Source organism: Pseudarthrobacter sp. fls2-241-R2A-168 (genome assembly GCF_030209335.1).
Lineage (GTDB): Bacteria > Actinomycetota > Actinomycetes > Actinomycetales > Micrococcaceae > Arthrobacter.
Genome location: NZ_JARVSG010000044.1, coordinates 1 through 55,842, shown reverse-complemented (window position 1 = coordinate 55,842; position 55,842 = coordinate 1). Strand labels below are relative to the sequence as shown.

51 protein-coding genes and 3 tRNA genes are annotated in these 55,842 nt (G+C 66.7%); 21 read left to right on the top strand and 33 right to left on the bottom strand.

All coding sequences use genetic code 11. From position 1 onward, the window contains the following. Window positions 1-210: 210 nt before the first annotated feature. From QRN11_RS20585 to QRN11_RS20575, 3 genes are all read right to left on the bottom strand, one after another. Window positions 211-286: transfer RNA gene (locus QRN11_RS20585), tRNA-Phe, on the bottom strand. Between the two features lie 48 nt (window positions 287-334). Continuing rightward, window positions 335-408 (bottom strand) — tRNA-Asp (locus QRN11_RS20580). A gap of 90 nt (window positions 409-498) precedes the next feature. Further along, window positions 499-571 (bottom strand) — tRNA-Glu (locus QRN11_RS20575). A gap of 164 nt (window positions 572-735) precedes the next feature. Between QRN11_RS20575 and QRN11_RS20570 the strand changes: the two genes are divergently transcribed. From QRN11_RS20570 to QRN11_RS20550, 5 genes are all read left to right on the top strand, one after another. Beyond that, a complete protein-coding gene (locus tag QRN11_RS20570; RefSeq protein ID WP_142059199.1) occupies window positions 736-1,779 on the top strand; it encodes a PHP domain-containing protein in 1,044 nt (347 codons plus the stop codon). A 103-nt stretch (window positions 1,780-1,882) separates the two neighbouring features. Continuing rightward, complete coding sequence (locus QRN11_RS20565) at window positions 1,883-2,941, top strand: DMT family transporter (protein ID WP_255470744.1); 1,059 nt, start codon at window positions 1,883-1,885, stop codon at window positions 2,939-2,941. Between the two features lie 9 nt (window positions 2,942-2,950). Beyond that, window positions 2,951-3,415 (top strand): metallopeptidase family protein, encoded by a 465-nt coding sequence (locus tag QRN11_RS20560; RefSeq protein WP_142059197.1) that lies wholly within the window; start codon window positions 2,951-2,953, stop codon window positions 3,413-3,415. Between the two features lie 10 nt (window positions 3,416-3,425). After that, window positions 3,426-4,346: a cation diffusion facilitator family transporter gene (locus QRN11_RS20555; RefSeq protein ID WP_285314305.1), complete on the top strand. Its 921-nt coding sequence runs from the start codon at window positions 3,426-3,428 to the stop codon at window positions 4,344-4,346. Window positions 4,347-4,604: 258 nt separating this feature from the next. Continuing rightward, window positions 4,605-6,068 carry a C40 family peptidase gene (locus QRN11_RS20550; RefSeq protein ID WP_285314304.1) on the top strand — a complete coding sequence of 488 codons (1,464 nt, stop codon included), beginning with the start codon at window positions 4,605-4,607 and terminating at the stop codon, window positions 6,066-6,068. A 44-nt stretch (window positions 6,069-6,112) separates the two neighbouring features. Here the strand turns inward: QRN11_RS20550 and QRN11_RS20545 are convergent, their stop codons facing one another. The 5 genes from QRN11_RS20545 to QRN11_RS20525 all read right to left on the bottom strand — a co-directional run bounded on the left by QRN11_RS20545 (window position 6,113) and on the right by QRN11_RS20525 (window position 13,206). After that, window positions 6,113-6,955, bottom strand: coding sequence for an ABC transporter permease (locus QRN11_RS20545; protein ID WP_285314303.1), 843 nt, complete (start codon window positions 6,953-6,955; stop codon window positions 6,113-6,115). Window positions 6,956-6,983: 28 nt separating this feature from the next. Beyond that, window positions 6,984-8,006, bottom strand: a complete 1,023-nt coding sequence (locus QRN11_RS20540; protein WP_285314302.1) for an ABC transporter ATP-binding protein — start codon at window positions 8,004-8,006, stop codon at window positions 6,984-6,986. Next, window positions 8,003-9,277 (bottom strand): LolA family protein, encoded by a 1,275-nt coding sequence (locus tag QRN11_RS20535; protein WP_285314301.1) that lies wholly within the window; start codon window positions 9,275-9,277, stop codon window positions 8,003-8,005. The genes QRN11_RS20540 and QRN11_RS20535 overlap by 4 nt, the downstream gene beginning before the upstream one ends. 73 nt (window positions 9,278-9,350) lie before the next feature. Then, a complete protein-coding gene (locus tag QRN11_RS20530; RefSeq protein ID WP_285314300.1) occupies window positions 9,351-12,137 on the bottom strand; it encodes a PEP/pyruvate-binding domain-containing protein in 2,787 nt (928 codons plus the stop codon). Window positions 12,138-12,168: 31 nt separating this feature from the next. Beyond that, window positions 12,169-13,206 carry a universal stress protein gene (locus tag QRN11_RS20525; protein WP_285314299.1) on the bottom strand — a complete coding sequence of 346 codons (1,038 nt, stop codon included), beginning with the start codon at window positions 13,204-13,206 and terminating at the stop codon, window positions 12,169-12,171. A gap of 493 nt (window positions 13,207-13,699) precedes the next feature. Here QRN11_RS20525 and QRN11_RS20520 point away from each other — a divergent pair, with 493 nt between their 5' ends. Further along, window positions 13,700-14,326 (top strand): NAD(P)/FAD-dependent oxidoreductase, encoded by a 627-nt coding sequence (locus QRN11_RS20520; protein ID WP_142059213.1) that lies wholly within the window; start codon window positions 13,700-13,702, stop codon window positions 14,324-14,326. Window positions 14,327-14,329: 3 nt separating this feature from the next. Here QRN11_RS20520 and QRN11_RS20515 read toward each other — a convergent pair whose 3' ends face one another. Further along, entirely contained in the window at window positions 14,330-14,935 is a 606-nt protein-coding gene (locus tag QRN11_RS20515) for a copper resistance CopC family protein (protein WP_285314298.1), read from the bottom strand. A gap of 113 nt (window positions 14,936-15,048) precedes the next feature. Between QRN11_RS20515 and QRN11_RS20510 the strand changes: the two genes are divergently transcribed. Next, window positions 15,049-16,491 carry an NCS2 family permease gene (locus tag QRN11_RS20510; RefSeq protein WP_091420945.1) on the top strand — a complete coding sequence of 481 codons (1,443 nt, stop codon included), beginning with the start codon at window positions 15,049-15,051 and terminating at the stop codon, window positions 16,489-16,491. Between the two features lie 7 nt (window positions 16,492-16,498). Here the strand turns inward: QRN11_RS20510 and QRN11_RS20505 are convergent, their stop codons facing one another. Continuing rightward, window positions 16,499-17,803 carry a cation:proton antiporter gene (locus QRN11_RS20505; RefSeq protein WP_285314297.1) on the bottom strand — a complete coding sequence of 435 codons (1,305 nt, stop codon included), beginning with the start codon at window positions 17,801-17,803 and terminating at the stop codon, window positions 16,499-16,501. A 176-nt stretch (window positions 17,804-17,979) separates the two neighbouring features. Between QRN11_RS20505 and hutG the strand changes: the two genes are divergently transcribed. Further along, window positions 17,980-18,933: a formimidoylglutamase gene (hutG, locus tag QRN11_RS20500; RefSeq protein WP_285314296.1), complete on the top strand. Its 954-nt coding sequence runs from the start codon at window positions 17,980-17,982 to the stop codon at window positions 18,931-18,933. Between the two features lie 7 nt (window positions 18,934-18,940). Here the strand turns inward: hutG and QRN11_RS20495 are convergent, their stop codons facing one another. Then, the gene (locus QRN11_RS20495) at window positions 18,941-19,609 is read right to left on the bottom strand and encodes a response regulator (RefSeq protein ID WP_091420937.1); all 669 of its coding nucleotides are present in this window, start codon (window positions 19,607-19,609) and stop codon (window positions 18,941-18,943) included. Then, window positions 19,606-21,222 carry a sensor histidine kinase gene (locus tag QRN11_RS20490; RefSeq protein ID WP_285314326.1) on the bottom strand — a complete coding sequence of 539 codons (1,617 nt, stop codon included), beginning with the start codon at window positions 21,220-21,222 and terminating at the stop codon, window positions 19,606-19,608. Before QRN11_RS20490 ends, QRN11_RS20495 begins: the two co-directional genes overlap by 4 nt. A gap of 298 nt (window positions 21,223-21,520) precedes the next feature. On the opposite strand from QRN11_RS20490, the gene QRN11_RS20485 reads away from it, so the two are divergent. From QRN11_RS20485 to QRN11_RS20470, 4 genes are all read left to right on the top strand, one after another. Continuing rightward, window positions 21,521-22,531 carry a Bug family tripartite tricarboxylate transporter substrate binding protein gene (locus tag QRN11_RS20485; protein ID WP_142059177.1) on the top strand — a complete coding sequence of 337 codons (1,011 nt, stop codon included), beginning with the start codon at window positions 21,521-21,523 and terminating at the stop codon, window positions 22,529-22,531. Then, entirely contained in the window at window positions 22,528-23,031 is a 504-nt protein-coding gene (locus QRN11_RS20480) for a tripartite tricarboxylate transporter TctB family protein (protein ID WP_142059175.1), read from the top strand. The genes QRN11_RS20485 and QRN11_RS20480 overlap by 4 nt, the downstream gene beginning before the upstream one ends. Further along, window positions 23,031-24,575 carry a tripartite tricarboxylate transporter permease gene (locus tag QRN11_RS20475; protein WP_142059173.1) on the top strand — a complete coding sequence of 515 codons (1,545 nt, stop codon included), beginning with the start codon at window positions 23,031-23,033 and terminating at the stop codon, window positions 24,573-24,575. The genes QRN11_RS20480 and QRN11_RS20475 overlap by 1 nt, the downstream gene beginning before the upstream one ends. A gap of 68 nt (window positions 24,576-24,643) precedes the next feature. Continuing rightward, window positions 24,644-25,033, top strand: a complete 390-nt coding sequence (locus QRN11_RS20470; RefSeq protein ID WP_285314295.1) for a universal stress protein — start codon at window positions 24,644-24,646, stop codon at window positions 25,031-25,033. On the opposite strand, the gene QRN11_RS20465 is transcribed toward QRN11_RS20470, so the two are convergent. Further along, window positions 25,030-25,950 carry a fumarylacetoacetate hydrolase family protein gene (locus QRN11_RS20465; protein ID WP_285314294.1) on the bottom strand — a complete coding sequence of 307 codons (921 nt, stop codon included), beginning with the start codon at window positions 25,948-25,950 and terminating at the stop codon, window positions 25,030-25,032. The genes QRN11_RS20470 and QRN11_RS20465 overlap by 4 nt on opposite strands. A gap of 234 nt (window positions 25,951-26,184) precedes the next feature. On the opposite strand from QRN11_RS20465, the gene QRN11_RS20460 reads away from it, so the two are divergent. After that, window positions 26,185-26,445 carry a hypothetical protein gene (locus QRN11_RS20460; protein ID WP_285314293.1) on the top strand — a complete coding sequence of 87 codons (261 nt, stop codon included), beginning with the start codon at window positions 26,185-26,187 and terminating at the stop codon, window positions 26,443-26,445. 91 nt (window positions 26,446-26,536) lie between these two features. Here QRN11_RS20460 and QRN11_RS20455 read toward each other — a convergent pair whose 3' ends face one another. The 4 genes from QRN11_RS20455 to QRN11_RS20440 all read right to left on the bottom strand — a co-directional run bounded on the left by QRN11_RS20455 (window position 26,537) and on the right by QRN11_RS20440 (window position 31,209). Further along, the gene (locus QRN11_RS20455; protein WP_091420919.1) at window positions 26,537-26,773 is read right to left on the bottom strand and encodes a hypothetical protein; all 237 of its coding nucleotides are present in this window, start codon (window positions 26,771-26,773) and stop codon (window positions 26,537-26,539) included. 162 nt (window positions 26,774-26,935) lie between these two features. Beyond that, window positions 26,936-28,528 (bottom strand): histidine ammonia-lyase, encoded by a 1,593-nt coding sequence (gene hutH / locus QRN11_RS20450; RefSeq protein ID WP_285314292.1) that lies wholly within the window; start codon window positions 28,526-28,528, stop codon window positions 26,936-26,938. A 9-nt stretch (window positions 28,529-28,537) separates the two neighbouring features. Next, entirely contained in the window at window positions 28,538-30,232 is a 1,695-nt protein-coding gene (gene hutU, locus QRN11_RS20445; RefSeq protein WP_285314291.1) for a urocanate hydratase, read from the bottom strand. Window positions 30,233-30,432: 200 nt separating this feature from the next. Further along, on the bottom strand, window positions 30,433-31,209 hold the full coding sequence (locus QRN11_RS20440) for an IclR family transcriptional regulator (RefSeq protein WP_091421192.1): 777 nt from the start codon (window positions 31,207-31,209) through the stop codon (window positions 30,433-30,435). 256 nt (window positions 31,210-31,465) lie between these two features. On the opposite strand from QRN11_RS20440, the gene QRN11_RS20435 reads away from it, so the two are divergent. After that, entirely contained in the window at window positions 31,466-32,038 is a 573-nt protein-coding gene (locus QRN11_RS20435) for a DinB family protein (protein WP_285314290.1), read from the top strand. Between the two features lie 6 nt (window positions 32,039-32,044). Here QRN11_RS20435 and QRN11_RS20430 read toward each other — a convergent pair whose 3' ends face one another. Next, window positions 32,045-33,019 carry an NAD(P)-dependent alcohol dehydrogenase gene (locus QRN11_RS20430; RefSeq protein WP_285314289.1) on the bottom strand — a complete coding sequence of 325 codons (975 nt, stop codon included), beginning with the start codon at window positions 33,017-33,019 and terminating at the stop codon, window positions 32,045-32,047. 240 nt (window positions 33,020-33,259) lie between these two features. Here QRN11_RS20430 and QRN11_RS20425 point away from each other — a divergent pair, with 240 nt between their 5' ends. Both QRN11_RS20425 and QRN11_RS20420 read left to right on the top strand, forming a co-directional pair. Beyond that, entirely contained in the window at window positions 33,260-34,765 is a 1,506-nt protein-coding gene (locus QRN11_RS20425) for an amino acid permease (protein ID WP_285314288.1), read from the top strand. Window positions 34,766-34,827: 62 nt separating this feature from the next. Beyond that, window positions 34,828-35,463 (top strand): LysE family translocator, encoded by a 636-nt coding sequence (locus QRN11_RS20420; RefSeq protein ID WP_285314287.1) that lies wholly within the window; start codon window positions 34,828-34,830, stop codon window positions 35,461-35,463. A gap of 67 nt (window positions 35,464-35,530) precedes the next feature. On the opposite strand, the gene QRN11_RS20415 is transcribed toward QRN11_RS20420, so the two are convergent. Beyond that, window positions 35,531-36,394 (bottom strand): SDR family oxidoreductase, encoded by an 864-nt coding sequence (locus QRN11_RS20415; RefSeq protein ID WP_285314286.1) that lies wholly within the window; start codon window positions 36,392-36,394, stop codon window positions 35,531-35,533. A 97-nt stretch (window positions 36,395-36,491) separates the two neighbouring features. On the opposite strand from QRN11_RS20415, the gene QRN11_RS20410 reads away from it, so the two are divergent. Further along, window positions 36,492-36,881, top strand: a complete 390-nt coding sequence (locus QRN11_RS20410) for a winged helix-turn-helix transcriptional regulator (protein ID WP_285314285.1) — start codon at window positions 36,492-36,494, stop codon at window positions 36,879-36,881. Window positions 36,882-37,098: 217 nt separating this feature from the next. Beyond that, window positions 37,099-37,362: a hypothetical protein gene (locus tag QRN11_RS20405; protein WP_091420898.1), complete on the top strand. Its 264-nt coding sequence runs from the start codon at window positions 37,099-37,101 to the stop codon at window positions 37,360-37,362. Between the two features lie 48 nt (window positions 37,363-37,410). Here the strand turns inward: QRN11_RS20405 and QRN11_RS20400 are convergent, their stop codons facing one another. Both QRN11_RS20400 and QRN11_RS20395 read right to left on the bottom strand, forming a co-directional pair. Next, entirely contained in the window at window positions 37,411-38,163 is a 753-nt protein-coding gene (locus QRN11_RS20400; protein WP_285314284.1) for a 3-hydroxybutyrate dehydrogenase, read from the bottom strand. Between the two features lie 50 nt (window positions 38,164-38,213). Next, window positions 38,214-39,596, bottom strand: a complete 1,383-nt coding sequence (locus QRN11_RS20395; protein WP_285314283.1) for an MFS transporter — start codon at window positions 39,594-39,596, stop codon at window positions 38,214-38,216. A gap of 132 nt (window positions 39,597-39,728) precedes the next feature. Here QRN11_RS20395 and QRN11_RS20390 point away from each other — a divergent pair, with 132 nt between their 5' ends. Then, window positions 39,729-40,637 (top strand): LysR family transcriptional regulator, encoded by a 909-nt coding sequence (locus QRN11_RS20390; RefSeq protein WP_285314282.1) that lies wholly within the window; start codon window positions 39,729-39,731, stop codon window positions 40,635-40,637. A gap of 66 nt (window positions 40,638-40,703) precedes the next feature. Here the strand turns inward: QRN11_RS20390 and QRN11_RS20385 are convergent, their stop codons facing one another. From QRN11_RS20385 to QRN11_RS20335, 11 genes are all read right to left on the bottom strand, one after another. Further along, entirely contained in the window at window positions 40,704-41,615 is a 912-nt protein-coding gene (locus QRN11_RS20385) for a spermidine synthase (RefSeq protein WP_285314281.1), read from the bottom strand. Between the two features lie 60 nt (window positions 41,616-41,675). Continuing rightward, entirely contained in the window at window positions 41,676-43,232 is a 1,557-nt protein-coding gene (gene rfaE2, locus QRN11_RS20380) for a D-glycero-beta-D-manno-heptose 1-phosphate adenylyltransferase (protein WP_285314280.1), read from the bottom strand. After that, window positions 43,229-44,767, bottom strand: a complete 1,539-nt coding sequence (locus QRN11_RS20375; protein ID WP_285314279.1) for an aldehyde dehydrogenase family protein — start codon at window positions 44,765-44,767, stop codon at window positions 43,229-43,231. The genes rfaE2 and QRN11_RS20375 overlap by 4 nt, the downstream gene beginning before the upstream one ends. Window positions 44,768-44,808: 41 nt before the next feature. Then, window positions 44,809-45,510, bottom strand: coding sequence for an SDR family oxidoreductase (locus tag QRN11_RS20370; RefSeq protein WP_285314278.1), 702 nt, complete (start codon window positions 45,508-45,510; stop codon window positions 44,809-44,811). Between the two features lie 61 nt (window positions 45,511-45,571). Beyond that, window positions 45,572-46,999 (bottom strand): PfkB family carbohydrate kinase, encoded by a 1,428-nt coding sequence (locus QRN11_RS20365; protein WP_285314277.1) that lies wholly within the window; start codon window positions 46,997-46,999, stop codon window positions 45,572-45,574. Further along, on the bottom strand, window positions 46,996-47,739 hold the full coding sequence (locus tag QRN11_RS20360; RefSeq protein WP_285314276.1) for a D-sedoheptulose-7-phosphate isomerase: 744 nt from the start codon (window positions 47,737-47,739) through the stop codon (window positions 46,996-46,998). Before QRN11_RS20360 ends, QRN11_RS20365 begins: the two co-directional genes overlap by 4 nt. After that, a complete protein-coding gene (locus QRN11_RS20355; protein ID WP_285314275.1) occupies window positions 47,736-48,989 on the bottom strand; it encodes a glycosyltransferase in 1,254 nt (417 codons plus the stop codon). Before QRN11_RS20355 ends, QRN11_RS20360 begins: the two co-directional genes overlap by 4 nt. Next, on the bottom strand, window positions 48,986-50,029 hold the full coding sequence (locus tag QRN11_RS20350) for a glycosyltransferase (protein WP_285314274.1): 1,044 nt from the start codon (window positions 50,027-50,029) through the stop codon (window positions 48,986-48,988). The genes QRN11_RS20355 and QRN11_RS20350 overlap by 4 nt, the downstream gene beginning before the upstream one ends. Continuing rightward, complete coding sequence (locus tag QRN11_RS20345; protein WP_285314273.1) at window positions 50,026-51,114, bottom strand: glycosyltransferase family 9 protein; 1,089 nt, start codon at window positions 51,112-51,114, stop codon at window positions 50,026-50,028. Before QRN11_RS20345 ends, QRN11_RS20350 begins: the two co-directional genes overlap by 4 nt. Next, the gene (locus QRN11_RS20340) at window positions 51,114-51,650 is read right to left on the bottom strand and encodes a D-glycero-alpha-D-manno-heptose-1,7-bisphosphate 7-phosphatase (RefSeq protein WP_285314272.1); all 537 of its coding nucleotides are present in this window, start codon (window positions 51,648-51,650) and stop codon (window positions 51,114-51,116) included. Before QRN11_RS20340 ends, QRN11_RS20345 begins: the two co-directional genes overlap by 1 nt. Window positions 51,651-51,777: 127 nt before the next feature. Next, window positions 51,778-52,731 carry a sigma-70 family RNA polymerase sigma factor gene (locus QRN11_RS20335; protein WP_285314271.1) on the bottom strand — a complete coding sequence of 318 codons (954 nt, stop codon included), beginning with the start codon at window positions 52,729-52,731 and terminating at the stop codon, window positions 51,778-51,780. A 146-nt stretch (window positions 52,732-52,877) separates the two neighbouring features. Between QRN11_RS20335 and QRN11_RS20330 the strand changes: the two genes are divergently transcribed. Next, entirely contained in the window at window positions 52,878-53,939 is a 1,062-nt protein-coding gene (locus QRN11_RS20330) for an NAD-dependent epimerase/dehydratase family protein (RefSeq protein ID WP_285314270.1), read from the top strand. A gap of 90 nt (window positions 53,940-54,029) precedes the next feature. Here the strand turns inward: QRN11_RS20330 and QRN11_RS20325 are convergent, their stop codons facing one another. After that, window positions 54,030-54,575, bottom strand: a complete 546-nt coding sequence (locus QRN11_RS20325) for a hypothetical protein (protein ID WP_285314269.1) — start codon at window positions 54,573-54,575, stop codon at window positions 54,030-54,032. Between the two features lie 178 nt (window positions 54,576-54,753). Here QRN11_RS20325 and QRN11_RS20320 point away from each other — a divergent pair, with 178 nt between their 5' ends. Further along, on the top strand, window positions 54,754-55,743 hold the full coding sequence (locus QRN11_RS20320; protein WP_285314268.1) for a hypothetical protein: 990 nt from the start codon (window positions 54,754-54,756) through the stop codon (window positions 55,741-55,743). Window positions 55,744-55,842 lie beyond the last annotated feature (99 nt).

The window sequence follows — 55,842 nt, the reverse complement described above, 5'->3', positions numbered from 1 at the left end:
GCCGCAGGCTCGAGACGGCGGAGGCAAGGAAGTCCGAGCCTTGTTCGCGGATCCGAACCATCAAGGCAAGGATTTGCGAACAAGGCCAGGACCTCGGCAGAGCCCACTGCGAAAAAAGTGCGGGGACCGGGTTTAATCTGGGGCTTGGAATCACGCGGGCACCGGGTTAAAGAAGAAAAGCACCAGTTCCGAAGAACTGATGCTTCCCAGTGGTGGCTCCGACCGGCGTCGATCCGGTGACCTTTCGATTTTCAGTCGAACGCTCTACCAACTGAGCTACAGAGCCTAGGTGACTAGTCACCATGAGAGCCGGAATTGCTTCCAACAATCAGAGCGACCCTGACGGGACTTGAACCCGCGACCTCCGCCGTGACAGGGCGGCGCGCTAACCAACTGCGCTACAGGGCCTTGCGTTTCTTGCTTCACAGTATCTCTACCGCTTTTTTCAAGGCTTCCAGCCTACCAGACATTTTCTGCCTGTTTGACCAGTTCCTTGCGTACCCCCAACGGGATTCGAACCCGTGCCGCCGCCGTGAAAGGGCGGTGTCCTAGGCCGCTAGACGATGGGGGCCAGAACCCGTTCGGAACAAAATAAAAGGCGTCAAGCGAGGCTTTCCGTCTTTGTCCTTTGCGTTTCTCCGAACTGGACTCTAAAACTATAGGGCCTACTCAGGAATAATCCAAAATCGGCCAAAACACCCGTCCGGAGCGGGGAGAACAGGTGAAGATGGACTGATGGATGCCGTTGCAGCACTCAACGAGATTGCCTTCTGGCTGGAGCGCGGGCGCGCTGCCACCTTCAAGGTCCAGGCCTTCCGGAAAGCGGCGGCGGTGATCGCCCCGCTCACGCCGGAGGAAGTGGCGGCACGTGTCCGGAACGGCCGGCTGAAATCCATGAAGGGCATCGGCGACCGGACCTACCAGGTCATCCGCGAAGCGGTGGACGGCCAGGTTCCGGACTACCTCGCCGACCTCCGTGAAAAGGGCGCCCTGCCCTTGGCTTCGGGCGGCTCCACCATCCGCGAGGCCCTGCGCGGTGATCTCCACAGCCACAGTGAATGGTCCGACGGCGGATCCCCCATTGACCTCATGGTTGCGGCCGCCGGGGTGCTGGGGAGGGAGTACCTGGCGCTGACGGACCACTCCCCCAACCTCACCATCGCGAACGGACTCTCGGCCGAACGCCTCCTCCAGCAGCTGGACGTGGTGGAGGCCATCAATACCGGAAACCACCCAGGCCTGGACGGACAGCAGGACCACAAAGCACAACTGCTGACAGGCATCGAAGTGGACATCCTTGAATCCGGCGAGCTGGACCAGGATCCGGAACTCCTGGCGCGCCTGGACATCGTTGTGGCGAGCGTCCATTCCAAGCTTCGCGCCGATTCAAAAACCATGACCAAGCGCATGCTGGGCGGTATCCAGGACCCGCACACCAACGTGCTGGGCCACTGCACCGGCCGGCTGGTGGAGGGATCACGGGGGACGCGGCCGCCGTCGGACTTCGATGCCAAGGAGGTGTTCGCAGCCTGCGCCGAATACAACGTGGCCGTGGAGATCAACTCCCGGCCCGAGCGCCAGGACCCGCCGGACGCGCTGATTCAGCTGGCCCTGGACGCCGGCTGCCTGTTCTCGATCGACAGTGACGCCCACGCGCCGGGCCAGCTGGACTTCCTGCAGTACGGCGCCGAACGCGCTGAGCGCAACGGCGTTCCCGTCGACCGGATCATCACCACCTGGCCGGTGGAGCGGCTGCTGGAGTGGGCGGGATCAGCGTAGCCGCACTGCAGCGCGCCGGCCCTGCAGCTTTTTGGCAGGATCTTCGCTAGACGTGGCCGATTTCCGCCAGCCTGCCGTCCCCGTTCCCGGTTACATTGGCTGCATGCCATCAACCTCTCCGGTCAGCACCGCCGTTTCCCCGCCGCTCCCATCCAGGGTCAGGGCCCTCGGAGTGGCAGCCATGGTTACTACCGTGGTGCTGTGGGCGTCCGCCTTCGTGGGCATCCGTGCAATCGGCCCCCACTTCTCCCCCGGCTCCCTGACGCTGGGCAGGTTGGCGGTTGCCGCCGTCGTACTGTCCCTCCTGGTCCTGCCGCAACTGCTGAAGAGCCGGCTCCTTCCCAAGGGCCGCGAGTGGTGGCCCATCCTCGCCTACGGAGCCATGTGGTTCGGTGGCTACAACGTCGCGCTGAACGCAGCGGAGCACGTGCTGGACGCCGGGACCAGCGCCCTGCTCATCAACGTGAACCCGATCCTGGTGGCCGTGATGGCCGGGATCTTCCTCAAAGAAGGCTTTCCGCGCTGGCTCATCGTCGGAAGCCTGGTTGCCTTCGCCGGAGTGGCCCTGATCGCTTTCAGTTCCGGACAGCCGTCGCGGGCTGGGGAAAGTCCGACGGCGGACGTCGCGGGTGTGCTTCTCTGCCTCCTCGCCGCGGTGCTCGCCGCAGTCAGCGTCATTATCCAGAAGCCTGTACTGCGGAAGTTTCCTGCTGCCCAGGCAACCTGGTTCGGGATACTGGTGGGCGCGTTGTGCTGCCTGCCCTTCACCGGCCAACTGGTTGCCGAAGTCCAGGCCGCACCCGTGGGGGCGACACTGGGACTGGTGTATCTCGGAGTCTTTCCCACGGCGATTGCCTTCACCACCTGGGCCTATGCGCTGTCCTTGATCGATGCCGGCAAGCTCGCCGCCACCACCTACCTGGTGCCCGGCACCACCATCCTGATCTCCTGGCTCCTCCTCGGCGAGATCCCCACCGCGCTGGGCCTGGTAGGCGGCGTGGTCTGCCTGGTGGGCGTGGGACTGACCCGGCGCAGGTCCCGGCCGACGCCCCGCAAGGATGCTCCAGGGAACCCTGCAGGCGCAACTGCCAGGCACATTGCGGTACCAGCTGCAGGGGAGGCTGCTGTGGGACCAGGGGCCAAGCGGAGCCCTTCCCGCTAGAGTCGGAGTATGCCAGTCAGCCTGCCGCCGGGCCTGCCCATTATTCCCGAAGGGCCCAGCGAACCCCTGCACGCCGCCGCGCCTGCCCACCCCTTCCCGACGCAGGCGTTCAACATGTCGCCGGACGAGTTTGAGGCCGCCGTCCGGGACGCACTGGACAGCATCCCCGGCAAGCTGGCCCAGGCCATGAACAACGTGGCGGTGTTCATTGAGGACGACTATGTGCCCCGGCCCGGGGAGGACCCGGATACCGTCCTGCTGGGACTGTACGAGGGCGTGCCGCTGACCGAACGGGACTCATGGTGGGACGCCGGCTCACTTCCCGACCGCATCACGATTTTCCGCGAACCCATCCTTGAAATCTCCGGATCGCGCGAGGACGTGATCCACGAAGTGGCGGTCACGGTGGTCCACGAGATCGCGCACCATTTCGGAATTGATGACGCCCGGCTGCACGAGCTTGGCTGGGGCTAGCCTTGTAGGCATGGGACACAACCACAGCCACACACATGGGGTCACCGCAACAGGCCGGCACCGCCACCGGCTGGTGGCCGTCCTCGCCATCACCCTGGCCGTGGTCCTGGTCCAGGTGGTGGGCGCCGCTCTCTCGGGGTCACTGTCCCTGCTGGCTGATGCCGGTCATATGCTCTCGGATGCTGCCGGCGTAACCATTGCCCTCCTCGCCGCCTGGATTGCCGGCCAACCGGCAAGCGACCAGAGGACCTACGGGTACCAGCGCGCCGAGGTGCTCGCCGCGCTGGCCAACGCCGTGATCCTGATTGTGATCTCAGTGGTGATCTTTACCGAAGCCATCCGGCGGATCGGGACGATACCCGAAGTACAGACGGACATTATGCTCTTCGCCGCCATCCTGGGTGCAGCCGCGAACCTGGTGTCACTGCTGATACTGAGGGGCGGGCATCAGGAAAGCCTCAATGTCCGCGGCGCCTACCTCGAAGTCCTCGGTGACCTGCTGGGCTCCTTCGCCGTGATTGCCGCCGCCGTGGTCATCATGGTTACCGGATTCCAGGCCGCGGATACCATCGCCTCCGTGCTGATCGCCCTGCTGATCCTGCCCCGCGCCTGGAGCCTGCTGCGCGATGTTGTGGATGTGCTGCTCGAAGCCAGCCCCAAGGGCGTGGAAGTCCAGATGATCCGGGAACACATCCTGTCCGTCGAGGGCGTTTCTGACGTGCACGATATCCACATCTGGACCATTACCTCCGGCGTCCCCGTCTTTTCCGCCCACGTTGTGGTGGAGGACGGTGTGCTGACCGCCCGTGGCGCCGACCAGCTGCTGGACAAGCTGGTCACCTGCCTGGGCTCCCACTTTGATACCGACCATTGCACCTTCCAGCTGGAACCGGCCACGCACTCTGAACACGAGGCCCACCAGCACGCGTAGACCAGCCTGTTTCTTGCGCCGCGGTTGCATGGTTAGGGCTCCGAGCGCCTTCGGGGGACGGGACACTGGCCCCCTCCTTGCGACACGCCGGATCGGTATACAGCCTTCGACACTTCGTTGGGCTTACTGTTACTGACGTGACTCTTGTTGCCAAAGTGCAGTACGGTCACGTAGCCTCGGACTGCTGGGGAGCAGGCCGAGGGCATAGCCCTGCCGCGGTCAGGACCTCCCGGCCCTACCGTTTCGAGGTTTCAACAGATGATTTCGACTGGATCCGGTCGCAAGGCTGCCCTCCTCACTGCCGCCGTGGTGCTGGTCACAGCACTGGCAACGCCGGCTGCGGCGGTTTCCGCGCCGCTGTCCCCCGCCATTGCCGTTCCTGCCGCTCCTGAATTGCCTTCCCCGGAGGACATTGCCGCTGCGAAAGCCAATGAAGCGGCCACAGCGGACCAGGTGGCGAACATTGAGCGCATCCTGGAGGCTGCGGCAAGCGCCCAGCAGGCCGCCTTCGCTGCCGCCATGCAGGCCAACAACGCTTACAGCGAGGCAGTGGTGGAGCTGGAGCAGCGCTCATCAGCGGCGGCAGTTGCCTCAGCGAAAGCTGCAGCTGCCCGCGGGCAGCAGGACAAAACCAGGAAACAGGTGGGACAACTTGCGGGGGACCTCTACCGCAACGGCGGGCTGAATCCCTCCCTGGGCACCTTCGTGAGCGGGAACGGTGAAACCCTTCAGCAGGCTGCCACCCTCCAGGCCATTTCCGCCAGCCGGAGCCGTACCTTCGAGGCCGCCGACGCAGCCGCCCAGTCATCAGCGTCGCTGACTGCCGCGGCGGAGGACGCCACCAGGGCGGCTGATGATGCGGCGCGCACGGCCGAAACCGCCAAGACCCAGGCGGAGCAGGCCAATGCGGCCCAGGCAAAAGCCGTGGCGGACGCCAAGGCCCAGCGCACCGTCCTGGTGGACCAACTGGCCGAGCTCCGGAACACCACGGTGGCGCTTGAATCGGCGCGCGTTGATGCCCTGGACCGGCAACGCGAGGAAGCCCGGCTGGCGGCTGCCTTTGCAGCTGCGGAGCAGGCTTCCCGGGACCAGGCAGCTTCCCCGGCTGGCATTCCCGCCGCGGCAGCGCCGGCGGCTCCTGCTCCTGCTCCCGCTGTTCCTGCCCCGGCTGGTCCCGTACGGCCTGCACCTGCACCTGCTGCTCCTGCTCCGGCACCTGCTGCTCCTGCTGTTCCTGCACCCGCGCCAGCTCCGGCACCGGCACCGGCACCCGCTCCAGCTCCAGCTCCGGCTCCGGCACCCGCACCCGCTCCAGCACCTGCGCCCGCTCCAGCACCCACCACCGGCAGCGGGACTTATGAGGCCGCAATTTCGGTGGCCATGAGCAAGGTGGGCGCTCCCTACTACTACCAATACGGTGGCACCGGCCCCTACGGCTTCGACTGTTCGGGCCTGGTGAAGGCATCCTTTGCGGCGGCCGGAAAGTATCTCCCGCGCACCGCAGGCCAGCAGTACGAAGCCGCTCCTGTCCACGTACCCCTCTCGCAGGCACGGCGGGGCGACCTGCTGGTGTGGGGCTCGCCGTCGAACTTCTATCACGTTGCCATTTACCTCGGCAACGGCCAGGTGGTGCAGGCGCTCAACCCGCAGGAGGGTATCGGTGTGACCCCGCTGAGCGCCATGGCAGGCATGGAGCTATATTCGTACGCCGCCCGCTACTGACTCCCATGCAACGCCGCCGCATGGCCTGCGGCCCGCGTTGAAAGTCAGCTGAGGACGTCCTTGGTGACAAACCGCCCGTAGGCGAGCGCGCCGAAGACGGCCACGTAACCCGCTTGGAGCGACGCGTTGTCCACAAACGAGTCCCACAACACGGGCTGGCGCATAAGGTCCCCAAAACCGAGCCAGTAGTGGCTGAAAAGCCATGGGTGCAACCACTCCAGCTGCGGCAACTGGTCAAGGACCTGGGACACCACAGAGACCACCACTGTGGCGGCCATGGCGCCCACGGGAACCACCGTGAGCGTGGACAGGAACAACCCCACCGCGGAAAGTCCGGCCAGGGAGACCGCGAGGTACGCGGCGATCAGCAGGATGCGCACCGCGGCTTCCGGTGGCTCGATGACGTCCCCTGACAGCAACGTCACAGGACCGACAGGGAAAAGCGCCGCCCCGATCGCGGCGCCCGCCAATCCAACGGTGAGGGGCGCAGCAAGGCAGAATGCCAGTGCTGCCGCATACTTCACCAAGAGGAGCCGCACCCGGCCCGTCGGGGCAACCAGCAGGTACCTCAACGTTCCCAGGCTGGCTTCACCCGCGATGGTGTCCCCTGCCACCACTCCCACCGTGAGCGGCAGGAACAAAGGAACGGACACCAGCATGGCGGTAAAGGCGACGAACAGACCGTTCTGGGTGATGCGGTCCAGGAAAGCCGGCCCCCGTCCGGCAGGAACCGCTGACGAAATCCGCACGGCCACCGCTATCAACACCGGGATCGCCGCCAGTGCCAGCAACAGTGCCCAGGTGCGTCGGCGCCCAAACAGCACACGGAGTTCCGAACGCAGGAGGGAAAGCCCCGATCGACGCGGCGCCGCCACCGCCGTCGTCATGGTCAATCCGGCGCTCTCAGAATGGGCGCTACTGGGCAACGTCGAACCCCTCCCCCGTCAAGGCAACAAACCGGTCCTCAAGGCTTTCGCGTTCCACGGCGAACCCCCGGACCCGGACGCCGGCCTCCACGAGCCGGGCCACAATATCCTCCGGCGCGGTGCTTCCCGGGGACACGTTGCTTCCCGGGGAAGTGCCCTGAGCGGGTGCGTCCAGCGCCGCCGTCACCACCTGTCCGTCCTGCTGCGCTGCTGCTTCCTCCGGCGCCAGCCCCAGGCGGGCGAGGACTGCCATCGCCGCCCCGGCATCTGGCGTGAGCAGGCGGATGCGGACAGTTCCGGAGCGGCGCAGCTCCGGAAGCGGCCCCTGGGCCACCAGCCGGCCGGCACTCATCACTGCCGCATGGGTACAGATCTGTTCCACTTCGGCCAGCAGGTGGCTGGACACAAAAACGGTGGTTCCGTCGGCGGCGAGGGAACGGACCAGGTTCCGCACTTCCCGGGTGCCTTGCGGGTCGAGCCCGTTGGTGGGCTCATCGAGGACCAGCAGTTCGCGGGGCGAGAGCAGGGCGTTGGCGATGCCCAGCCGCTGCTTCATGCCCAGGGAATAGGCATGGACCCGCTTGCCCGCCGCATGCCCCAGGCCCACCCTTTCCAGCGCCTGATTGACCCGGGCCTTTCGGGTGGCGGGGGCAGTATGCCGGGTGGCGGCGTCGAGGCGGTGGAGGTTCGCGGTACCTGAGAGGAACGGATAGAAGGCCGGTCCCTCCACCAATGCCCCCACTTGGGGAAGGACGTCCTGGAACCGGCCCGGCATCTCCATCCCGAGCAGCCGGACGCTCCCGGCGGACGCGGCAGCGAGGCCCAGCAGCATCCGGATGGTGGTGGTCTTGCCCGAGCCGTTAGGGCCAAGGAAACCAAAAACCGCTCCCCGGGGCACAGCCAGGTCCAGGCCGTCCACGGCCAACTGCTGCCCGAACCGCTTTGTCAGCCCCTGCGTCTCGATGGTCAGGCCGTACGTCCACGATCCGGGGCCCTGCGCGGCCCCGGTCACGGAGCCGTGGAAGCGGCTTGCAGCCTCTCCGGCGGGACCATGCCCGCGAAGATCCGGCCGTCGTCCGTGAGCAGGACGTTGAAAAGTGCGGTGGAAATCAGCCGGCCGCCAGGAACGGCGACGGCGGCCTGGGCCAGCAGCGGATTCCGGGCCAGCAGGGCATTGAGCTTTGAGCCTGCGCCGCTTTCCGCCGGAACTTCCGCTACCGCTTCCCAGCCGGACCCGGACATGTACTGCCGGGCGTGGTCCTGGATGTTCTCTGCCAGCCGGTCGGGGGTGATGTACGTTCCCGGCGCCTCGGGGAATCCTTGACCGGGCTGCTGGTAGGCGGGGTGGTTGAACTGCAGCTCCTCCACCTTGCTGCCCGGTGGCGGGGCAAAGTTGAACAGCGCTTGGTCCGGCGCCTCCAGCGAAAGGCTGGTGAATCCAGCGCTGAAGGCAGGCTCGGCAGCTCCCCTCGCGGTGACCTTCACGGAGAGCGGCATGCCAGTCTGAGAGTCGACGGCGACCGTTACCCTGCCGACGAGGGTGGCGTCAGTGCGTGGTTCCAACTGCAGGGTGTAGGCCTGCCGGCCGGCGGTTTCCACGTCCGGGCCGACGGTTACGGCGGTGGTGCTGTCAGCCATGGCCAGGAACTTTCCTGCCAGTTCCTCAGGTGTGCGGGGAGCCGGCATTCCGGTGTCGGACGGATCGGTGTGGGACGGCCCGGTGTGGGACGGCCCGGTTTGGGACGGCTCAGCCAGCGGCAGGTCATGGGCGTGGGCAGGCAGGGTCAGATGCGCGACGGAGTTGTCCTTGGACGAGTAGAACCAGACGTCGTTGTTATGGCGGACGATGTCCCGCTCGGCGAGCCGGTCCACTACCTGGATGCGCGCATTGGTCGGGCTGTCCATAAACACCCGCGCCGTGTGCTCGCCGGTGAGGAACTCCATAACTGAAGCCACGCCGTCGGCCGATCCGGGCCCCGACGTGGGTGGTGCAGCCGGGAGCTCCGGCAACCCCAGCTGCGAGGTCTGTTCAATGGTGCCCGAGAACGTGTGTGTCTTGTGCGAAGCGAGGAGGGCGATGACTTCGGCCGGGGTTTTCTCCGGCAGGGGGTCGCCGGCCCGTGCCGGAAGGGTTCCCGACAACACCCCGGCGGCGATGACCGAAGGTACGGCCACCGCGGGGATCCAGCGCAGCCAAGGGCTGCGGATGACGTGGCTCACGCCGCGGTCCCTGATCTCCAGGCTTGTCCCGTGGTCGCTCCGGTGGTTGAAACTCCGGTTCATGGCTGATCGTCTCCGTCGCTGGAGCCCATAGTCCAAGGGTACGCCTCGAATACGCCCGCTACACCTGCCCGGGCTACCCCCTGGGCTGCGCAGGCACCACGGTTCCCGCACCGCCGTCGACCGTGATGTATTGGCCGGTGGCCAGCCGGACTGTGGCCTCCGGGACTCCCACCACGGCAGGGATGCCGTACTCGCGGGCCACCACGGCACCGTGGGAGTTGGGCCCGCCCATCTCCATCACCAGGCCGCCGGCGGTGAGGAAGAGCGGAGTCCAGCCGGGATCGGTGGACGGCGCCACCAGGATCTCTCCGGGTTCCAGGTGGGCGCCCACGGGGTCCAGGATGACCCGGGCGGCAGCTGTGACAGACCCGGCTGAAGCGGGGCTGCCGGTCAGGGCGCCATCCGCCGCAGCGGCGCGGCCGGCGTACAGCACTTCCGGCTCGGTCCCGTCTGAGAGCAGGACCCGGGGGATGTGCCGCCTGCCTAATTCGCTTGAATAGGCGGCGCGCCGCTCCACGATGAGTTCGCGGACGTTTCGATGCCGGCCGGCAGTGGTCGCGCTGGTGTGGCCCAGCGCCTGCCGAAGCTCATCAAAGTCGAGGAAGAAGACGTCATCCGCGCTCTCGAGCCGGCCGTCTGCAGCCAGCGCGGCTCCCACGAGCGCCAGCTGCTTCCGTACTTCAGCAAGGCCAAGGACCAGCTGGTACTTGGGCGATTCCCTCAGACCAGCGAACAACCTGGCACGCCGCAGGGCCGCGCCAACAAGCACAGACCGCACCCTGCCGCGCGCCCGGGCTTCGGCAACGAGCCGGTCCACTGCAGCCTCCGCCTCAGCCTCGGCGCGGCTGAACTGCGCGTCCGGGGCCATGGCCGGATTGTCCAGGCGGAGGTAGTTGGCCAGGACCCCCAGGATGTACGTGGGATCATCGGACCAGCGCGGCATCCCCACGTCGATCTCCGCCACCGCGCGGTGGCCGTAGCGTTCCAGGAACCGTGCAACGCCTGCATTCAGCACGGGAGGCAGGGTGCCGTCGCGGAAATCCGCGGCAAGCCTGGACGGCTCCCGTGTCTCCAGGGCCTCCCGTGCTTCGCGCTCCACCTTCATGGTTGCAGCGAGGCGCCACAGGTCAAGGTCCATCTCGGTGGTCACATTCTGCGGCAGGCCCCGGAGCACCTTCTGCAGGTCCTCCCCGCGGCCCGGCCCACCCAGCAGCTTGCCCGCAGCCCACAGCATGGCGAATCCCAGCGCGGGCAGCGGCAGGATGGCCGGAACGATCGAAAAAAGCCGGCTTCCCAGGAGCCGCTCTGCGTGATCCAGCCGTTCCATGGGGCCGGCTCCCGAATCCAGCTCCAGGTCGTCGGCGAACTGCCGGCTGAACCGGTCGAGGCGGCGGAGCGCCGCCGTGGGTGTCAGCAGCCCGCGGAGCAAGGTTTCCGGGGCCCGGGCACGCACCGCAGCGGGCAGGACATGGCGCAGGAGTCCGAACGCGGTCTTCCGGGTCACCGAAAATCGGGGGTCGGAAAAAACCTGGCGCAGCACGGTGGCGGACCGGGCCTCCATGACGTCGAACACGCGCGGCAGGATGCGGCGGCCCACGGTGCTCCGGACGGGCGTCGTCACGTCGACGTACATGCGCTGGGCCGCCTCCGCATAGGGTGCCGGACCGCGGCGCGGGTCGGGGACGTCGAACCCTGCTGCCCGCGCAACAGAGGAGCCAACGAGCCGCAGTGACGCCAGCCCCATGGGGGTGAGCGGGCGGGTCAGTCCCTGGGCGAGGCTGAAGCAAAGGTATATCCGGGCACCCCCATCAGCGGCGGAACGGCTTTCGGGTAAGGGATACAAGGTGGTGATGGGCCGGGACTGCGTCAGCCAGAGCGCACCGCCGGTATCGATGGCCCACTCCGTGTCCTGTGGCGCTCCGAAGTGCCGCTCGGCCTCCAGGCCCAGCGCGGCAAGTTCCAGCGCCTGCCCATCGGTCAGGCTCGAACCATCCGCCCCGTCCTGGACGTTGTGGGTTTCCGTTCCACCGCCCGCCCTGGGCCGGACGGCAACGCGCTTATCGCCAAGCTTCCGCTCCAGCACCCGGTGTGCTGCCGTGTCCACTACGAAGTGGTCCGGATTGACCGCCCCGGAGACCACGGCTTCGCCAAGCCCGGGGGCGGCATCGATAACGGCTTCCCGCCGCCTGCCCGTCAGGGGGTTGGCGGTGAACATCACACCGGCTGCCGCCGCGTCAACCATCCGCTGGATCACGACGGCGAGGGCTACTTCGTGGGGCGCGATGCCCAGTGCGGCACGGTAGGCCACCGCACGGTCAGTCCAAAGGGACGCCCAGCAGTTCCGCACGGCCACCAGGAGTGCGTCAGGTCCGATGATGTTCAGGTAGGTGTCCTGCTGGCCGGCGAAGCTGGCGAACGGAAGATCCTCGGCCGTGGCGGAGGAGCGTACAGCCACCGGAGTTTCATGTCCCAGCGCGGAATAGGCCTGCTCTACGGCTGCGGCAATGTGCGGCGGCACCTGCAGGCCAACGATCGCTTGGCGTACAGTGCCGGCGAGCGCGGCAAGTTCGGCGGCCTGGTTGGTGGTTCCCTGCAGCGCCTTTTGAAGGTCACCGAGTTGGCGGAGGCCACCGTCACGGACAGTGACAGTGGCCTCCTTGTATGCCTCGGTGGTCAGGCAGAAGCCGTCCGGCACGGGCAGCCCTGCCGATATCAGTTCGCCAAGATTGGCCGCCTTGCCGCCCACCAGCGGAAGCATGCTGCCGTCGAGGTGGCTGAGGCGGACCACCAGGGCGTGGTCGCTTTCCCCACCGGGCCGGCGCGGTTCCTGCCCGGGATCTGCTGGATTGTAGGCAGCCATGGTGTGGCGCTTTCGAAGCGGCCGGGCCGGATCAGGCTGCGCCGAGGATGGGCCCGAAACGTGCCCTGTCGGCCAGCCGCGGGTCCTCACGGTCCGGAACCACCATCACCGGTCCCTTCGCATGGTGGAGGACGCCGTCCGAAGTGGACCCCAGCAGCATGCCCGTGAAGCCGCCGCGGCCGCGCGTGCCCACCACCACCAACTCCACGTGCCGGCTGGCGTCCACCAGCACATCCACGGGGGAACCGTCCAGCAGTTCGCATTCCGCGGCAAGGCTGGGGTAGTGGCTCCTCAGCCAGGCCATGCCGGCGTCCAGGGTCACCTGGATGTCTGCGAAGAGCGCCTTCCGGTCCATGGGGGCGGGTACCCAGGCCAGTGAACCGCTGTACTGGGGAACAGCGCACACCACGCGGAGCGACGCGCCCAGCCGCTCGGCCTGGTCCGCGGCTTCAAGGACCGCAACCCGGGCCTGCTCCGAGCCGTCAACGCCGACCACCACCACGTTGTCCACGCGCCGGTGCCCGGCTTTGGCCTGTTCAGCCCTGATCCGTTTATCCTCGGTCGTTTCACCCAGGCGGTCAGAACACACCAGGGGCACCGTAACGGTGGGGCATTTTGCGTGGGCCGGCAGCGCGCTGCTCACTGAACCCAGGAGCCTGCCCACAAATCCGCCCCTGCCCCTGGTTCCGAAGACCAGAAGCTCCGCGGTCCGGGACATCTCCAGCAACACACCCGAGGCATCCCCGTTCTCCACCGAGGCGCTCACGTCGATGTCATACCTGGAAACCTTCTCAACCGCCTGCTTGACCACGGCTTCCGCGCCCTCGCGGATCACGGAATCATCCACAGTGGCGTATCCGCCGTCCAGGCCGGAGGCGGCGAAGATGGGCACGGAATACGCGGTCACGATATGCAGGGGGCGGCGGCGGCGCTGCGCTTCGCGGGCTGCCCAGACCAAGGCGCACTGGCCATGTTCCGAGCCGTCCACGCCAACAACAATCCCGTCGGGAGCGGCAGGAGCACCACCATTGTCCCTCGCCGGGTCCGGATGCAACTCTTGTGCGCCCATGGGGCCGCCTCCTCGCGATACTGCCGTATGTTGCGGCTATTCTGCCAGAAACCGCACCCTTCCCCGTGCACCCGTTCAGCGGCAGCCGCTGCGAAGGAAGGGCCTGCTTCCAGTTCTCACTATTCTCCGTCCACCGTCCCTTAGCAAGCCTGTTCAGGGCCGGATAGGGGAGGTTATCCACAGGCTTCCGGCGCCAGGGGCCGCACGCTTTCGACGGGGCCGGTCCGCCCATTGCGGCAGCCCAACCCCGCCCTTTCGGGGGTGTGACGGAAAGCGTGTTCACCCGCAGGTGAATGTTTCCGGATTGGGCTATCCAGCACCGGAATTGTTCTGTAGTCTTCAGGACATTGTTGGTCCGGGACGCCAGCTGCACATGCAAGTGAGCGCTGCCCGGCCATGCACTGCGGCCGGACTTTGGGGGTAACGGGACGCGCGCGGGCGACGACGCCTGCACCTGCCGAATCTTCGAAGGAGGGAAACTGTAGTGTCAAGCATGCCTGGGAATGCCGGGACCGAGCAGACCACCACTGTGATCATTGGCACCGGGCTGTCCGGCCTGGCTGTGGCAGCCGAACTGTGCCGCCGCGGGGTTGACTCCATCGTGGTGGACGGGCTGGACCTCCTGGGTGCCGCGCAGCCGGCCAACACCGCCTCCCTGCAGCGCTGCGACGCGGCGGACCCCGTCACCCTTCGTGAACGGAACGAAATCCTGCGCCACCTTCGCAACTATGCAGCCAGCCACGACGTGGATGTCCGGAACACCACCAGGGCTGTCCAATTGACCATGGTGGAGGGCCTTCCGGGGGGCACAGCCGTTCCGCAGTGGGAGGTGCACACGCCCACCGGCATCCTGATCGCTGACCACATCGTGCTGACGCGCTGCGCCCACAGCCAGCTGCGGCGGATGATCAACGACTTCGGCATCACTGTGGGCCGCAACGTCGTCGCTGCCATGCGTGCCATCGGCATCTACCTGGTGGGAGTGGGCGAACTGATCACCCCTTCACCCAAGGAGGTGCTGCGCCAGGCCAAAACGGTGGGCCACGCCATTTCCGCCAAGGTCAACCCGGACGGTGTTGGCGCCGCATTCACCGGCAGCCTGGCGATCCTGCCCTGTTAGCGCTCAGCGCTCGTCATCACTGCCTGCCGTGAGCCTGCGGCGGGCCAGGATGGCGAGGGTGGCAAGCAACCCCACCGCGGCAGCGGCGAAAATCACGATGCTCCATTGGAACGGCTCGCCCGAGCCTGTGGGCTCCGGCGCCGCTGTCTTTCCCGGCTGGGCGGTTCCGATGGCAGGAACAGTTGCCGCCGCCGTCGTTGTGGCTGCCGGAGCAGCCCCGCCGGCCGCCGCAGCGGCCGTGAAGCTGAAGGTCCCTTCGATGGGGTGCGAATCAGAGCTGACCACCCGCCAAGAGACCGTGTACTGCCCGGCAGGAGCCCCGGCCTTGAGTTTCTGGCGGGCCTCGTTGTCCACAATTTCCACGGCCCCGTCGGCCCACTCCACGCCCGAGGCGTCCTTGACGGAGAAGGATGAGCCGATCCCGAGCGGGTTGTTACTGAAGGTCACCGACACCTGCTCCGGCACTACCGCCACCGAGGCACCCTGGGCGGGGCTGCTGGATTCGGCGGCGTCGTGCGCGGCGGCCGGACCGGCCAGGCCCAGGAAGGCGGCGGCGCAAACGAAGGACCCGAGCACAAAGCCCAGTAACTGGCGGCGGATGGAACCCATGCTTGGACTGCTCCCTTGGTGTTGGCTTCCTAACAGACTAGGCGAAATTGGCGGGCTCTCCGCCAAAGTCACCATAGGATTCAGGTATCCCCACAGACTTCCCCGGAGGACTAATGCTTAAGCAAGGCTCTGCCCTGGACCGGTATTTCATGATCACCGAGCGCGGTTCCAACCTCTCGCGCGAGATCCGCGGAGGCTTCGCCACGTTCTTCGCCATGAGCTACATCGTGGTGTTGAACCCCCTGATCCTCTCCGGCCCGGACTCAAGCGGCACCACTCTCGGATTTCCCGCCGTTGCCGCCGTCACCGCTTTTGTTGCCGGCATCCTCACTATCCTCATGGGAGCCTGGGCCAAGCACCCCTTCGCACTGGCCACCGGACTGGGTGTCAACGCCTTTGTTGCAGTCACCGTTGCCACCAACCCCGGCCTGACGTGGCCGGACATGATGGGCCTGGTGGTGATGTCCGGCGTCACCATGCTGATCCTGGTCCTCACCGGGTTCCGCACCGCGGTGTTCAAAGCTGTTCCGGAGGGCCTGAAGACGGCGATCGTGGTGGGCATCGGATTGTTCATTGCCCTGATCGGACTGGTCAACGCCGGCTTCGTCCGCCGCATCCCGGACGTGGCCGGGACCACGGTTCCGGTTGGCCTCGGCTTTGAGGGCAAGCTCCTTGGCTGGCCCACCGCCGTGTTCGTGTTTGGCCTGGTCCTGACCATCGCGCTGGTGGTCCGGAAGGTCAAGGGAGCCATCCTGATCGGCATCATCAGCTCCACCGTCATCGCCGTGGTCGTGGAGATGACGCTGCACATCGGCCCCAGCGTGCAGCCGGGCAAGCCCTTCAACCCCCAGGGCTGGTCCCTGGTGGCCCCCGCCTTCAGCGAATGGGCCGCCCCGGACCTGTCCCTGATCGGCAAGGCCAACCCGTTCGGCGCCTTCCAGCACCTCGGCTTTGTGGCTGCCACCCTGCTGGCATTTGTGATTCTGCTCAGCATCTTCTTCGACGCCATGGGCACCATGGTGGGCCTGGCCAATGAAGCCGGCACGGTGGACGAGCACGGCAACATTCCCGACGTCGACCGCGTCCTGCAGGTGGACGCCCTCGGCGCAATCGCCGGCGGCGGCGCGTCCGTGTCCTCCAACCAGATCTACGTCGAGGCCGGCGCCGGAATCGGTGAAGGCGCCCGCACGGGCATCGCCTCGATCGTCACGGGCCTGTTGTTCCTCGTGGCCATGTTCTTCACCCCGCTCATCAACCTGGTGCCCTTCGAAGCCGTGGCTCCGGCCCTGGTGGTGGTGGGCTTCATGATGGTCTCCCAGGTGGGCAAGATCGACTGGCAGGACTGGGGCATCGCCATCCCTGCCTTCCTCACCTTCTCGCTGATGCCGTTCACCTACTCGATCGCCAACGGCCTCGGTGCCGGCTTCATCGCCTACGTCCTGATCCGCACCGTCCAGGGCCGGGTCAAGGACATCCACCCCCTGATGTGGGCGGTGGCCGGGGCGTTCCTGCTGTTCTTCGCGATTGGTCCCATCGAGGCCGCCGTCGGAATGTAGCAACCGCCTACACAGGGGTGTTGGGGGCCAGCCCCTCATCTCCGGAGACCGCCCTGGCCCTGACAACGCGCAGCCTGTCCAGCCGGTTCATCAGTGGTGAGGTGGTGGCGCCATGGATCACGATTGAGAGTGCCACCACCAGGCCCACAAAAGCCCACAGCCACTCCGCCTGGTCTGCAAAGCGGCCCTTGCCCAGGGCATAGGAGAGGTAGTACAGGGAGCCGATTCCGCGGATTCCGAAGAACGAGAGGGCAATCCGTTCCCGCGGGCCGGTCTTGCCGCCCAGCAGCCCGAGCCAGCCCGCCAGGGGCCGCACCACCAGCAGGAATGCGAGCGCCACCAGCACCTCGGCCCAGCCGATTCCCGCCAGCAGCCCGCGGGCGATTGCGCCGCCCAACAGGACCAGGATCACCACGGTGAGGAGCCGTTCGAGCTGTTCCACATAGGAGTGCAGCACCCGGTGGTACCCGTGTGTGCGTTCTGCGGCGCGGATGGTCACGGCGCAGACAAACACGGCAATGAACCCGTAGCCCTCCACCATCTCGGTGACGCCGTAGGCCAGGAAAGTGGCGGCGAGCGCCACGAAGCCCTCGGAGTGGTTGGACAGCCGCAGGCTGTCGGCGCGGGCGGAGAAGAAGAGCCTGGCCAGGACCTTGCCGGTCAGGAAGCCCACCAGCAGGCCGAGGGCAAGCCGCCACAGCACATCCACGCCGAACCATTCCGCGAACCAGTCAGATGGAGCTGAGCCGGCGATGCTGATGGCGATGGCAAGGTAGACGAAGGGGAAGGCCAGTCCGTCGTTGAGGCCGGCTTCGGAGGTGAGGCCAAAACGGACCTCGTCCTCCTTGTTGGTGCCGCCGTCGTCGTCCGCGGGCTCGCCCACCTGCACCTCGGAGGCAAGGACGGGGTCCGTGGGCGCCAGGCTGGACGCCACCAGCAGGGCGGCGCCGAGGCCCAGCCCCAGCAACCACATCCCCAGCAGGGTCAGGCCGATGATGCACAACGGCATGGCGATCCCCAGCAGACGCCAGGTAGTTGACCACTGCCGCCGCCCCACGGGCCGGTCCAGCGCCAGCCCGGCGCCCATCAGCGAAATGATCACGCAAATTTCCGAGAGGTGAAGGACAAAGTCGCCGTGCGCTACGGGGTCCGGGTCCGGAAGGGTGGGAATCAGGGCAAACGCGCCCATGCCCGCCCCGAGGAAAACCATCGGCATGGAGAAGGGCATGTCGCGCAGCAGTTTGGGGAGCACAGCGGCGGTGAACACGGCAAGTCCGGCAGCGGCAAACAGGATGTTGGGGGCTTCAAACACGGTGATGTTCTCCGGCCTGGGTCGATGGCGCCCTCGTGGCGCGGCAAGATGGCATGGTCCCGGAAGGGATTGCTCCACCTTAGCCTCTCCGGTTTCCGCCGGCAGCTTCTTGAATTCCAGACACCATCACGGCCCCGTTGCTGGTTTTCGTCCCCGGCATGCGGTGAGCTTGAACCATGCCTTCCTCAACCCCTGCCGTCGACGTCCCGCCCCAGCCCTGGACCGGCAGGTTTGATGGCGACGGTGCCGGGCACCTCCGCTGGTGGCAGGCGGTAAAAGCGTACGACGCCGGACCGTCGGCCGGGCCCGGAACAAAGCCTGCAGCGCTGCTCGGCTTTTGCAGCGACGAAGGGGTGCGCCGGAACAAGGGCCGCGTTGGCGCAGCCAACGCCCCGGCTGCCCTTCGCGCCGCCCTGGGCCCCTTGGCCTACCATCTGGAGCGACCCGTAGCCGACGCCGGTGACGTGGTGGTCTCCGGCTCGGAACTGGAGGCAGGACAGGACCGCGCCGGCCGCGCCGTGAGGGACATGCTCGACGCCGGGCAGCTCACCGTGGTGCTGGGCGGCGGCCACGAAACCGCCTATGCGAGCTATTCGGGTGTTGCCGCATCCGCCGCCGTCCAGGGCGGCCTGAGGCTGGGCGTGCTGAACCTGGACGCCCACTTCGACCTGCGCGACGAGCCCGTCCCCAGTTCCGGCACACCCTTCCTTCAGATGGCCCGCGCGGAAGCAGCCGCCGGGCGGGACTTCCGTTACGCCGTCGTCGGAATCTCCGAACCCAACAACACCCGCACCCTCTTCGAGACGGCAAGGAAGCTGGGCGTGCGGTACCTGCTGGATGAGGACTGCGGAGCGGACCGGGTGCAGGAATTCGTGGCAGGGTTCCTCGCGGACATCGACGTCCTCTACCTGACCATCGACCTTGACGTGCTGCCCGCAGCGGTGGCACCCGGTGTCAGTGCCCCCGCCGCTTTCGGGGTGCCGCTTCCGGTGATCAGTGCTGTGTGCCGCCAGGTGGCGCGGTCACGGAAGCTGCTGCATCTTGACGTCGCGGAGCTGAACCCCGAATTCGATATCGACGGCCGGACCGCGAGAGTTGCCGCCCGGCTGATCGACACCCTGCTGCGTTGACCGGCGGCTACTGGCCTTTGAGGACGTAGCGCCGCTCCGGGCGCCCCACTCCGTATTTGAGCCGGACGTCCAGCGTTCCTTCGTCATACAGGTACTCGAGGTAGCGGCGGGCACTGACCCGGGACGTCCCCACCTGCTCGGCCACCTCGGCCGCGGACAGGTCACCTGCCGCAGCGTTGAGGGCGGCCTCCACCAGCTTCAGCGTCTCGATGCTGCAGCCCTTGGGCAGCGGCCGCTCCGTCCGGTCAAGGCCAAACACCCGGTTGACGTCCGACTGCTCGGCCACATCCTTGGCGGAGTCCAGGCCCTGGTAGGCGCTGCGGTAATGCTCAAGACGTTCCTGCAGGTCCGACTGGGAGAACGGCTTGATCAGGTAGTGCACAATCCCGCCCCGCAGCGCCTTGCGTACTGTTTCGACCTCACGGGCGGCACTGATAACCAGTACGTCCAGTTCCGGGGCAACATCGCGCAGCTGATGCATAAGGTCCAGGCCGTTGATGTCCGGAAGGTGGATGTCCAGCAGCACAAGGTCCGGCTGCAGCCGGCCGGTTTCCACCACGGCCTGGGCGCCGGTATGCGCCACGCCCACCACCGCGAACCCGGGTGTCCGCTGGATGAAGCCGGCGTGCACCTTGGCCACCATAAAGTCGTCGTCAACGATCAGCACCTTGATCATGGCTTTGTTGCACCTCCCTTGGGCTGGGTTGTACCTCTGATGAACCGGGCGGTGAACACCGCTCCATTGTGGTTGGCCACAGTGAGATCACCCCCGGACCTCCGGCAAACCACGCGGGACAGGGCCAGGCCGAAGCCGCGCCCGTCCGCGGGCCCGGCATCTTTGGTGGTAAACCCCTGGCGGAAAATCTCCTCCACCGCCTGGTCCGGGACACCCGGACCGTTATCCCGCACAGTGACGGTCACGTGGCCGGCTGCGGTGAAGGGGTCCCGGCCCTCCTCCACCAGCACCCGGACAGCGGCGTCCGGACGTCCTGTCACGGCGTCGAACGCATTGTCCACGAGGTTCCCCACCACCGTGGTGAGGTCGCGCGACAAGTCGTCGCTGACCGGACGCAGGGCAGATTCGGGATCCAGCTGCAGGGCCACTCCACGCTCGGTGGCGAGGCTGGATTTGGCAATGAGCAGCGCGGCGAGGGCGGGATCGTGGATGCGGCTGGTGACTTCATCGTTGAGCCGGGTCCGGTCCACTGTGGCGCCATTAACGAACTGCACCACCGAATCATATTCACCGATCTGGATCAGGCCCGAGATCACGTGGAGCTGGTTGGCGAACTCGTGGGCCTGCGCGCGGAGCGTATCCGTGGCGGTGCGGGTTGCGCCCAGCTCACGCTCAAGCGAGGACATCTCGGTGCGGTCGCGCAACGTGGTCACAGAGCCTATTTCGCGGCCGCGGGACCGGATGGGAACGCGGTTCAGGACCACCAGCCGCTCCCCCACGAGCACCAGCTGGTCGGGGTCCGGCTGGTTGCGCGTGAGGACCGTCTTCAAAGCCGAATCCACGGGAAGCGATGAAACCTTCTTGCCCACGCAGTCTGCCGGCAGACCCAGCAGTTCGCGGGCGCTGTCGTTGGCCACCGTGATCCGTTCATTCGGATCGAGCGCCACCACGCCTTCCTTGAGCCCGTGCAGCATGGCTTCCCGGTTTTCCACCAGGCCGGTAATCTCACTCGGTTCCATGCCCAGGGTCTGGCGTTTGACCCGCCGGGACAGCAGCAGCGAACCGGCCACTCCCAGGATGCTGGCCACCCCGAGGTAGGTGAGCAAATTGGGAACTGCATCTCCCAGCCGCTCGAGGGTGGTGGGGTAGTTCCGGCTGATGGCGGCGATGCCGATCATCTTCCCGCCGTCGTCCAGGACCGGCACATGCGCAGACAGCATGGCAGCACTGCTTTCGGCCACCACACCGGTCCACGCGCGGCCCTCCATGACCCGGCTCGGCCCAATGTCCAGCTTCTCGCCCAGCAAACTGGGGTCCGAGGAGGCCACCACGGTACGGTCCTGTTTCGCCAACGCCACCTGGGACGATCCGGACAGCGTCCGCACAGCCTCTGCCACGGCGGGAAGGGCTGATCCCACCCGGGGCTGCGCGTCGGGCAGCAAAGCGCGGACCGCCGGGTTGTTGCCCAGGGCTTCGGCGGCAGAGAGCGCGCGCCGGCCCTCCACCCGTTCAAACGTTGCGGCGGACTGGGCCAGGGAGATGGCCACCACCGCCACCAGGACCGCCAACACAATAAGCAACTGCAGCACGAGGTACTGCCCCGCGAGGGACATCCCTCTTCGTCGAGTCACTGTGGTTGGTCCTTTGGATGGTTCAGCGCGTATCTCCGGCCAGGTTCCGGCGTTTTCGGCCCCTGCGGAGGTACGGGAACTATACCGCAGGCAGCGCCGGTGGCAGGGTTTGCAGGCTTTTCAAGCCCAGACGCGGCAGCCGCGGTTGGCTTCGGCGAAACGTGAACGCAATGAACTTAACTTTCTCTGCGTACATAAGAGTGACCGGCGTCACCGCGGAACCTAGCATCGAATCACCAAGTCAGTCTTGCTGATCATTTTTCATGAGAAGAGGAACACCATGCGCCAGATCCGCGCATTGCGTATTGCCGCCGTCGCCGCCGGCATCGCCCTGATGGCCACCGGCTGCGGTGCCACCGGAAAGAGCTCCACAGGTTCGGAAAGCTCCGGCGCCGCCGCCGGACCCATTACCGGGCTCCAGATCATGGTCCCCAACACCCCGGGCGGCGGCTATGACACCACCGCCCGCGCAGCAGCGAAGGTCCTCGACGACGAGAAGATCTCCACCAACACCGAAGTCTTCAACCTCGCCGGCGCCGGCGGCACCGTGGGCCTTGCCCGCGTGGTGAACGAAAAGGGCAACGGGGACCTTGCCATGCTGATGGGCCTGGGCGTGGTGGGCGCGAGCTACACCAACAAGTCAGAATCGAAGCTGACCGAAACCACCCCCCTTGCCCGGCTCATCGAGGAACCCGGCGCCATCATGGTCGGCAAGGATTCCCCGTACAAGAGTATTGACGACCTCGTGAAGGCCTGGAAGGCCGATCCCGGTTCCATCGCCGTGGGTGGCGGCTCCTCCCCGGGCGGCCCGGACCACCTCCTGCCCATGCAGCTGGCCGGTGCCGTTGGCATCGACGCCACCAAGGTCAACTACGTGGCCTACGACGGCGGCGGTGACCTGCTCCCGGCGATCCTTGGCAACAAGCTCGGCTTCGCCGCTTCCGGTGCAGGCGAGTTCCTGCAGCAGATCAAGTCCGGTGAGGTGCGCGTCCTGGCCACGAGCGGCGAGAAGCGGCTCGAGGGTGTGGATGCACCCACGCTGAAGGAATCCAACATCGACCTGGTGTTCACCAACTGGCGCGGCATGGTGGCCCCTCCGGGCATCAGCGATGCGGACAAGACCAAGCTGATTGCCGCCCTGGAGAAGATGCACGGCACCGCGGGCTGGAAGGAAACGCTGAAGACCCGCGGCTGGACCGATGCCTTCATCACCGGCGATGAGTTCAAGTCCTTCCTCTCCGACCAGGACAAGCGGGTGGCGGACGTGCTCACCAAGCTTGGGTTGGCGTGAGCTCCCTGACAACAGGCCTCAAAGGACGCGCCGAGCTGGGAGTTGCACTCCTGCTCGGCGCGGCCGGCGTCGTGGTTTTCGTGGACGCCAACCGCCTGGTAACCCCGTACTCCCAATCCGATCCGGTCGGTCCCAAAACCGTTCCCTACATCGTGGCCGGCCTGCTGGTGGTCTGCGCTGTCCTGCTGGCCATCAACGTCTTCCGCGGCGGCCAGGGCGAAGCTGAAGGCGGCGAAGATGTGGACCTCACCCACCCCGCCGACTGGAAGACCGTCCTGCCCCTGGCCGGCGCATTCATCCTGAACATCCTGCTCATCGACTGGGCCGGATGGGTCATCTCCGGCACCGTCCTTTTCTGGGGCTGCGTGCTGGCCCTCGGCAGCCGCCACTACATCCGTGACGGGCTCATCTCCGTGGCCATGTCCCTGCTGACCTTCTACGGTTTCTACCTCGGCCTCGGCATCGCCCTTCCGGCCGGCCTCCTGGAAGGAATCCTTTAATGGACGTCTGGTCCTCCCTGATGGACGGCTTCGCCACCGCCCTGACCCCCATGAATCTCCTGTACGCCGTGATCGGCGTCCTCCTGGGCACCGCCGTCGGCGTCCTTCCGGGCCTCGGCCCGGCCATGACCGTGGCCCTGCTGCTTCCGGTCACCTACGCCCTGGAACCCACCAGCGCCTTCATCATGTTCGCCGGCATCTACTACGGCGGCATGTACGGCGGCTCCACCACCTCCATCCTGCTGAACACACCAGGTGAATCGTCCTCGGTGGTGACGGCGATCGAAGGCAACAAAATGGCCAAGGCCGGCCGGGCCGCCCAGGCGCTTGCGACGGCGGCCATTGGCTCGTTCGTCGCCGGCACCATCGGCACCGCCCTCCTGGCCGTCTGCGCACCGATCGTGGTCCAGTTCGCCGTCAGCCTCGGAGCCCCCAGCTACTTCGCCATCATGATCCTGGCCCTGCTGGCCGTCACCGCCGTCCTGGGCTCGTCCCGGCTCCGCGGCTTCGCCTCGCTGGCACTCGGCCTCGCGATCGGCCTGGTGGGCATCGACTCCGTCACCGGCCAGCGCCGCCTGACCTTCGGCCAGCCGCTGCTCGCGGACGGGCTGGACATCGTGGTAGTGGCAGTGGCCATCTTCGCGGTGGGCGAAGCCCTCTGGGTTGCCGCCCACCTGCGCCGCACGCCGCTGCATGCCATTCCGGTGGGGCAGCCCTGGATGGGCAAGTCCGACTGGAAGCGCTCCTGGAAGCCGTGGCTGCGCGGCACCGCCTTCGGCTTCCCCTTCGGCGCGCTGCCGGCCGGTGGCGCCGAGATCCCCACGTTCCTGTCCTATGTCACGGAGAAGCGCCTCAGCAAACACCCCGAAGAGTTCGGCAAGGGTGCCATTGAAGGTGTCGCCGGCCCCGAGGCTGCCAACAACGCTGCCGCCGCCGGCACCCTGACCCCCATGCTGGCGCTGGGCCTTCCCACCAACGCCACCGCCGCGGTGATGCTCGCCGCTTTCACGTCCTACGGCATCCAGCCGGGCCCGCAGCTCTTCAGCAGCCAGGGTCCCCTCGTGTGGGCCCTGATCGCGAGCCTGTTCATCGGCAACCTGCTGCTCCTGCTGATTAACCTGCCGCTGGCACCGATGTGGGCGAAACTCCTGCAGCTCCCCCGGCCGTACCTGTACGCGGGCATCCTCTTCTTCGCCACGCTGGGCGCCTATTCGGTGAACCTGCAGGCGTTCGACCTGGTGATCCTGCTGGTGCTCGGCGTCCTCGGGTTCATGATGCGGCGCTTCGGCCTGCCCGTGTTGCCGCTCATCCTCGGCGTGATCCTTGGCCCGCGCATTGAGGGCCAGCTCCGGAAGACGCTGCAGCTCAGCGCCGGTGACCCCGCCGGCCTCTTCAGCGAGCCGATCGCCGTCGTTGTCTACATCCTCGTGGGACTCATCCTGCTGTGGCCGCTGGTCTTCAAGCTGGTCAAGCGGAACGGTCCGGCGCGCAAGCCGCTGCTTCCTGCCAATTCCGGCGCTCCCGAACCGACGGACGTTGGCTGACCGGTCCCGGACACCCTCTCCGGACCATGCCCCGTACGCAACAAGACCTACAGAAAAGAGAACCAGCCATGACCATCGTGGTGGGATACGTCCCGACGCCCGAGGGTGAAGCAGCCCTGACGCAGGCCATTACCGAAGCCCGCAAGAACAACACCAAGCTGCTGGTTATCAACTCCTCCAAGGGCGATGCCCTGGTGGACAACCGCTACGCCCAGGAGCCGGAGATCCAGAGCATTGAGGACCGGCTCGCCACCCAGGGCATCGACCACGTGATCAAGCAGCCGGTCCGTGGCCACGATGCCGCCGCCGAGGTCCTGGATGCCGCGGAGGAGAACAATGCCGAATTGATTGTGATCGGGCTGCGGCGCCGGACACCGGTGGGCAAGTTGATCATGGGCAGCGTGTCCCAGCGGATCCTGCTCGAAGCCGACTGCCCGGTCCTGGCAGTGAAGGCCTAGCTGGACTGAAGCTGTCCCTGCGGCGCCGGCTTCGCGGGCGCCGCGCTTGCCGGACGTGCGCGGTAAAGTTCCTGGCGCTGGCGCCCCAGGCCCTCAACTTCAACCTCCACCACGTCGCCCGGCCGCAGGTATGGGAAGCGGCCGCTCAGTGCAACACCTTCTGGAGTCCCGGTGATGATCACATCACCGGGCTCCAGCCGCATGTACTGGCTGCAGTGGTGCACCAGGGTGGCAGCGTCGAAAATCAGCCCGGCAGTGGACGAGTCCTGCCGGGCTTCGCCGTTCACCCAGCTGCGCAGGCGCAGGTTGCCGCCGTCGATCTCCCCGGATGGAACAAGCCACGGGCCGAGCGGCGTGGAGCCGGGCAAGGACTTGCCCTTGGTCCATTGACCGGCCGCACCGGGAATCTGGTACTCACGCTCGGAGAAGTCGTTGGCGGTGACATAGCCAGCGATGCAGTCCTGGGCCGCCTCCACGGACGGCAGGTAGCTGGCCTCCGCCCCGATCACGATGCCCAGCTCCACCTCCCAGTCGTATTTGTGGGAGTGCGGCGGAACCGGGGCGGGGTCATAGGGGCCGGTCACGGTATTCGCCGGCTTGAGGAACACCACGGGAATCTCCGGCGGCGCCGAACCGGACTCGGCCGCGTGCGCGGCGTAGTTCATGCCAATACCAACCACTGCTCCCGGGCGGACTACCGGAGCACCGATGCGGAGGCCTGCAGCGCCTTCAAGGACCGGCAACGTGCCGGCTTCGAGGGCTTCGCGTACTTTAGCCAGCCCTCCCCCGGCGAGGAAGGCGCCGTCAACGTCCCCAGTCAGGGGCAGCAGGCTGAAGTACTCTTCATCTCCGGCGGCGGACCGTGCCAGAACGGCGGGCTGTTCCTTGCCGATGTCCCCGAGGCGCATGATTTTCATACAGGATTTCCTTCTCTTCGCATCCGGCCTAATCCGGTTGATGATGGCTTACCACTATGGTGTCCGACACAGGAGGACCTTCGCCACTGCGCCGATTGTGACTGGGCCGGCAGCGGCAAGACCACGCGCTGCGGCCCGGACGATCGATGTTACATAGGGCAGTCATCTGACATTTGAAGCGCTCGTCGGTAGAATGGGCAGGCCCTGGGGGACGAAGAAACTGAAGTTCAGTACATGTCTACAGCCACTATGGAACGCCGTCCGGCTGCTTCCGCTTCCACGGAGGGGCCGCTGAACCGCTCCATCGATCTGGAGTTTTACACGGCAGGCGAAATGCACGCAGGCCTGGAAGAGGCAGTCGCAGAACTGATCGAGGTGGCCGCCAAGGACGCCTCCTGCGGCATCCTCGTCACCCGGCTTCGTCCGGGACGCTACACCGTGGCACTGGATGAATCGGTACCGTTCGGCGAAACCTACGAGGCCATCGCCGCCTGAATTTGTCCGGCGGACGCCTGGCCGGCGACCAAACAAGAGTCCCCGCACTGCATCAGGCAGCGCGGGGACTCGTGTTTGTCCTGGAAATACGTCAGCCGCGGCGTACCTGCACGCCGTCGGACTTCAAAAAGAGCTGCTTCTCAGTCGGACCAGCCGGCACGAGCCACAGAACGTTTCCGCTCTGCGACACTTCTTCCACCTCCCCGGTGGCTACCACATGCGCCTGCTTGATGATTTCGACGCGCTCCCCGGCCCGGAGGCTCCTCCAGTCGGAAACAGCGGCGGAATGGGCATTGCGCCTCGATAGGACTGCCCCACGTGCTTTCATGTGAACTTCTACCCCTTTGTATATGTTCGTGCGCCACAGCTTCGTTGATGTGACTTTTGCTACACCTTCAGTTCTACTACACTCCCCGTCCGCCCGATGACCGTGTCGGCGGAAATTTCACCAGGCGGACGGATTGCGCTTCTTTCCGAAGATTCTTCTCTCCTAGGCGAGGACGCCGACGGCGGATTCGGCCGCCCTGCGCACCTCACCTGCGTCGACGAGCTGGTCAGCCGCCTCCAGTTCGGGCGAAAGGAACCGGTCGGTCCCCGGCCCGTCCACCTTTTCGCGGAGGGCCGCGACGACGGCGGCGCCCGCCGGCCCCGGAGTCAGTACGCCGCCCGAAAGCTGCGTGCGGATATCCAAGGCCCGGGCTGAGGTCACCAGCTCAATGGCCAGTACCCGGCGGAGGTTCTCCACTGCCTTGCGCAGTTTGCGTGCCGCGTGCCAGCCCATGGAGACGTGGTCTTCCTGCATGGCCGAACTCGGGATGGAGTCCACGGACGCCGGGACTGCCAGCCGCTTGTTGTCGGACACCAGCCCTGCCTGGGTGTACTGGGCAATCATCAGGCCCGAATCCACTCCCGGGTCAGCAGCAAGGAAGGCGGGAAGGCCGTGGGAGCGGGCCGGATCCAGCATCCGGTCCGTCCGCCGCTCAGCGATCGAGCTCAGGTCGGCGACGGCGATGGCCAGGAAATCCAGGACATACGCCACGGGGGCACCATGGAAGTTGCCGTTCGAGCTCACCCGGCCGTCCGGCAGGACCACCGGGTTGTCGATGGCGGCAGCCAGTTCGCGCGATGCCACCAGTGCCGCGTGGTCCACGGTGTCGCGGACGGCGCCGGCCACCTGCGGGGCACAGCGGAGCGAATAGGCGTCCTGCACCCGCGAGTCCCCTACCTTGTGGGAGGCCACGATCGGCGAATCCGACAGCACGCGCAGCATGTTGCCCGCGCTGGCCGCCTGTCCCGGGTGGGGACGGAGGGCGGCATGGAGCTCGGGCAGGAACACCTGGTCCGTACCCAGCAGCGCTTCGACGCTGAGTGCGGCGGTGATGTCCGCCGTCGTCAGCAGCTGGCGAAGGTCGGCGATGGCCATCAGGAGCATACCCAGCATGCCCTCCGTGCCGTTCACCAGGGCCAGGCCTTCCTTTTCGGCGAGGGTGACGGGTTCGATGCCGTGTTCGGCGAGCAGCTCAGCAACGGTGCGCTGGCCGGCGGCGCCGTACGTCACGCCGTCGGGCCCTTCCGCCTCGCCTTCGCCCATCAGGACCAGGGCGCAGTGGGACAGCGGGGCGAGGTCGCCCGAGCAGCCGAGTGATCCGAACTCGCGGACCACGGGAGTGATGCCTGCGTTGAGGACGTCCACCATGGTCTGCAGGACCACCGGGCGGACGCCCGTGCGGCCGGAGGCGAGGGTCTTGGCGCGCAGGAACATGATGCCGCGCACCACTTCACGTTCCACGGCCGGGCCCATTCCGGCGGCGTGGCTGCGGATCAGGCTTTTCTGGAGCTGGGTGCGCAGTTCGTTGGGGATGTGGCGGTTGGCGAGGGCGCCGAAGCCGGTGGAGATGCCGTAGGCCGGGACGTCGCTGGAGGCGAGGTCATCGATGTGGGCGCGGACCTTGGCGACCGTTTCCAGGGCATCCGGGGAAATGGTGACCTTGGCGTTGTGGCGTGCGACGGCGACAACGTCCTCGGGCGTGACGCCGCTGGAGCCGAGGGTGACGGTGAGCGGTTCGTGGGTTGTGAGAGTCACTTGTGGTTCCTACTTCTCGTTCATCGGGATGCGGACGCCGCGTTCTTTGGCGACGTCGAGGGCGCGGTCGTAGCCGGCGTCGGCGTGGCGGATAACACCCATGCCGGGGTCGTTGGTGAGGAGGCGTTCGAGTTTCTGCGCGGCAAGCTCGGTGCCGTCGGCAACGGAGACCTGGCCGGCGTGGATGGACCGGCCGATGCCGACGCCGCCGCCGTGGTGCAGGGAGACCCAGGTAGCGCCGGAGGCGGTGTTAAGCAGGGCGTTGAGCATGGGCCAGTCGGCAATGGCGTCCGAACCGTCGGCCATGGCCTCGGTTTCCCGGTACGGGGAGGCGACGGAACCGGAGTCCAAATGGTCGCGGCCGATCACGATGGGGGCCTTGACCTTGCCTTCCTTGACGAGCTGGTTGAACAGCAGACCGGCCTTGGCCCGTTCCCCGTAGCCGAGCCAGCAGATGCGTGCCGGCAGGCCTTCGAACTCGACGCGTTCCTGGGCGGCGTCGATCCAGCGGTGCAGGTGCTTGTTCTCGGGGAACAGTTCCTTGATGGCCTCATCGGTGACGCGGATGTCTTCCGGGTCCCCGGACAGGGCCACCCAGCGGAACGGGCCCAGGCCCTCGCAGAACAGGGGCCGGATGTAGGCCGGAACAAAGCCAGGGAACTCGAACGCCCGGGTGTAGCCGCCCTTGCGCGCTTCGTCGCGGATGGAGTTGCCGTAGTCGAAGACCTCGGCGCCGGCGTCCTGGAATTCCACCATGGCCTGGACGTGGCGTGCCATCGAGGCCTGGGCCTTCTTGGTGAAGCCCTCGGGATCGGCCTCGGCCTCGCGGTGCCACTCGGCCACCGTGATGCCCTCGGGCAGGTAGGACAGCGGATCGTGGGCGGAGGTCTGGTCGGTGACGATGTCCACGGTGAGTTCGCCGGCCCTGTGGCGGCGCAGGATTTCGGGGAAGACCTCGGCGGCGTTGCCGACGTAGCCCACGGACCAGCCGCGGCGCTCTTCCTTGGCCTTCAGGACCTTGGCAATGGCGGCGTCGAGGTCGGTTTCCACTTCATCGAGGTAGCGCTTGCCCGCGCGGCGGCGCAGGCGGGTCTCGTCGACATCGACAATCAGGCAGGCGCCCTCGTTCAGGGTGACGGCCAGCGGCTGGGCGCCGCCCATGCCGCCGCAGCCGCCGGTGAGGGTAAGGGTGCCGGCGAGGGTGCCGTTTTCGTCGCCGGTGAGCTTGCGGGCGATCGCGGCGAAGGTTTCGAAGGTGCCCTGCAGGATGCCCTGGGTGCCGATATAGATCCAGGACCCGGCAGTCATCTGTCCGTACATCATCAGGCCTTCGGCCTCAAGCCGGCGGAACTCGGGCCAGGTGGCCCAGTCGCCCACGAGGTTGGAGTTGGCCAGCAGCACGCGCGGGGCCCACTCGTTGGTGCGGAAGACACCTACGGGCTTGCCGGACTGGACCAGGAGGGTCTCGTCCTTCTCCATGGTTTCCAGGGTGCGGGTGATGGCGTCGAAGGCGGCCCAGGACCGGACGGCGCGGCCGGTGCCGCCGTAAACCACCAGATCGTCCGGGCGTTCGGCCACCTCCGGGTCAAGGTTGTTCATCAGCATCCGCAGCGGGGCTTCGGTCTGCCAGGACTTGGCGGTGAGCTCAGTGCCGCGGGCAGCTTTGACCGGGCGGGCACCGGTGGTGAAATCGGCGGGTGCCATGATGGCTCCTTTTCGTTGGTGTCTGTGATGTGAAAGAAGTTCTGTATCAACTAAAGCCCTTGGCGGGAGGGCTTTACAGGGGTTTTGGGAGGGTGCTGTCCGGCATTCCAGACGCTCCCGCCCCTCCCGTTGCGCCATCACTTTTGGTTGCCAAAAGCCCCGGTTGGGGACAAAAAGTGATGGCACAAATGCGGGGGCGGCTACTTGACGGGGCGGCCGTGGAGCCGGAGTGAGAGTTCGTCGGCAACTTTTTGCACCCGGCCGGCCAGGACCGGCCATTCCTCCACCGGCAACTTGTCCTCGAGGAACGTCACGGCGACTGCCGCCGTCGGCCATCCCAGGTGATCCGTTACGGCGGCCGCGATGGAGCCGAAACCTGGAGTTACCTCTCCGTGTTCCGTGGCGTAGCCGCGCTGCCGGACCTGGTCCAGGTGGGAGGACAGCGCCGAGTACTTCATGATGGCGCCCTCCACCTCGTGCCGGGCCGAGAAGGCGGCGGCATTCGGGTACAGGGCGCGTACCTGGGACTTGGGCAGCGCGGCAAGGATCGCGCGCCCGCTGGCGGTGAGATGGCTGGGGAGCCGGACGCCGACGTCGGTCACCAGGGACGGCCGGTTCTTGGCCCGTTCCTCGACAATATAGAGCACGTCGCGTCCATGCAGGACCGCCAGGTGGGCGCTCTCGCCGAGCGCATCCACCAGGCTGGCGAGCAGCGGCCGGCCCAGCCGGGACAACGGTTCCTGGCGGGAGTAGGCGGAACTGAGCTCAAAAGCACTGATTCCGAGCCCGTACCGCTGCTCCTCGTGCAGATGAAGCACGAAGCCATTGGCCTCCATCACACCGAGCAGGTGGTAGACGCTGGACCTGGGCAGGCCCAGGGTCGAGGCAATTTGCGACGCCGCCATCGGGCCGCGCCGGGAGGCCAACAGTTTGAGGATGCGGAGCGTGTTCTCGGCAGCGGGGACCTTCGACGCCAGTTTGGAGGCCGCTTTTGAGGCCGCTTTTGATTCGTTGCCGGCCTCCGGCCTCGCTTCGGTGGCTAACACCGGAACCTCCTTTTTGTTGGCGGTACATCCCGTAGCTATCCGGGATCCCGTACTTAAGCTTGCGCCCTCCTCCGGCTTGCAAGCCTCATGAAAACACGCCTGCTGTCTGCGATACGAGACAGGCGTGAGCATACTGCCCCGCTTCTGCGCCGGCCAAGGCTGGCTCGCGGTTCGGTAGAGTCCCGCTATGGACCAAAAAGAGACGCTTCACCGTTATCTTCGGGCCAGGCGGGACGACCTGCTCGGCAAACTGGACGGCCTCAGCGAGTACGACGTCCGCCGGCCGCTTACACCTACCGGAACCAACCTGCTGGGCCTGGTCAAACATGTGGCCAGCGTGGAGGTGGACTATTTCGGGGTGGTGTTTGGGCGCCCCAGCGGGCGGCACCTTCCCTGGCTGGACGACGGCGCAGTCCCGGACGCGGACATGTGGGCGACCGCGGCCGAGTCCCGCGAGGACATCGTCGAGCTGCACCACTTCGCCGCCGCACATAGCGACGCGACCATCGAGGCATTGCCCGCTGACGCCCCTGGCGTGGTCCCGTGGTGGCCGGAAGAGCGGCGCAACGTCACCCTGCACCAGATACTGGTCCATATGGTTGCCGAACGCTCCCATCACCTGGGCCACGCAGACATCCTGCGCGAACTCATCGACGGCAGTGCCGGGCAGCGCCCCGGCGATCCGAACCTCACTCGGCGAAGTCCTGAAGAATGGGCTGCCCACCGTGCCGCCATAGAAGCTGCGGCGAGGCAGGCATGAGCACCTTCAGAGCCGAACCACAACCTTGCCGCGCGCCCGCCCCTCGCGGAGGTACTGGATGGCGGCCGGCGCTTCGGCAAGGGGAAAGACCTTGTCCACCACAGGTTTGACGCTTCCCGCCTCGATCAGCGATGCAAGGGCCTCGAGATCCAGGTGTGTTTCCTTGGCGACAAGCCCCTTGAGCTTCCGGCCGGAAAACAGTGCGGCCAGCGGCGCAACCAGGGACCGCTGAAACCCGCCGGTCAGTTTTCCGCCACCTTCGCCGCCGATGATCACCAGCGTGCCCTTGGGTACGAGCAGCCGGCGCAGGAGTGACAGCGGCCGGTTGCCGGCCGTGTCCAGGATGACGTCGTACAGCTTCCCGGCGCCCGCAATATTGGTCGTCCTGTAGTCAATGACGGCATCCGCCCCAAGGGAACGGACCAGGTCAACCTTGCCGGTGCTGCATACCCCTGTCACCTCCGCTCCGAAGGCTTTGGCCAGCTGGACCGCGAAGGACCCCACTCCCCCGCCCGCGCCAAGGATCAGCACCTTCTGGCCGACAGTGACCTGGCCGGCGTCGCGGACAGCCTGCAGGGCCGTGACGCCTGAGATCGGCGAAGCCGCGGCTTCTTCGAAAGACAGGCTTGCGGGTTTTCGGGCCAGCTTGTCCTCCTTCGCGCAGACGTATTCGGCAAAGGACCCGTCGCAGGTTCCAAACACCTCGTCCCCCACGGCAAAACGTGTCGCTCCGGGCACTACCGCCTCCACCACGCCGGCCACTTCCCGGCCCCGGACCGGAACCTTCGGCTTCTTCAACCCGTAGCCAAACAGCCGGACCAGATACGGCAGCCCCGTCATCAGGTGCCAGACACCCTGGTCGACGCCGGCCGCCCGCACCCGGATCAGCACCTCGCCGGTGCGGGGCTCAGGCCGGGCAATCTCCCGCAGCTCCAGCACGTCCGCCGATCCATAAACGTCCTGCACGATTGCTTTCATCATCGAACTCCTTCGGGCTGGTGGTACGGGGGCACAACAACCTCATCCGTCCGGCTACCGGCGGCCCCTCAAGGTAAGGAAAAGCCGTGGTCGAGTCAAGGGTCCCCCTCCGAACCGAAAACGCAGCGGTCCACCGTTCAATCTGAAATGAAAGACACCAAGCCCCCGTGAGGCTCATCACGTCGCCCGCGGAAGTGGTCTGCTGGTTACCGGCCCACCTCCCAAAGACGAGAAGGTATTTGTATGCAACAAGCACCAAGCCCAACCCGGAACGAAAGTCCGGCCGCACAACAAACCGCATCAGCCGCCGTCGGAAGCGTCCTGAACCGCGGGCTGAATGTGCGCCATATCCGGTTCATGGCCCTGGGTTCGGCGATCGGCACGGGCCTCTTCTACGGGTCGGCCTCCGCAATCCAAAAGGCCGGCCCCGCCGTCCTGCTGGCCTACATCATCGGCGGCGCAGCCGTGTTCATGGTGATGCGCGCCCTCGGCGAAATGGCCGTCCGGCACCCGGTTTCCGGCTCATTCGGCCAGTACGCCAGCCGCTACCTGGGCCCGCTGGCCGGCTTTGTGACCGGCTGGACCTACGTCTTCGAAATGGCCATCGTGGCCATCGCGGACGTCACGGCCTTCAGCATCTACATGGGCTTCTGGTTTCCGCAAGTGGAGCGCTGGATCTGGATCCTTGCCATCATCTTCTTCCTGGCCGCCCTGAACCTGCTCAGCGTCAAGGTCTTCGGCGAACTGGAGTTCTGGTTCTCGCTCATCAAGGTGGCGGCCATCATCGCCATGATCGCCGGCGGCGCAGCCATCATCGTGTTCGGCTTCCAGGCCGACGGCTCCACTGTCGCTCCCGGCCTGGGCAACCTCGTGGAGCACGGCGGGTTCTTCCCGTTCGGCTTCGAAGGGCTCCTCGCCTCCTTCGCCGTGGTGATGTTCGCCTTCGGCGGGATCGAGACCCTCGGCATCACCGCCGGCGAGGCGGCCGACCCGAAAAAGGTCATCCCCAAGGCGGTCAACACCGTCCCCGTGCGCGTCCTGCTGTTCTACGTCCTCACCCTGGGCGTGCTCATGAGCCTCTTTCCGTGGAACGAGATCGGCAGCAACGGCAGCCCCTTCGTCCAGATCTTCAGCGGCCTGGGCATCCCCGCGGCCCCGCACATCCTGAACGCCGTGGTGATCACCGCCGCGCTCTCCGCCATTAACAGCGACATCTTTGGCGCCGGCCGCATCCTCTTCGGCCTCTCCCGCCAAGGCCACGCCCCGGCCGCCTTCGGCAAGGTGTCCCGGCACGGGGTGCCCTGGATGACGGTGGTGATGATGGCGGGCATCCTCCTGGTGGGTGTGGTCCTGAACGCCGTCATCCCCGAGGACGTCTTTATCCTCATCGCCTCGATCGCGACGTTCGCCACGGTCTGGGTCTGGGTGATGATCCTCGCTTCCCACGTGGCCATGAAGCGGGAAATTGCCCAACGCGGACTGCCGGCGTCGGAATTCCCTTCGCCGTGGTGGCCTGCCGCATCGATCCTCACCATTTCCTTTATGGCGCTGGTGATCGCCGTCCTCGGCGCCTTCGAAGACACCCGGATCGCCTTGTATGTTGGCGGAGCCTGGCTGGTGCTCCTCATCCTCGCGTACCGTTTGTGGATCAAGGGTGACGGACGACGGCGGGCCGAGCTTGTGGACGAAACATCACCGCTGCCGGTGGTTGCTTCAGCCGAAGTCGCCGCCGACCGCAGCCGCGGCTGAGCACGCAGGACCAGGTAGCGCCAGGCGATGCCTGGCGCACCCTGCCGGGGCTAAACTCAGGCATGGTTCCACTGTCCAACCTGCTTGCCTTTGCCCTTACCGCCGTGATCCTCATCGCCGTGCCGGGGCCCAGCGTCCTGTTCGTGATCGGCCGTTCCCTTGCCCTCGGCTGGAAGGGCGGTGTCCTCACCGTGCTGGGCAATGCCACCGGGCAGCTGGTGCAAGTGGCAGCGGTGGCGCTGGGTGTGGGAATTGTGGTGGCGCAGTCGGTGATCCTGTTCAGTGTGGTGAAACTGGCTGGTGCCGCCTACCTGGTCCACCTGGGCATTAAAGCTATCCGGCACAGGCGGGAGCAGCCCTCCGCCGAGAGCCGGCCCATGGACCCGCGGCCGCTGCGCCTGGTGGCCGAAGGCCTGGCCGTAGGCGCCACCAACCCCAAATCCGTGGTGTTCTTCGTAGCTGTCCTGCCGCAGTTTGTGGATTACTCGTCCGGGGCCATCGCATTCCAGTTGGCGCTGCTCGGGGTGTTGTTTGTCCTCATAGCACTGGTGTCAGACAGCCTCTGGGCCATCGCCGCGGGCTCCGCCCGGCATTGGTTTGCCCGCTCGCCCCGCCGGATTTCCGCCATGGAGGCAACCGGCGGGGCGCTGATGATTGGCCTTGGCGGCACCCTCGCACTGACGGGTACCAAGTCCTGATTTCCTGATTTGCCCGGCCCGGAAGGCCGGGCAAATCAGGAAAGCCGGCAATCAGGGAAGCTGCAGCCTAGGCAGTCGCAGCGGCAGCCCGCACAGCTTCGCCCAGTGACGTCGTCGGGCGGCCGATCAGCGTGCGCAGGTCCCCGCTGCTGACCAGGAGGTCGCCCCGGGCAATCCCGAGATCGGAATCGGCGAGGATATCCGCGAATGCCTCCGGCACGCCGAAACCGGCCAGCATTCCGGCATATTCCTGGGCCGGGAGGTCCTGGTAGGCGACATGCTTTCCTGCGGCAGCGGTGATCTCGGCGGCCAGCTCAGCCATGGTGAACGGCTCGTCGCCACCGAGTTCGTAGATCTTGCCTGCCTGGTCATCGGCAACCAGGACGGCGGCAGCCGCGTGGGCATAGTCCGCGCGCGACGCTGCACTGACGCGGCCTTCGCCTGCACTTCCGGCGATGGCACCCTGGGCAAGCGTGCCGGGCAGCTGCTCGGTGTAGTTCTCCAGGTACCAGCCGTTACGCAGGAGGACAAAAGGAACACCGGATTCCCGCAGAATGGCTTCCGTGGCCTGGTGCTCCCCGGCCAGCTTCATTGATGTGGTGTCCGCGTTGGCGATGCTGGTGTAGGCAAGCAGTTCAACACCTTCGGCCTTTGCGGCTTCAATCACAATGCGGTGCTGCTCCACCCGCTGGCCCACCTCGCTGCCGGAAATGAGGAGGACCTTGGAGGCACCCTTCAGGGCCTGGGCCACGGAGGCGGGATCAGCGTAATCCATGCCCTTTACCTGGACACCGCGCTCCGCGAAGTCTGCGAGCTTTTCAAGGGAGCGCCCGGTGGCCACGATCTCCTGCGTGGGAACATTGCGCTCCAGCAGTGCCTCGACTACGTGGCGGCCCAGTTTGCCGGTTGCGCCGGTGACGACGATGCTCATGAAATTTCCTTCCGTTGGGGTTGTTCATGGAGCACAACCACGACACCTTCCCGATACTTCCCGAAAGAGAGTACGCACTTTCAGGTAAGGTACTGGTATGAAAGTAAGTATCTCCGCTACTGCCCTTTCCGCACCCCTTCCCGTCGCGCTTGCCGACGGCGTGTTCCCGGCCGGGTGCCCCAGCCGGACGGTCCTGGACCATATCACCAGCAAATGGGGCGTACTGATCCTGCTGGCGTTGTCCGAAGGTGAGCAGCGGTGGAGTGAGCTGCGGCGGCGGGCCGAGGGCGTCAGCGAGAAGATGCTGGCCCAGACCCTCAAGACGCTCGAGCGTGACGGCCTGGTCAGCCGAAAAGCGCAGCCCGTCATTCCGCCGCGGGTGGATTACAGCCTGACCGAGCGCGGCTACGAACTGAGCGCACTGCTGGTTCCGCTGGTGGCGTGGGCATTCGAGAACGCGGAAGAAATAGTCAACGGCCCCCGCTGACCGGGCACGATCCGCTGGCGCCCCGGGGGAGAACCCAAGCAAGTAATCCCGCCTGGAAAAAGCGGGTACATGTTACTGGTGTGACTGGTGTGAATAGCGCATAGCTTTGGCGTAAGGTGCCAACCGGAATGGGAGGGCCGCCCTCTGCTGGGAGCGTTCCGGATAACCTGCACCGCCAGTGGGTGGCTTCGCTGCCGCCCGCGAGGAGTTGGTACGTATGGTGAAAACTTATGTCCCCGACCCGGCCGGCATGGGCCAGCCCATCAGTCTTGCCACTGCCGCGGTAAAAGCGTGGGACCGGGCAAGGACCGCCCTCACCCCGCGGTCCCCGTTCAAGATCGGCGATGCAGTGGTGGGGGATGATCCCTTTAGTGGCCGGCGCGAGGGGATCGTGGTGCTCCGGCAACGCAACTCCGTAGGCGTGAAAACCGCCCACGGAGTGGTGTTCTACGATCACCGCCAAGTGCGGCAGCTGGACTGAGCTGCCGCTGAGGTGTTGCTGCCGGCGGGTGTTGCCCGCCGGCAGATGCTACCGGGCCGACCAGCCGCCGTCCATCGTGTAACTGGCGCCGGTAACCATGCCGGCGTGGCCGGAAGCAAGCCAGGCGACCAGGGACGCAACCTCCTCGGGCTCCACCAGGCGCTTGATGGCAGACTCGGTGAGCATCACTTTGGCCAGCACCTCGGATTCGGGGATGCCGTGTACCTGGGCCTGGTCCGCAATCTGCTTCTCCACCAGCGCCGTCCGGACGTAGCCGGGGTTGATGCAGTTGGACGTGACTCCGTGCCCGCCGCCTTCGAGCGCCGTCACCTTGCTCAACCCTTCCAGGCCGTGCTTGGCGGCAACGTATGCGCTCTTGAACGGAGAGGCCCGGATCCCGTGCACCGAGGACAGGTTGATGATCCGCCCGAAGCCGTTGCTGTACATGTGCGGCAGGGCCGCTCGAATCAGCAGGAACGGAGCCTCCAGCATCAGGGCGATGATCCGGCGGAACTGCACGGGATCAAACTCCTCAATGGGGCTGATGCGCTGGATCCCGGCGTTGTTCACCAGGATGTCGCAATCCAGGCTCAGGGTGGCGAGCGAGTCCACGTCCAGCAGGTCAACAGTCCAGGAGGTGCCGCCCACCTCGTCGGCGAGCGCGGCGGCTCCGGCGGCATCGACGTCGGCCACCACCACTTTCGCTCCACGTGCCGCCAGCTCGCGGACACACGCGGCGCCGATTCCGCTGGCTCCCCCGGTGACCAGGGCCTTGCGGCCATTCAACATGTTGTTGTCCATTGCAGTTCCCTTGCGATTGTCCATCGGAAGTCTCCAGCTGCCCAGGCAGCTTAGCGGGTCCTGGCGGGGAGCAGGCCTTCGCGGGCGGCGTCGGCCTTGTCCACTTCCTCCAGGGCGATGCCCTTGGTTTCCCGCAGGCTCAGCACTGCCACCGCGGTGATGGCGCAGGCCACCACCAGGTAGATGGCGGTGGGCACCCAGGACCCGGTGTCCTTCAGCCACTGGGTGGCAAGCAGCGGTGCGAGCGAGCCGGCGAAGATGGAGGTCACCTGGGAGCCGAGCGAGACGCCGGAGTAGCGCATGCGGGTGGGGAACAGTTCAGCCATGATGGCCGGCTGACCGGCGTACATAAAGGCGTGGAGGCAGAGCCCGATGGTCACGGCCGCCACGATCACCACCGGGCTGCGGGTATCAAACATCGGGAAGGCGAAGAAGGGCCAGGCCGCGCCGGACACCGCGCCGAACAAGTACACCGGCTTGCGTCCGAATTTGTCCGCCAGGCGCCCCACCTGCGGGATCACCAGGAAGTGGATGACGTGGGCGATCAGGAGGGCCAGCAGGAGCGAGGAGGTGTCGTACTTGTGGACGGTCTTGAGGTAGACGATCGCGAAGCTGACCACCAGGTAGTACATGATGTTTTCGGCGAAGCGCAGGCCCATGGCCTGGAAGATGCCCTTGGGGTACTTGCGGACCACTTCGAACACGCCGTAGCTGACGGCCTGTTCCTTCTCCACCAGCGCCTTGGCCTCCAGGAAGATGGGGGCTTCGGTGACGTGGGTGCGGATGTAGTAGCCAACGAACACGATCACCGCGGACAGCCAGAACGCCACGCGCCAGCCCCAGCCAAGGAACGCCTCGCTGCTGAGGGTTGTGGACATGATGAACAGCACCAGGGTGGCCAGCAGGTTGCCCACCGGCACGGCGGCCTGCGGCCAGCTGGACCAGAAGGCGCGTGACTTGTTGGGGCTGTGCTCGGCCACCAGCAGCACCGCTCCGCCCCATTCGCCGCCGAGGGCAAAGCCCTGGATGAAGCGCAGTGCCACGAGCAGGGCCGGTGCGAGGTAGCCCATATCGGCGAAGCCGGGCAGGCAGCCCATCAGGAACGTTGCCACACCCACAATCACAATGGTGAGCTGCAGCGTGGGCTTGCGGCCCAGTTTGTCGCCAATCTGGCCGAACACAATCCCGCCCAGGGGCCGCGCCACGAAGCCGACGGCGTAGGTAAGGAAGGCCTGGATAATGCCGTCCAGTTCGTTCCCGGTGGCCGGGAAGAAGTACTTGCCGAACACCAGGGTGGCGGCGGTGGCGTAGAGGAAGAACTCGTACCACTCCACTACCGTGCCCACCATTGAGGCGGCCACGATTTTCTTTAGTCCGGATCCTTTGGATGCAGGTCCGGCAGTATTGTCCGCCGGGCGTTGTTCAACGCTCATGGGGTTTCTCCTAAGTGTCCACGGTGACACGTGCTGTGATCTCCAGCACCTGAATGGCTCCCCTGAGTATTGCTGCACAAACAATCAGCTTCAATAGCCAAACCGGCACCAAGTATGTGCAGAATTGCAGATATGAAAGCCAACCCTGATGACTTGCTGGTCCTTTTGGCGGTGTCCCGTTCCGCAAAATTTACGACGGCGGCGCAGGCCCTGGGCCTCAACCACACCACCGTCTCACGCAGGATAGCCGCGTTGGAGAAGGCGCTCGGCGGCCGCGTCCTTGCACGGGCCACCGGCGGCTGGGAGCTGACGGACCTCGGCGCCCAGGCGGTGCAGGTGGCCGAACAGGTGGAAGCGGTGGTGGGCACCCTGGGAGCTGGAGGCCAGGCACCCGACCCGATTACCGGCGTCGTCCGCATGACAGCCACGGACGGGTTCAGTGCCTACATTGCCGCCCCGGCTGTAGCCCGGCTGCGGCGTGACCACCCGGGCCTCAGCGTGGAGGTGGTGACCATGACCCGGCGGGCGCTGCAGCAGCGCTCGGGACTGGACATCGAGGTGGTGGTGGGCGAACCTCAGGTGCACCGGGCCGAGGCGTTGCGGCTGGGCGACTACATGCTGGGAATGTACGCCTCCCGGGCCTACCTGGCCGAACACGGAACCCCGGCCACCGTGGCCGAACTCAACGAGCACCCGCTGGTCTACTTTGTGGACTCCATGCTGCAGGTGGACGACCTGGATGCGCCCCGCCGGCTGGTGCCCGCCATGCGCGACGGCCTGACCTCCACCAACGTCTTTGTCCACGTGGAAGCAACCCGCGCCGGTGCCGGGATCGGTTTCCTGCCCTGCTTTATGGGCGATCTTCACGGGGACCTGGTGCGCCTGCTGCCCGCCGAAATCGCCGAACTGTTGCCGTACTGGATGGTGCTGCGGCCGGACTCACTGCGCCGCCCGGCCGTGGCCGCCGTAGTCCAGGCGCTCCGCGAGCAGATGGCGGAGCACCGGGACTGGCTGCTGGGCAAGGGCAACTCCGCTGGTTGAGGCTGCAGAAACCTGGATTTCGACAAGCTCAATCACCGGGTGATAGCTCATTCGCCGGTTGACGGCTCAATCACCGGCAACCGGGTCGTGGCGGACTGGGGAGCCCGCGGCGAACGCCCGGACCTGGTCGTCGTCCCAGAGGTGGGCCGGGACGGCTCCGCCCAGGAGCCGGCGGTGCAGCTTGGGGTCGTCGCCAAAGGGGACGTCACTGCCGGCCATCACCATGTTTCCGTACCGGCGGCCCTTGAGCATGGCGGGGTCCGCGATGATCACCGTGTATTTGAAGGCGGCCGCGATGGTGGCGGCGTCCTCGCGGGCGTTCTTGAGGTCCGGCGCATCGCCGGAGTTCACCACGTAGAGTCCGCCCGGCGCCAGCACTCGTTTGGCATGGTCGGTGAACTCGGCCGTGGTCAGCGCCCGCGGGGTGAAGGCGCCGGCAAAAACGTCCCGGATGATGAAGTCCCGGGTGTCGGCGGTCAGGGTTTCGGTGACCTCGCGGGCCTCCCCCACCCGCAGGCGCAGCAGCGGCGCCTTGGGGAGGTCGAACCAGTCACGCACGTACTCCGCGAGCTTGCCATCCAGCTCCACCACCACCTGCCGGGCGTCCGGGTACACGGCATGGAAGTAGCGGGCCAGCGAGCAGGCCCCGCCGCCCAGGTGCAGGCCGCGCAGCTTCTGCTGCGTGCCGGAAACGCCGGACGGCGGCCAGCGCGACTCGATCAGGGCGGACATCCAGCGCATGTACTCGAAGTCCAGGAACAGCGGGTCCGCCAGGTCGATGTGGGAGCTCATGACGCCGTTGATCTTCAGGAGCCAGCCGGTGGAGTTGTCCTGGTCCGCGATCAGCTCGCAGTCCCCGGTGTCGATGTAATACACACCTTCAAAAGGTCCGCTCTGGCGGGAACCCGCGGGTACGTCAACCACTCCGGCTACCGCACGCATGCCGTTCCGGCCCCCTGACCTTCCGCGTTTAGCCATTACCCGTGCCGCGCTTCAGTCATGGTTCAACCTTAGTTGCCGCTCGATACAGCTGGCACCTTAGTTGCCGGGCACGGCCCCCTCGCCCTCCCGGATCCGTTTCACCACGGCAGTGGTGGACCGCTCAGCCACGTAGTCAAGGATGGCCACCCTGCCGCCGTATTCCTCCACGGCGGGCGTCTCGGCCAGCATTTCCGGACTGTAGTCCCCGCCCTTCGCGTACACCTCGGGCCGGAGCTGCCGGATGAGCGGTGCCGCCGTGGGGGTGTCAAACACTGTCACGTAGTCCACGCAGCTCAAGGCCGCCACCACCGCCGCACGGTCCGCCATGGAGTTGATGGGGCGGCCGGCACCCTTGAGTTTCCGTACGGAATCGTCGCTGTTCAGCGCCACCACCAGGACGTCGCCAAGCTGCTTGGCCTGGTTGAGGTAACGGGTGTGGCCGCTGTGCAGCACGTCGAAGCAGCCGTTAGTGAGCACAATCCTCTGGCCCTGCGACCGGTGCAGCTCCAGCTGCCGTTCCAGTTCGTCGGCGCCAAGGGCAGTGTCAGCAAACGCCTTCAGGTACCGGCTGAGCTGGCCCGTACTGCAGACGGAGGTTCCCGGCTGGTGCACCACCACGTCCGCGGCCGACTGGGCAAGGTCCAGGCTGGCCGTCAGCGGCAACCCGGCCGCGCGCGCAAGCGTCAGCGCCGCAACGAACGTATCCCCGGCACCGGACGCCTGCTTCTCGGCGGCCGGCCGCGCCCACGTACGGTGCGTGACGCCGTCGGGCCTTAACAGCACGGTGCCGTCCCGGTCCAGGGTGACCACCACGGCGTCCGCCCCGGTGGCTGCCAGCAACTCCTCCGAGTGCGCGCTGACAGCTTCCACCCGGTCCTGGCCGTCCGGAAGCCGCAGGTCCAGCATCCGGGCCGCTTCCTGCGCGTTGGGTGTCACCAGGTCCGGGCGCAGTGGTGCCCACGGGCGAGGATCATGGGAGTCGACCACCAGCAGCGGGCGGTCCACCAGTAAAACGGGCGTCTCCCCCAGCGCATCGATCAAACCTTTGTGGACAGGGCCGGAAAGCACGCCCTTGCCGTAGTCGCACACCAGCACCGCGTCCTGGCGTTCGACGGCGGCACGCACCGAAGCTGCCAGCGTCTCCAGCGCCTCGGCCGGCACCGCCTTGGCGGAGTCGTCGAGGCGGAGCATCACCTGGCCGCCGCTGCTGATCCGGATCTTGGTGGTGGTCACCATGTCCGGGTGGCTGTGGAGGTGGGTCACGTCGATGCCGGCCGCGACGAGCTGGCTGCGCAGGTCCTCGCCGGCCTCATCGGTTCCGACGATGCCTGCCACCGAAACCCTGGCTCCGAGGGCAGCCAGGTTCATGGCCGTATTGGCTGCCCCGCCGGGGACGGACTCCCGGACCTGGAGGTCCACCACCGGGGCGGGGGCTTCCCGGCACAGCCGCTCGATGCTGCCGCTCCACCAGCCATCCAGCATCAGGTCGCCGATCACCAGGACGGCGGGCTGCTCCGCTGCCAGCCGGCCGGGCAGCCACTCGGACAGCGCCCGCTGCGTGGACAAGTCCGCCACGGCAGGGTCCACGGGCAGGTTCTCGGGGTGCAGGCTCATGACTTGTCCTGTTCATCGGCTGCGGATTCAAGGCCGGGGCCATCAGGAGCAGCGCCCGAATTGTCCTTTGTCGATTCCGGCGGCGCGGCTATGTGCACCACTTTCACCCGGCTGAATTCGTCCAGGAGCTCCGGGCCGTAGCCAAAGCCGGCGCCGCTTTCGCCGCGCGGCTGGGCCGCACCGCCCGGGGCGCCGCCGAACACCTCGTTGATCTTTACCGTGCCTACCGGGAGCGCGGCCACTGCCTGCTGGATGTGGGCGATGTTGCCGCTCAGGACTGTGGCGGCGAGGCCGTACTTGCCGCTGCACGCGAGCCGCAGCCCGTCGTCGAACGATTCCACCACCTGCACCGGGGCAACAGGCCCGAAAGTTTCCTCGGTCATGATCTGCATCTTGTCGGTGCAGCCGAGCAGGACGGTGGCCGGGTAGAAGGAGCCCCGTCCGTCGGGAAGGGTACCGCCCTCCACCGCCCGTGCGCCCTGCCGCAATGCGTCGGCCACCTGGGCGTGGACCTCGTCCCGCATTCGGAGATCCACCAGCGGGGCAACCGTCCCGTTGTTGTTGCGCAGGGCCGCTTCCGTTTCCAGGGCAGCGCAGAACTCCGCTGCGATCTCCTGATGAACGTAGATCCGCTCCACAGCCACGCAGATCTGCCCGCTGTTGCTGAAGGCGCCGATTGCGGCCTGCCCGGCTGCCCACACGGGGTCCACGTCGCGGTCCACCAGCAGCGGATCATTGCCGCCGTTCTCCCGGATCACATGGGCGCCGGTCAGCACACCGGCCCTGGCGATCCGCGCACCGGCCGCGCTGGAGCCGACATGCGCGATGACGTCCACCCCGGACTGCGTCAGGAGTGCCCCGACGTTGGCGCCGCCGGACACCGTCTGGAACACGCCGGGCGGAAAGGCAGGAGCCAGGACTTCGCCCAGCGCCTCACCCAGCCGCGGACAACGCTCGCTCGGCTTGTGCACAGCGGTGTTGCCGGTCACCAGTGCAGCCCCGATCAGGCCGCACGCCACCGCCACCGGATCATTCCACGGTGTCAGGAGGGCAGCCACGCCGCGCGGCTCGGCCACCGTATAGTCGGCAGCGAGCCGGTTGCCGAGCAGGCTGTGGCCCCGGTGGACGGGTCCCAGTTCCGCGTACTGCTCCAGGGTGGAAACCCCTGCGCCGATGCCGGCGAGCGCCTCCTCCACCGGCCGGCCCGTTTCGCTGAAGTTGAGTTCGGCCAGTTCCGGCGCGGCTGCTTCAAGTGCTTTCGCCGCCTTCCGGAGGGCGGCGCCGCGTTCCCCCGGAGCAGTGGAGGCCCACTCAGCTGAAGCCCTCCGTGCCACTTCCACGGCATGGGTCACTGCAGCCGGTTCAGCTTCCGGCACGGTCCACAGGACGTCACCGGTCCTGGGGTTCAGGATGGTGATGCCAGTGCTATCCGTTGCTTCCGGTTGTGCCGTTTTGTCCTGCACAGTGGAGTTCTGAGCGGTGGCGTCCTGTGCGGTGGCGTCTTGTGCAGTGGTGTCTGTGGCGATGCTGGGCATGATGTTCCTCCCGTCGGTTCCGGCGTGGGTCGTCTTGGCCTTTAGGGCCAGGAGCCCTCTTCTTCATGGCAGATCAGCATTTCGCGGACCTCGCAGCCCTTGGGCTGGGACAACGCAAAGAGGATCGCCTGCGCCACGTTGTTGGGGTCGTTGAGTCGTGAATCGTCCTGCGGCTTGTACTGTTCCGTGCGGTCGTCGAAGAAGCGCGTCTTCATGCCGCCGGGAATCATGGTGGTCACGCCGATTTCGCCGCCGGTCTCCGCTGCGAGCGCATGGCTGAAGCCCACCACGCCGAACTTGGACGCGCAATAGGCGGTGGCGTCGGCCACGGCACGCTTGCCCAGCGTGGAGGCGACAGTCACCACCCGGCCGTGGGAGGACTTGAGGTAGGGCAGGGCCGCCCGCACCACGGAGACGGTGCCCATCAGGTTGACCCCGATCACTTTTTCCCATTCCGTGGCTTCGACGTCGGCCAGCTTGCCGCACCGGTCGATGCCGGCGGCCGTCACCACGGCTTCGAGCCCGCCCAGTGTTTCGGCGGCTTCCTTGACGGCGGCCTCCACGGCCAGGCGGTCCGCGACGTCCACTTCGAACGCCTTGACGGCGGACACGTTGCTGATGTCGCGGTCCAGCACCACGGGGGTGCCGCCTGCCTTCAGGACAGCGTCAACGACGGCGGCTCCCAGTCCGGAGGCACCTCCGGTCACAAGCACGCGTCCGGGTGATTTCACATCGGCAGTCATGGTGTTCCTTTCGATTGGGAATTCAAAAACTCTTTGGGGTAACCAGCTGACTTTTAGCGGGTCAGCTCACTTTGGCGAGGGCATCGGCCAGGCCGGTGGTGGAGCGTGCCGGGTGGTATGGGACCGTCAGGCAGCGTCCGCCCCAGCTCTCCACCAAGGGGGCCTCGGGCAGGCTGGCACCCTTGTAGTCGCCGCCTTTGACCCAGATGTCCGGGCGGAGGCGTTCCAGGGCGGCCTCCGGGGTGTCTTCGTCGAAGACCATCACGGCGTCCACGCATTCCATCGCGAGGAGCAGCTCGGCGCGGTCATGCTGGCCGATGATGGGCCGCTCCGGCCCCTTCAGCCGCCGCACGGAATCGTCCGAGTTCAAGCACACGATCAAGCAGTCCCCGAGTTCGCGGGCAGCCGCCAGGGACCGGACATGCCCGGCATGCAGCAGGTCGAAGCACCCGCCGGTGGCCACCACCTTGCCGCCGCTTTCGCGCACGGCGCGGGCCAGCAGCAGCGGGTCGCTGATGCGGGGCCGGACCTCCACGGGCTCCCCTGCATCCGGAAGGGCGGATACCCCGCCGCTGGCCAGGAAGTCCGCGGCGTCGTGGACTGCGAGCACCGCGGCTTCGTCCAGCCCCCGGCCGGCCAGGAGGTGTACGGCAAGGCTGGCGGCAAGCCGGTCGCCGGCCCCGCAGGGATCACCGGCTTCCACCCTCGGGGCGGGAACGGGTTCCGGGCTGCGGCCGGGCCGGCACAGGACGGCGCCCTGCTCTCCCTTAGTCACCAGGACAGCCTGGCTGCCCCATTCCTCCAACAGGACAGTGCCTGCCTCCGCGGCAGGATCGCTACCGGGACCGGGTGCAGCAGACAGCCGGACAGCTGCCGGCTCCTGCGGCGTTTCCTGCCGGGCTTCCTTCCGGCCGCGCGACTGCGCGGCTTTCTGGGCTTCAGCCAGGTTTGGCGTGACGACGGCGACGCCCGGCACCGGGTCCGGCCCGGCGGGGTGCGGGTCCCAAACGATGGGAACCTCATCCGCCATCCGGGCCAGGAGCTCCCTTAATTGAGGGTTGGCGGCAAGGCCACGGCCGTAATCGGCCACGATGATCACACCGGCCTTCTCCACCGCACGGAGCATGGCCGGGCTGACCTCCGGGACGGGAGTCTTTCCACACCCCTGGTCAAAGCGGACCACTGGGTGCGATCCTGCCCGGACCCGGGTTTTGACCGGCGAGGCATAACCGCTGGGACCGGACACGAGCCGCACTCCGGCGAGCTGCCCTTGAAGCTGCCTGCCGGCGTCGTCATCGCCCAAAACCGTCACCAGCGTGACGGGCCAGTTGTCCTGCGCAAGCATCCGGGCGACCAGGCCTGCTCCCCCGGCGCGGCGCTTGACTCCGGACACGTCCACCACGGGCACGGGTGCATCGGGGCTTAACCGCGTGGCTTCACCGGACAGGTCCACGTCCAGCATCACATCGCCCACCACCACGATCCTCATGCCACACCACCGCGCTTCTGCAGCCCCTGGTTTTGCACACCAAGGTTTGTCAAAGCCAGCGGATCAGCGGACCCGCGCCGGCCCACCTCGAGGTCGAAGGCGCGGCAGACGGCATGCAGGGCGATCAGATGGCCCTCCTGGGCGTTGGCGTTGAGCGCATCAATCATGACTGCCTCGTCGCAGGCGTCAGAGAGTGGATTGGGGCCCTTCCCCGTGAGCGCCCAGGTGGTGATGTTCAGGCGCGACGCTGCTTCGGCAGCCCGCAGCAGGTTGGGGCTCTTGCCGCTGGTTGACAGCAGCATCAGGACGTCGCCGGACCTGCCGTGGGCCCGCACCTGGCGGGCGAAAACGTCGTCGTACCCGTAATCGTTGGCGATGGCCGTCATTGCCGAGGATTCCGCGTGCAGCGAGATGGCAGAGAACGGCACCCGCTCGCCGTCGAACCTTCCCACCAGCTCCGCCGTGAGGTGCTGGGCCTCCGCAGCCGATCCGCCGTTTCCGGCGGCGAGGAGCCGCTGGCCGCGGAGCAGGCGCTGGGCGAGCTCCACTCCCCAAGCGGCCAGGCGGCCGGATTGGCTCCGCAGCGAATCGAGGGCCGGCACCACGTTGTCCAGGTGCGCGCGCACCGCCTCCGCGCTGTCCGGATCCACAAAAGCGGCGCCGGGCAGCACCGCGGGCAGCGGGGCCGGCCGTGCCAGGACCGGCAGGTCGGCTTCACGAAGGGACCATTCCGCAGTCACAGTGCCGCTCCTTCCATCGGGACGACGCCGGGGGCAGCCCCGGCCACCGCCAGCTGATAGGCCTTTTCGGTTTCGGCTGCAACGCGGTCCCAGGAGTACCTGGCCCGTGCGCGCCGCTTTCCTGCATCCCCGAGCTCCGTCCGCAGGGCGGGGTTCTCCAGCAACAGCGCCAGCGCTGACGCGATGGCCTCCGGGTCCCGCGGCGGCACGTGCAGCCCGGTCCCGTGGTCAACCACTGTGTCCCTGAGTCCGCCCACAGCAGCAGCAACTACAGGGACGCCGCAGGCCATGGCCTCGAGCGGGACGATGCCGAAAGGCTCGTACCAGGGCGCGCACACCACTGCATCGGCACTGCGGAAGATGCCGGGCATCTCGCCGCGGGACACCTGGCCCTGCAGGTTCACGTGGTCCGCAACGCCGAGTTCCCCGGCAAGTTCCAGCAGCCGGCGGACTTCGGGATCGGCGTGCAGCACGCCTGATTCTGCGCCGCCGCCCACAATCAGGAGTTCGACGTCGTCAAAACCCGCGTCCCTGAGGTACGGCAGCGCACGGATCACCAGGTCCACGCCCTTGCGCGGCACCAGGCGGCCCACGGAGAGGATGCGGTGCTTGCGCTGCCTGGCGGCTGCCGGGCCTTCTGCGGAAAAGAAGCCCAGGTCCACCCCGCAGGGGGCAATGGAAATCTTTGCCGTGTTGATGCCCATGGCTTTGAGTTCAAAAACTTCGTCGGAGCAGGTGGCAACGATCCGGTCCACGGACCGTCCAACTCCGGGTTCGAGCCAGCGGCGTTCGGCCGGGCTGGTGTCCTCCACGCCCTGGTGCCGCCGCTTGACCGTGCCCAGGGCGTGGAAGGTCTGGATGACGGGAACCCGGTAACCCTGCTCCGGCCGGCGGGCGGCGTCCAGGGCCGCCAGGCCGGACATCCAGAAGTGGCCGTGCACCACATCAGGAGGACGCTGGCTCCAATCCCGCGCCACGCCGTCGGCAAGCTCGCCCATGTAGGGCAGCAGCTCATCCTTGGGGACGTGCCGGGCAGGTCCGGCGTCCACGTGGACCACTTCGAACCGGCGCCCCACACGGACCCTTTCCGGAAGCTCCGTTGCGTCCCGGCGGGTGTAGACAGTGACGTGGTGGCCGCGCTTGGCAAGTGCTTCGGACAACGCGGCAACGTGCACGTTCTGCCCGCCGGCGTCCACCCCGCCCAGCGCCGCCAGCGGACTGGCGTGCTCGGAAATCATTGAGATCTTCATGGGGTCTTCCTCTCTCGCGCCGGGACAAGGATCTTCTCGTCCAGGCCGTCGTTGCTGGCGGTAAGCGGGTGCAGGGTCCCCCCGCCCAGGTCCGCGAGGAGCTCATCCCAGCGGTCCTGGAACCTGCCCAGGCTGTAGCGTTCCAGTGCCGCCTCACGGGCGGCGACGCCCCGCCGTCGGGCTTCATCCGGATTGGCGACGAGCCGCTGCGCGCAGCGGAGCAGCTCGTCGATATCGGCGGACACGATGCCGGCCTCCGGCGGCACGGCCCGCGGGGCTTCGGTGGTGGCCAGCGCAACCACCGGCATGCCCAGGTGCATGGCTTCCAGCAGGGACAATCCCAGGGAGGTCCAGCGCATGGGGTGTACATAGACACGGCAGCGGGCCAGCTCGCGGTGCAGCTCGCGGGTCTGAAGGTCGCCGCGGACCATCAGCCGGGAGGCGTCAATTCCGGCGGCAGCGGCCAGGCCATCGGTCTTCATGCCGAACACCTGGAGCCGGGCAACGGAGGCGAATGCGGGCAGGAGGTCCGTGCCGGTGACCCTGCCGCGGCGGATGGGTTCATTCACCACCACGCCCAGCTCCGGCAGCTCACCGGTGTAGAGCTGCCCCGGGTCTGGAATCCCGTGTTCGATGACCAGGCTGCGCGCTGATCCGTTATCCCACGCCAGCTTGTTGAAGTGCGTGACGTGCACCAGGGGGATGGTGTCCTGGTCCGCAAGCGGATGCCGGGTAAACGGAAAATCGCCCTTGGGGGTGTTGTGCTCCACGTACACGGCCGGCAGGTCAACTCCAGGCCTGCGGCCGAGCAGCCGTGCAACTTCTGCGATTTCCTCAGGGCGCTGCAGGACGACGGCGTCAACGGCGTCCGCGTCCAGTGCGGCAGGATCCACCTCCCGCACCGACGCCGGCCAGTCCCTGCCGGCACGGCCCAGTCCCCAGGCACCACCCCCCGGCAGGACAGGAAGCAGGTACTCGTGACGGCCACGCACAAACGCGTCCGTCCATGAACCGTGGACATGCCAGAGCAGGATTCTCATCTGTTGCGGGCCTTTCTACGGGTACTGACGTGGGTACTGAAGGAGCTCACCCCGCCGATCAGGCGCTCCACGGCCGCCACCACTTCCTCCGGCGAAACCGAGTCAAGGCACGGGTGGCCCGGCACGGGGCAGACCCGGGCGCGGGACATCCGGCAGGCGGCGTTCTGGTCCCCGAGCAGCTCCAGCGGGACTCCATACGGCGCCCACCGGATTGCCGGTACCACCGGCGAAAAGAGGCAGGCCACCGGAGTGCCAACGGCTGCGGCGAGGTGAGCCGGCCCGGTGTTGCCGGTGACCACGGCGTCGGCCCCGGACATCACCCCGGCCAGGGTGTGGAGGTCCGTGCGGCCGCCAAGGTCGAGGGCCGACGGTCCGGCGACTGTCGCCGTCAGGGAGGTTTCTCCAGGGCCGCCGGTCACCACCACCCGGTGCCCGGCGCCCTGCAGGAGTTCGACGGCGGCAGCATGGTGCAGCGGCGGCCACGCCCTGGCAGGGACGGCGGCTCCGGGATGCACCACGACGTAGGGTTCGTCACCCACGAGGTCCCGGACGCCGGGTACCGATGCGAGGCGGAGTTTGCCATCGTCCCCGGCAGGCAGCCGGAACCCGCCCGCTTCGGCGATGCCCAGCGCGCGCTCGGCCTCGGGCTGGTCTTCGGGAAAGTCCTCGCCGGGCTTGAGCCGTACATCCAGCAGGGAGCCGGCGTAATCGGTGGACGCCCCGGTGATCCGTTCCACGCCGGCCAGCCGGAGCAGCAGTGCCAGCGGCAGGGGTGACTGGTGGAAGGAGGTGAGGATGACGGCCTCGGTAATCCTGGAGTTACGGACATACTCGATGAGCCTGTCTACGTGCGGACCGGTCATCCGGGGAGCGGGATTCATGATCCACGGGCTGTCCCAGCTGTAGACCTCGGCCACGCCCGGCAGCATTGCCGCCGCCGCCTCGCCCTGCCGTCCGCACAGCATTACCACCTGGTTCGGGCGGCTGCTGTCGCGGAACCGGCCGTTGGCGACTGCCCGCACGGCGGGCCCGGCCAGCAGGACATCACCCATGCTGTCCAGGCGTGCCACCAGGACGCTGCCCATCAGGGCTGCCCCACGAGCAGTGAGACGGCTTCGGCCAGGTTCCGGGCCACCAGCTGGGCCTCGGCCACCTCCTCGAGCCGGGTCACGGGGGTGGGAACGAGGACGCCCGTTGCTCCGGCGGCTTCGGCGGCGCGCACGTCGGCACCGATATCGCCAATGAGCGCGGCCTCCGATTCCTGGATGCCAAGCTTGCGGCAGGCACTGTGCACCATTCCCGGTGCGGGCTTGCGGCAGGAGCAGAGGTCCTGCTCCGCATGGGGGCAGACTTCCCACACATCAAAGGGCCCCAGCAGCTCCTCCACCCTGGCATTGACGCCGGCCACGTCGGCGGCGGTAATCAGGCCGCGCGCGATTCCGGACTGGTTGCTGACGACCCCGATGGCGACCCCGTCGGCCCGAAGGGCGTCCAGGACGGCCTTCGCGCCCGGCATCGGCGTCACCCGGCCGGGATCCCCGTTGTAGGGCACATCAACTACCAAGGTCCCGTCCCGGTCGAACAGGACAGCACGGAACTTCGAGGTTACGGAGCTTCCCATACACACTCCGTTCCCCACTGCTGCTGCTCCTAAACAGGGGCTGCTGCTTTTCTCGCCTTTGAACAGGCAAGATAGGACACCGCCGGGCTCCCCCGGTGCTGGGGCCGCCTCCGGCACGCCTTGGGAACTAACAGCTTCCAGCCCCGAATGCTGCCCTGGAGGTAGTCCGGCGGGATGGAATTTTGCCGGAAACTGAGCCAGGAGCTGCGGAGCCCGTCGTTCCCTCCGAGGACCGGAAGGAGCCGGCAGAGCCAGTGGAGCGACTCGGTTCCGTCCGGACGCCGGCCACGTGACCGCTATTTAACAGGCGGCGCTGGAGCTCCACGAGCACCCGGGCCAGCCGGCGGGAAACCTGCATCTGCGACATCCCCAGCCGCTTCCCCAACTGGACCTGGGTTTCCTCACAGAAATAGCGGCGGTACAGCAGTTCCCGGTCCGCGGCATCCAGGTCCTGCATCGCCTCGCGAAGGCAGGCCAGGTCTTCAAGCCGTTCCAATGGCGTTTCCGGGCAGGCGAGCAAGTCGCCGATGGACGGGGCGTCGCTGTGCGGGTTGGCTGCGTCCAGTGAGTCCGGGTGCATGCTGCTCGACGCCGAGATGGCTTCCCGGACTTCGGTGGCGTCAGCCCCCAGCTCCGCTGCCAGCTCCTCCACACTGGGATTCCTGCCCAGCGCCTGGACCAGCTCCGGTTCCACGCGGAACATCCTGGTGCGGAGGTCCTGGATGTGCCTCGGAGGCCGGACCACCCACGTACGGTCACGCAGGTATCTCTTCAACTCCCCCGCGATAGTGGGTGCCGCATAGGCGGGGAAGCTTTCCCCCTTGGACTGGTCGAAGCCGCGGGCGGCCTTTACCAGTCCAAGGTAGGCCACCTGGTTCAGGTCGGCGCGTTCCCGGCCCCGGGCTTCAAAACGGGCGGCCAAGGCCTCGGCAAGGTCCAGATAGCTCAGGACCAGGTCATTTTCGAAGGTCTCCCGCAGCCGCCCCTGATTGTTGGCGGGCCGGATTTCCCTTGGTGGTTCCAGGCACGGCTCCTGGACGGGCGTATTATCCACGGCAAGCGCGGCGGAAGATTCGGGCATTGTCGTTGGTTCCCTCGGTCTGGTTCCGAAAGCCTGCGGCAAGACTTAGCAGTAGGAAATCATAAGGCTGCTTATAAAACAATCCTTCGCAGCATTAGGCTCGGCATGTAAGACGAAACTGCCCACTTCTGCCAAGGAGCCTTGCCATGCGCATCGCCATCACCGGAGCCAGCGGAAATGCAGGAACCGCGCTGCTGCGCAACCTGCACGGGAAACTCGCCAGCAGGCCGGGAAGCCTGGAGCTGACAGGCATCAGCAGGCGCCTGCCGGACACATCCCGCGCCCCGTACGCTGCGGTTGCCTGGCACACGCTCGATATTGGCCTGGAAAGCGACCGCGCCCGGCTGGAATCCGCGCTGACGGGCATTGATTGCGTGGTGCATCTGGCGTGGCAAATCCAGCCGAACAGGGACCTGGACCAGCTGTACCGGACCAATGTCACCGGAACGGCAAACGTACTGGAAGCCGCGCGGAAGGCCGGAGTCAAGCAGGTGCTCTGCGCGTCCTCGGTGGGCGCGTACAGCAAGGCGCCAAAGGACCGCCGGTCCGATGAATCGTGGCCTGCGACCGGCATGGCGGGTTCGCACTACAGCCGGCACAAGGCTGCCCAGGAAGAGCTCCTCGACAGGTTTGCGGCAGCGGAGCCGGGCATCGCCGTGGCAAGGCTCAGGCCGGCACTGATTTTCCAGCGTGGCGCAGGGAGCGAGATCGGCAGGTATTTCCTGGGGCCGATCATCCCCCGGCTCCTGCCGGGGAGGCTCTGGATTCCCCTGCTGCCCGCCCCGGACGACCTCATTTTCCAGGCCGTCCACGCAGACGACGTCGCCGAGGCCTACTGGCGGGTTATCGACCAGCGGGCATCCGGAGCTTTCAACATCGCAGCGGAGCCAGTGCTCACGCCGGAGGAACTTGCCCGGATCGTCCAGGCGCGGAGAATTCTTCCCATTCCCATGGGACTGCTCCATAAACTCGTGGGCCTCGCCTGGCGGCTCCACCTCGTGCCTACGGACTCCGGATGGGTTGAGATGGCGGCAGGCGCGCCCGTTATGGACACAAGCCGTGCCCGCCGGATCCTGGGGTGGGAAGCGAAAAAATCGTCAATAGAGGCCGTCCTGGACGTACTGGAGGGAATCGGGACGGGGGAAGGAGTGGCTCCCTCCCCCGTCCTGACGCCTCGTCAAGGCATCTCACCCCGTCAAGGCACCTGACCCAATCAAGGCGTCCCACCGAGTCGCGGCGTCCCACCCAGGAGCTAGGCAGCGTCCCGCACCCGGGTGGGATTCCGCCCCGTTTGCGGCCTAAATGCCTGAACGCGGATTTTCGCGGTCTACGTGCGAGCCGCCCTGGCCCGGACCGGCATCACCTTGCCGGCGGTCATCGCGTGCCCCATTCCCGGCTCCCGCTTCACGGGCAGTATCAGCGGCGTCGCGGGCCGCGTGAGTGCGGTTGCCGGCACCGGGGTTGGCGCCATCACGGTCCCGGTCTCCCTTGACATCGGGGTCAATCTCATCCGCTTTCCGGGTCCTTTCGCCCACGTCGTCACGGAGCGTCCTGGCCTCGGTGGCCTGCTGGTCCGCCTGTTGGCGCAAGCGTGCGGCTTCGACCTGCGCCTGTTCTGCATCCGCCCTGGCACGTGTTGCCTTGGCCTCGCGCTCACGGGCATCCAGTTCCCTGTCCTGGGCCTCGCGTCGGATTTCCGCAGCCTTCTCGCGGTGCGCGTCGTCCCGCTTTTGCTGGATCGCCTTCCGGCGTCGTCCTGTTGCGAGCAGCAGCAGCACAATCAGCACCACCACAACTATGGCAATTACTACCCAAACCCACGGAGCTATGTCCAAAATACCCACCACTTCCACCTAGATGCGACCGGGCCGGCGGAGGCCATTCCGGTTGATTTTTTTGGAACCGTTTATAACTCGCTTAGCAAGCGTACTTACCTTTTATTAGTAATCATGCTTATTATTTTAGGGCCAGTATCGCTGGTTCTTGATCAACAACCGGCCTTCTTGGAAAGAGAGAGCGAAGATGACAGAGAACCAATGGCCCGAGGATCCCGCTTACACGGCTCCGCCGGCCTCCACAGGAATCCCGGGCGAGCGAAGCGCCACCACTTTCCCGCCCGCCGCCACGCCCCAATATGGCGAGGTACCCTCGGGTGACACCGCTGGGACGTCCCGCAAGGAAGCGGCGAAAGAAGAAGCAGCAGATGTAGCCCGTACGGCGAAGGGCTCAGCACAAAATGTCGCCCACACTGCCAAAGATGAAGCTGCCAACGTCGCCGCCGAGGTGAAGTACAGCGCGCAGGACCTGCTGTCACAGGCAAAGTCCGGACTGACCAGCCAGGCCGGGACGCAGCAGCAGAAGGCGGCAGAAGGTATCCGGACCATCTCCAGCCAGTTGCACAGCATGGCAAGCGCTCCCGATCAGCAGGGCATGGCCAGTGATTTGATCCGGCAGGCTGCCCAGCGCAGTGAATCGGTGGCTTCCTGGCTTGAGAACAGGCAGCCGGGCGACCTGCTCGGCGAAGTCCAGAAATTCGCCCGCAACCGCCCCGGCACCTTCCTCCTGCTGGCAGCAGGCGCCGGTGTCCTGGCAGGCCGGCTCACCCGCAGCCTCACCGCCGGCGCCACCGAAAGCCAGAGCGGCACCAGCAGCAGGGGACTTTCGGGCCAGTACTCCAGCCCCTACGGCGACCAGTACGGCAGCACTTACAGCGACCAGTACAGCGAGGGCTACGTCCCCACAGGCGGAACAGTACCGCCTCCCCCGGTCCAGCAGCCGGGCCCGGCCACCACGAATGCAGGCTACGACGACGTCGCTGCCGGCACCATGTATCCAACAGCTGCGTCCACCGCCAGCCCCCTGGGCAGCCCTGACCTGGTGGAAGAAGAACCCTGGTCCGGCAACCGGACGGCCGAGGACCCGTTGGGCGACCGTACCCTTGCCGATGATCCCATGGCCGGCGACCCCCTGACCCGGGACCGCTCCAGGGACGGCCAGTCTGGTGGACTGTGATGAGTAGCCAGATTCCGGAGATGCCGCCGAGTGAGGCGCATCAGAAAGCGGATAACGCGTCGTTGGGTGAGTTGCTCGGTGAGGTGACCCGGGACCTGT

Bases quoted from the DNA above. Each gene is read 5' to 3' on its own strand.
- QRN11_RS20570 (WP_142059199.1), top strand. From the start codon at position 736: ATGGATGCCGTTGCAGCACTCAACGAGATTGCCTTCTGGCTGGAGCGC.
- QRN11_RS20565 (WP_255470744.1), top strand. From the start codon at position 1,883: ATGCCATCAACCTCTCCGGTCAGCACCGCCGTTTCCCCGCCGCTCCCA.
- QRN11_RS20560 (WP_142059197.1), top strand. From the start codon at position 2,951: ATGCCAGTCAGCCTGCCGCCGGGCCTGCCCATTATTCCCGAAGGGCCC.
- QRN11_RS20555 (WP_285314305.1), top strand. From the start codon at position 3,426: ATGGGACACAACCACAGCCACACACATGGGGTCACCGCAACAGGCCGG.
- QRN11_RS20550 (WP_285314304.1), top strand. From the start codon at position 4,605: ATGATTTCGACTGGATCCGGTCGCAAGGCTGCCCTCCTCACTGCCGCC.
- QRN11_RS20545 (WP_285314303.1), bottom strand. From the start codon at position 6,955: ATGACGACGGCGGTGGCGGCGCCGCGTCGATCGGGGCTTTCCCTCCTG.
- QRN11_RS20535 (WP_285314301.1), bottom strand. From the start codon at position 9,277: ATGAACCGGAGTTTCAACCACCGGAGCGACCACGGGACAAGCCTGGAG.
- QRN11_RS20530 (WP_285314300.1), bottom strand. From the start codon at position 12,137: ATGGCTGCCTACAATCCAGCAGATCCCGGGCAGGAACCGCGCCGGCCC.
- QRN11_RS20525 (WP_285314299.1), bottom strand. From the start codon at position 13,206: ATGGGCGCACAAGAGTTGCATCCGGACCCGGCGAGGGACAATGGTGGT.
- QRN11_RS20520 (WP_142059213.1), top strand. From the start codon at position 13,700: ATGCCTGGGAATGCCGGGACCGAGCAGACCACCACTGTGATCATTGGC.
- QRN11_RS20515 (WP_285314298.1), bottom strand. From the start codon at position 14,935: ATGGGTTCCATCCGCCGCCAGTTACTGGGCTTTGTGCTCGGGTCCTTC.
- QRN11_RS20510 (WP_091420945.1), top strand. From the start codon at position 15,049: ATGCTTAAGCAAGGCTCTGCCCTGGACCGGTATTTCATGATCACCGAG.
- hutG (WP_285314296.1), top strand. From the start codon at position 17,980: ATGCCTTCCTCAACCCCTGCCGTCGACGTCCCGCCCCAGCCCTGGACC.
- QRN11_RS20495 (WP_091420937.1), bottom strand. From the start codon at position 19,609: ATGATCAAGGTGCTGATCGTTGACGACGACTTTATGGTGGCCAAGGTG.
- QRN11_RS20490 (WP_285314326.1), bottom strand. From the start codon at position 21,222: ATGTCCCTCGCGGGGCAGTACCTCGTGCTGCAGTTGCTTATTGTGTTG.
- QRN11_RS20485 (WP_142059177.1), top strand. From the start codon at position 21,521: ATGCGCCAGATCCGCGCATTGCGTATTGCCGCCGTCGCCGCCGGCATC.
- QRN11_RS20475 (WP_142059173.1), top strand. From the start codon at position 23,031: ATGGACGTCTGGTCCTCCCTGATGGACGGCTTCGCCACCGCCCTGACC.
- QRN11_RS20470 (WP_285314295.1), top strand. From the start codon at position 24,644: ATGACCATCGTGGTGGGATACGTCCCGACGCCCGAGGGTGAAGCAGCC.
- QRN11_RS20465 (WP_285314294.1), bottom strand. From the start codon at position 25,950: ATGAAAATCATGCGCCTCGGGGACATCGGCAAGGAACAGCCCGCCGTT.
- QRN11_RS20460 (WP_285314293.1), top strand. From the start codon at position 26,185: ATGTCTACAGCCACTATGGAACGCCGTCCGGCTGCTTCCGCTTCCACG.
- QRN11_RS20455 (WP_091420919.1), bottom strand. From the start codon at position 26,773: ATGAAAGCACGTGGGGCAGTCCTATCGAGGCGCAATGCCCATTCCGCC.
- hutU (WP_285314291.1), bottom strand. From the start codon at position 30,232: ATGGCACCCGCCGATTTCACCACCGGTGCCCGCCCGGTCAAAGCTGCC.
- QRN11_RS20435 (WP_285314290.1), top strand. From the start codon at position 31,466: ATGGACCAAAAAGAGACGCTTCACCGTTATCTTCGGGCCAGGCGGGAC.
- QRN11_RS20430 (WP_285314289.1), bottom strand. From the start codon at position 33,019: ATGATGAAAGCAATCGTGCAGGACGTTTATGGATCGGCGGACGTGCTG.
- QRN11_RS20425 (WP_285314288.1), top strand. From the start codon at position 33,260: ATGCAACAAGCACCAAGCCCAACCCGGAACGAAAGTCCGGCCGCACAA.
- QRN11_RS20420 (WP_285314287.1), top strand. From the start codon at position 34,828: ATGGTTCCACTGTCCAACCTGCTTGCCTTTGCCCTTACCGCCGTGATC.
- QRN11_RS20415 (WP_285314286.1), bottom strand. From the start codon at position 36,394: ATGAGCATCGTCGTCACCGGCGCAACCGGCAAACTGGGCCGCCACGTA.
- QRN11_RS20410 (WP_285314285.1), top strand. From the start codon at position 36,492: ATGAAAGTAAGTATCTCCGCTACTGCCCTTTCCGCACCCCTTCCCGTC.
- QRN11_RS20405 (WP_091420898.1), top strand. From the start codon at position 37,099: ATGGTGAAAACTTATGTCCCCGACCCGGCCGGCATGGGCCAGCCCATC.
- QRN11_RS20400 (WP_285314284.1), bottom strand. From the start codon at position 38,163: ATGGACAACAACATGTTGAATGGCCGCAAGGCCCTGGTCACCGGGGGA.
- QRN11_RS20395 (WP_285314283.1), bottom strand. From the start codon at position 39,596: ATGAGCGTTGAACAACGCCCGGCGGACAATACTGCCGGACCTGCATCC.
- QRN11_RS20390 (WP_285314282.1), top strand. From the start codon at position 39,729: ATGAAAGCCAACCCTGATGACTTGCTGGTCCTTTTGGCGGTGTCCCGT.
- QRN11_RS20385 (WP_285314281.1), bottom strand. From the start codon at position 41,615: ATGGCTAAACGCGGAAGGTCAGGGGGCCGGAACGGCATGCGTGCGGTA.
- rfaE2 (WP_285314280.1), bottom strand. From the start codon at position 43,232: ATGAGCCTGCACCCCGAGAACCTGCCCGTGGACCCTGCCGTGGCGGAC.
- QRN11_RS20375 (WP_285314279.1), bottom strand. From the start codon at position 44,767: ATGCCCAGCATCGCCACAGACACCACTGCACAAGACGCCACCGCACAG.
- QRN11_RS20370 (WP_285314278.1), bottom strand. From the start codon at position 45,510: ATGACTGCCGATGTGAAATCACCCGGACGCGTGCTTGTGACCGGAGGT.
- QRN11_RS20365 (WP_285314277.1), bottom strand. From the start codon at position 46,999: ATGAGGATCGTGGTGGTGGGCGATGTGATGCTGGACGTGGACCTGTCC.
- QRN11_RS20355 (WP_285314275.1), bottom strand. From the start codon at position 48,989: ATGAAGATCTCAATGATTTCCGAGCACGCCAGTCCGCTGGCGGCGCTG.
- QRN11_RS20350 (WP_285314274.1), bottom strand. From the start codon at position 50,029: ATGAGAATCCTGCTCTGGCATGTCCACGGTTCATGGACGGACGCGTTT.
- QRN11_RS20345 (WP_285314273.1), bottom strand. From the start codon at position 51,114: ATGGGCAGCGTCCTGGTGGCACGCCTGGACAGCATGGGTGATGTCCTG.
- QRN11_RS20340 (WP_285314272.1), bottom strand. From the start codon at position 51,650: ATGGGAAGCTCCGTAACCTCGAAGTTCCGTGCTGTCCTGTTCGACCGG.
- QRN11_RS20335 (WP_285314271.1), bottom strand. From the start codon at position 52,731: ATGCCCGAATCTTCCGCCGCGCTTGCCGTGGATAATACGCCCGTCCAG.
- QRN11_RS20330 (WP_285314270.1), top strand. From the start codon at position 52,878: ATGCGCATCGCCATCACCGGAGCCAGCGGAAATGCAGGAACCGCGCTG.
- QRN11_RS20320 (WP_285314268.1), top strand. From the start codon at position 54,754: ATGACAGAGAACCAATGGCCCGAGGATCCCGCTTACACGGCTCCGCCG.